This is a genomic window from Bradyrhizobium sp. WSM2793 (genome assembly GCF_000379585.1).
Lineage (GTDB): Bacteria > Pseudomonadota > Alphaproteobacteria > Rhizobiales > Xanthobacteraceae > Bradyrhizobium.
Genome location: NZ_KB902795.1, coordinates 54,160 through 94,778 on the forward strand (window position 1 = coordinate 54,160; position 40,619 = coordinate 94,778).

At 65.3% G+C, this 40,619-nt stretch carries 42 protein-coding genes and 1 pseudogene (1 of these 43 running past the window's edge); 24 read left to right on the forward strand and 19 right to left on the reverse strand.

Going from position 1 to position 40,619, the window contains the following annotated elements; translation table 11 throughout:
* Positions 1–167, reverse strand: partial view of an acetyl/propionyl/methylcrotonyl-CoA carboxylase subunit alpha gene (locus tag A3AS_RS0126930; RefSeq protein WP_018320641.1) — the beginning only. The gene continues 1,849 nt to the left of window position 1, outside the view; only the first 167 of its 2,016 coding nucleotides appear in the window; the start codon lies at positions 165–167; its stop codon lies beyond the left edge, outside the window.
* A 163-nt stretch (positions 168–330) separates the two neighbouring features.
* Complete coding sequence (locus tag A3AS_RS0126935; RefSeq protein WP_018320642.1) at positions 331–1,422, reverse strand: putative zinc-binding metallopeptidase; 1,092 nt, start codon at positions 1,420–1,422, stop codon at positions 331–333.
* 204 nt (positions 1,423–1,626) lie between these two features.
* Between A3AS_RS0126935 and A3AS_RS0126940 the strand changes: the two genes are divergently transcribed.
* From A3AS_RS0126940 to A3AS_RS0126950, 3 genes are all read left to right on the forward strand, one after another.
* Positions 1,627–4,104 (forward strand): PAS domain-containing sensor histidine kinase, encoded by a 2,478-nt coding sequence (locus tag A3AS_RS0126940; RefSeq protein ID WP_018320643.1) that lies wholly within the window; start codon positions 1,627–1,629, stop codon positions 4,102–4,104.
* Positions 4,105–4,185: 81 nt separating this feature from the next.
* Positions 4,186–5,436, forward strand: a complete 1,251-nt coding sequence (locus A3AS_RS0126945; protein WP_026202393.1) for an arsenic transporter — start codon at positions 4,186–4,188, stop codon at positions 5,434–5,436.
* A gap of 127 nt (positions 5,437–5,563) precedes the next feature.
* On the forward strand, positions 5,564–5,800 hold the full coding sequence (locus tag A3AS_RS0126950) for a hypothetical protein (RefSeq protein WP_026202394.1): 237 nt from the start codon (positions 5,564–5,566) through the stop codon (positions 5,798–5,800).
* A 68-nt stretch (positions 5,801–5,868) separates the two neighbouring features.
* Here A3AS_RS0126950 and A3AS_RS0126955 read toward each other — a convergent pair whose 3' ends face one another.
* Positions 5,869–7,233: an MFS transporter gene (locus A3AS_RS0126955; protein WP_018320646.1), complete on the reverse strand. Its 1,365-nt coding sequence runs from the start codon at positions 7,231–7,233 to the stop codon at positions 5,869–5,871.
* A gap of 24 nt (positions 7,234–7,257) precedes the next feature.
* Positions 7,258–8,025, reverse strand: a complete 768-nt coding sequence (locus A3AS_RS0126960; RefSeq protein ID WP_018320647.1) for a GntR family transcriptional regulator — start codon at positions 8,023–8,025, stop codon at positions 7,258–7,260.
* 182 nt (positions 8,026–8,207) lie between these two features.
* Between A3AS_RS0126960 and A3AS_RS0126965 the strand changes: the two genes are divergently transcribed.
* From A3AS_RS0126965 to A3AS_RS0126975, 3 genes are read left to right on the forward strand one after another with little or no spacing between them, the layout of a single operon-like run.
* Positions 8,208–9,407 carry a mandelate racemase/muconate lactonizing enzyme family protein gene (locus A3AS_RS0126965; protein ID WP_018320648.1) on the forward strand — a complete coding sequence of 400 codons (1,200 nt, stop codon included), beginning with the start codon at positions 8,208–8,210 and terminating at the stop codon, positions 9,405–9,407.
* A gap of 12 nt (positions 9,408–9,419) precedes the next feature.
* Positions 9,420–10,187 (forward strand): glucose 1-dehydrogenase, encoded by a 768-nt coding sequence (locus tag A3AS_RS0126970; RefSeq protein WP_018320649.1) that lies wholly within the window; start codon positions 9,420–9,422, stop codon positions 10,185–10,187.
* A gap of 21 nt (positions 10,188–10,208) precedes the next feature.
* Positions 10,209–11,240, forward strand: a complete 1,032-nt coding sequence (locus A3AS_RS0126975) for an L-idonate 5-dehydrogenase (protein WP_018320650.1) — start codon at positions 10,209–10,211, stop codon at positions 11,238–11,240.
* Between the two features lie 73 nt (positions 11,241–11,313).
* On the opposite strand, the gene A3AS_RS0126980 is transcribed toward A3AS_RS0126975, so the two are convergent.
* On the reverse strand, positions 11,314–12,231 hold the full coding sequence (locus A3AS_RS0126980) for a DUF3280 domain-containing protein (protein ID WP_049815000.1): 918 nt from the start codon (positions 12,229–12,231) through the stop codon (positions 11,314–11,316).
* Positions 12,232–12,422: 191 nt separating this feature from the next.
* Between A3AS_RS0126980 and A3AS_RS0126985 the strand changes: the two genes are divergently transcribed.
* Positions 12,423–13,805: a sensor histidine kinase gene (locus A3AS_RS0126985; protein ID WP_018320652.1), complete on the forward strand. Its 1,383-nt coding sequence runs from the start codon at positions 12,423–12,425 to the stop codon at positions 13,803–13,805.
* The gene (locus A3AS_RS0126990) at positions 13,802–14,464 is read left to right on the forward strand and encodes a response regulator transcription factor (protein ID WP_018320653.1); all 663 of its coding nucleotides are present in this window, start codon (positions 13,802–13,804) and stop codon (positions 14,462–14,464) included. Before A3AS_RS0126985 ends, A3AS_RS0126990 begins: the two co-directional genes overlap by 4 nt.
* Before the next feature lie 29 nt (positions 14,465–14,493).
* On the opposite strand, the gene A3AS_RS0126995 is transcribed toward A3AS_RS0126990, so the two are convergent.
* Positions 14,494–15,477, reverse strand: a complete 984-nt coding sequence (locus A3AS_RS0126995; RefSeq protein WP_018320654.1) for a VOC family protein — start codon at positions 15,475–15,477, stop codon at positions 14,494–14,496.
* Between the two features lie 144 nt (positions 15,478–15,621).
* Between A3AS_RS0126995 and A3AS_RS0127000 the strand changes: the two genes are divergently transcribed.
* From A3AS_RS0127000 to A3AS_RS0127015, 4 genes are all read left to right on the forward strand, one after another.
* The gene (locus A3AS_RS0127000) at positions 15,622–16,413 is read left to right on the forward strand and encodes a DNA-binding transcriptional regulator (protein WP_018320655.1); all 792 of its coding nucleotides are present in this window, start codon (positions 15,622–15,624) and stop codon (positions 16,411–16,413) included.
* A gap of 76 nt (positions 16,414–16,489) precedes the next feature.
* Positions 16,490–18,013, forward strand: coding sequence for a bifunctional 3-(3-hydroxy-phenyl)propionate/3-hydroxycinnamic acid hydroxylase (locus A3AS_RS0127005; protein WP_018320656.1), 1,524 nt, complete (start codon positions 16,490–16,492; stop codon positions 18,011–18,013).
* Positions 18,014–18,037: 24 nt separating this feature from the next.
* Positions 18,038–18,889 (forward strand): fumarylacetoacetate hydrolase family protein, encoded by an 852-nt coding sequence (locus A3AS_RS0127010; RefSeq protein WP_018320657.1) that lies wholly within the window; start codon positions 18,038–18,040, stop codon positions 18,887–18,889.
* Between the two features lie 43 nt (positions 18,890–18,932).
* On the forward strand, positions 18,933–20,144 hold the full coding sequence (locus A3AS_RS0127015; protein WP_018320658.1) for an ABC transporter substrate-binding protein: 1,212 nt from the start codon (positions 18,933–18,935) through the stop codon (positions 20,142–20,144).
* A 4-nt stretch (positions 20,145–20,148) separates the two neighbouring features.
* Here the strand turns inward: A3AS_RS0127015 and A3AS_RS0127020 are convergent, their stop codons facing one another.
* Positions 20,149–20,991 carry a hypothetical protein gene (locus A3AS_RS0127020; RefSeq protein WP_018320659.1) on the reverse strand — a complete coding sequence of 281 codons (843 nt, stop codon included), beginning with the start codon at positions 20,989–20,991 and terminating at the stop codon, positions 20,149–20,151.
* A gap of 214 nt (positions 20,992–21,205) precedes the next feature.
* On the opposite strand from A3AS_RS0127020, the gene A3AS_RS0127025 reads away from it, so the two are divergent.
* The 4 genes from A3AS_RS0127025 to A3AS_RS0127040 are packed head-to-tail and all read left to right on the forward strand — an operon-like array spanning position 21,206 to position 25,557.
* Positions 21,206–22,090, forward strand: a complete 885-nt coding sequence (locus A3AS_RS0127025; protein ID WP_018320660.1) for an IclR family transcriptional regulator — start codon at positions 21,206–21,208, stop codon at positions 22,088–22,090.
* A 1-nt stretch (position 22,091) separates the two neighbouring features.
* On the forward strand, positions 22,092–23,288 hold the full coding sequence (locus A3AS_RS0127030) for a CaiB/BaiF CoA-transferase family protein (protein ID WP_018320661.1): 1,197 nt from the start codon (positions 22,092–22,094) through the stop codon (positions 23,286–23,288).
* Positions 23,289–23,330: 42 nt separating this feature from the next.
* A complete protein-coding gene (locus A3AS_RS0127035) occupies positions 23,331–24,317 on the forward strand; it encodes a tripartite tricarboxylate transporter substrate binding protein (protein ID WP_018320662.1) in 987 nt (328 codons plus the stop codon).
* Between the two features lie 19 nt (positions 24,318–24,336).
* Positions 24,337–25,557, forward strand: coding sequence for an ABC transporter substrate-binding protein (locus A3AS_RS0127040; protein WP_018320663.1), 1,221 nt, complete (start codon positions 24,337–24,339; stop codon positions 25,555–25,557).
* Positions 25,558–25,589: 32 nt separating this feature from the next.
* Here A3AS_RS0127040 and A3AS_RS0127045 read toward each other — a convergent pair whose 3' ends face one another.
* Positions 25,590–25,856, reverse strand: a complete 267-nt coding sequence (locus tag A3AS_RS0127045) for a hypothetical protein (protein ID WP_018320664.1) — start codon at positions 25,854–25,856, stop codon at positions 25,590–25,592.
* A gap of 237 nt (positions 25,857–26,093) precedes the next feature.
* Between A3AS_RS0127045 and A3AS_RS47635 the strand changes: the two genes are divergently transcribed.
* The gene (locus A3AS_RS47635) at positions 26,094–26,423 is read left to right on the forward strand and encodes a hypothetical protein (protein ID WP_157644393.1); all 330 of its coding nucleotides are present in this window, start codon (positions 26,094–26,096) and stop codon (positions 26,421–26,423) included.
* 189 nt (positions 26,424–26,612) lie between these two features.
* On the opposite strand, the gene A3AS_RS0127050 is transcribed toward A3AS_RS47635, so the two are convergent.
* Both A3AS_RS0127050 and A3AS_RS0127055 read right to left on the reverse strand, forming a co-directional pair.
* On the reverse strand, positions 26,613–27,104 hold the full coding sequence (locus A3AS_RS0127050; RefSeq protein ID WP_018320665.1) for an SRPBCC family protein: 492 nt from the start codon (positions 27,102–27,104) through the stop codon (positions 26,613–26,615).
* On the reverse strand, positions 27,104–27,493 hold the full coding sequence (locus A3AS_RS0127055; protein WP_026202395.1) for a helix-turn-helix transcriptional regulator: 390 nt from the start codon (positions 27,491–27,493) through the stop codon (positions 27,104–27,106). The genes A3AS_RS0127050 and A3AS_RS0127055 overlap by 1 nt, the downstream gene beginning before the upstream one ends.
* A 284-nt stretch (positions 27,494–27,777) precedes the next feature.
* On the opposite strand from A3AS_RS0127055, the pseudogene A3AS_RS0127060 reads away from it, so the two are divergent.
* Positions 27,778–28,838, forward strand: a pseudogene (locus A3AS_RS0127060) (serine hydrolase).
* A gap of 63 nt (positions 28,839–28,901) precedes the next feature.
* Here A3AS_RS0127060 and A3AS_RS0127065 read toward each other — a convergent pair.
* Positions 28,902–29,726, reverse strand: coding sequence for an outer membrane protein (locus A3AS_RS0127065; RefSeq protein ID WP_018320667.1), 825 nt, complete (start codon positions 29,724–29,726; stop codon positions 28,902–28,904).
* Positions 29,727–29,998: 272 nt separating this feature from the next.
* Positions 29,999–30,703 carry an SDR family oxidoreductase gene (locus A3AS_RS0127070; protein WP_018320668.1) on the reverse strand — a complete coding sequence of 235 codons (705 nt, stop codon included), beginning with the start codon at positions 30,701–30,703 and terminating at the stop codon, positions 29,999–30,001.
* Positions 30,704–30,804: 101 nt separating this feature from the next.
* Between A3AS_RS0127070 and A3AS_RS0127075 the strand changes: the two genes are divergently transcribed.
* Positions 30,805–31,659: a GNAT family N-acetyltransferase gene (locus A3AS_RS0127075; protein WP_018320669.1), complete on the forward strand. Its 855-nt coding sequence runs from the start codon at positions 30,805–30,807 to the stop codon at positions 31,657–31,659.
* A 3-nt stretch (positions 31,660–31,662) separates the two neighbouring features.
* Here the strand turns inward: A3AS_RS0127075 and A3AS_RS0127080 are convergent, their stop codons facing one another.
* Positions 31,663–32,121 carry a hypothetical protein gene (locus A3AS_RS0127080; protein WP_018320670.1) on the reverse strand — a complete coding sequence of 153 codons (459 nt, stop codon included), beginning with the start codon at positions 32,119–32,121 and terminating at the stop codon, positions 31,663–31,665.
* Between the two features lie 282 nt (positions 32,122–32,403).
* Between A3AS_RS0127080 and A3AS_RS0127085 the strand changes: the two genes are divergently transcribed.
* Positions 32,404–32,685, forward strand: a complete 282-nt coding sequence (locus A3AS_RS0127085; RefSeq protein WP_018320671.1) for a hypothetical protein — start codon at positions 32,404–32,406, stop codon at positions 32,683–32,685.
* A gap of 56 nt (positions 32,686–32,741) precedes the next feature.
* Here the strand turns inward: A3AS_RS0127085 and A3AS_RS0127090 are convergent, their stop codons facing one another.
* The 6 genes from A3AS_RS0127090 to A3AS_RS0127115 all read right to left on the reverse strand — a co-directional run bounded on the left by A3AS_RS0127090 (position 32,742) and on the right by A3AS_RS0127115 (position 35,731).
* Positions 32,742–33,035: a hypothetical protein gene (locus A3AS_RS0127090; protein ID WP_026202396.1), complete on the reverse strand. Its 294-nt coding sequence runs from the start codon at positions 33,033–33,035 to the stop codon at positions 32,742–32,744.
* Positions 33,036–33,047: 12 nt separating this feature from the next.
* Entirely contained in the window at positions 33,048–33,479 is a 432-nt protein-coding gene (locus A3AS_RS0127095; RefSeq protein ID WP_244550738.1) for a curlin, read from the reverse strand.
* A 72-nt stretch (positions 33,480–33,551) separates the two neighbouring features.
* The gene (locus A3AS_RS0127100; protein WP_049814998.1) at positions 33,552–33,962 is read right to left on the reverse strand and encodes a curlin; all 411 of its coding nucleotides are present in this window, start codon (positions 33,960–33,962) and stop codon (positions 33,552–33,554) included.
* Positions 33,963–33,988: 26 nt separating this feature from the next.
* Complete coding sequence (locus A3AS_RS0127105; protein WP_018320675.1) at positions 33,989–34,381, reverse strand: curlin; 393 nt, start codon at positions 34,379–34,381, stop codon at positions 33,989–33,991.
* Positions 34,382–34,503: 122 nt separating this feature from the next.
* Positions 34,504–34,905: a hypothetical protein gene (locus A3AS_RS0127110; protein ID WP_026202398.1), complete on the reverse strand. Its 402-nt coding sequence runs from the start codon at positions 34,903–34,905 to the stop codon at positions 34,504–34,506.
* Between the two features lie 178 nt (positions 34,906–35,083).
* A complete protein-coding gene (locus A3AS_RS0127115; protein ID WP_018320676.1) occupies positions 35,084–35,731 on the reverse strand; it encodes a response regulator transcription factor in 648 nt (215 codons plus the stop codon).
* Between the two features lie 593 nt (positions 35,732–36,324).
* Between A3AS_RS0127115 and A3AS_RS0127120 the strand changes: the two genes are divergently transcribed.
* Genes A3AS_RS0127120 through A3AS_RS0127135 form a run of 4 tightly spaced genes read left to right on the forward strand, consistent with a single transcriptional unit; the run spans position 36,325 to position 40,054 of the window.
* The gene (locus A3AS_RS0127120) at positions 36,325–37,749 is read left to right on the forward strand and encodes an efflux RND transporter periplasmic adaptor subunit (RefSeq protein ID WP_018320677.1); all 1,425 of its coding nucleotides are present in this window, start codon (positions 36,325–36,327) and stop codon (positions 37,747–37,749) included.
* Positions 37,746–38,471 (forward strand): ABC transporter ATP-binding protein, encoded by a 726-nt coding sequence (locus A3AS_RS0127125; protein ID WP_018320678.1) that lies wholly within the window; start codon positions 37,746–37,748, stop codon positions 38,469–38,471. Before A3AS_RS0127120 ends, A3AS_RS0127125 begins: the two co-directional genes overlap by 4 nt.
* Positions 38,468–39,691, forward strand: a complete 1,224-nt coding sequence (locus tag A3AS_RS0127130) for an ABC transporter permease (RefSeq protein WP_018320679.1) — start codon at positions 38,468–38,470, stop codon at positions 39,689–39,691. The genes A3AS_RS0127125 and A3AS_RS0127130 overlap by 4 nt, the downstream gene beginning before the upstream one ends.
* A gap of 51 nt (positions 39,692–39,742) precedes the next feature.
* Positions 39,743–40,054 carry a response regulator transcription factor gene (locus tag A3AS_RS0127135; RefSeq protein WP_018320680.1) on the forward strand — a complete coding sequence of 104 codons (312 nt, stop codon included), beginning with the start codon at positions 39,743–39,745 and terminating at the stop codon, positions 40,052–40,054.
* The last annotated feature ends 565 nt before the right edge of the window (positions 40,055–40,619 follow it).

The following is a 40,619-nucleotide window of genomic DNA, read 5'->3' on the forward strand; positions in this document are numbered from 1 at the left end:
GCCGCCGGCGGGCCGATCAGCACGGCCTCGTCCGCCATCTCGACATGAAGGGCGTCGCGGTCGGCTTCGGAATAGACGGCGACCGTCTCGATTCCCATCTTGCGGGCAGTCTTGATGACCCGGCAGGCGATTTCGCCGCGATTGGCGATCAGAATGCGTTTGAACATGCTTTTCTTGAGTCTCGACCTTGGGCGGGACCCTTCCCTGGCCGTTGGGGCCTATGGGACGGGCCGTGTGGCTCCCGTGGTACATCAAAATGGGCCGGAGGCAACGGTCTAAATCCGGGCCATCTGGCGTACCAGCGCAAGACCGAAACGGGCTCGGCGAGCCCTAGGGACGCCCTGCGGCGCCCTGCGCCTTCCCAGACTTGGCGACGTCCCGGACCAGGCCATGAACGAAGCCCAGCTTGCCGACCACGGCGGGCGAGAGGATGAAGGGATAGAGGTCGCGCAGGCCCATGGCGCGGTTGACGCTGTTCATGGCGAAGGTGAAGGGCAGCCATGCGTTGACCAGCGCCTCGACGTCCCTGGCCTCATAGGGGTTGAAACGGATGCGCGCCGTCAACTCCCCGTCGCGGTCGACCTTGGGACGCACCTCCATGCCGAACTCGGCGGCCATCTCCAGGGTGTCGACGATGTGAAGATAATGCGCCCAGGTCTCGGCGAAATCTTCCCAGGGGTGCATCGTGGCATAGGCCGAGACGTAGTTCTGCTGCCAGTCCGGCGGCGCGCCTTCGGCATAGTGACGCTGCAGGGCCTGGCCGTAATCGGTGGCATCGTCACCGAATACCGCGCGGCATTCCTCGAGCTTGCCGCCATCGCGAACCAGCACATCCCAGAAATAGTGCCCGACCTCATGCCGGAAATGCCCGAGCAGCGTCCGATAGGGTTCTCCCATCTCGAGCCTGCGCCGCTCGCGCTCGATGTCGTCGGTCTCGGTGAGCGCGATCGTGATCAGGCCGTTGTCGTGGCCGGTCATGACCTTCTCTGCGCTGTTCGGATCGTCGGCAAGAAAATTGAAGATCAGACCATGCTCGGGATCGTCTTGCCGGGCCTGGAGCGGCAGCTTCCAGCGGATCAGGGAATAGAACAGACGGTGTTTCGCCACCTCCAGCTCGCGCCAGCCGGCAAGCTGGGCGGGGTCGGACAAATCCGGCACGATGCCGTTGTGGCGGCATGCGCGGCAATAGCCGTTGCTCTCGCCCGTATCCGTCAGCCAGTTGCAGGCATCGTACTCGGCATTCCGGCACAGCATCCGGCTTTCGCCCTTGTCGGCCAGGATTCGCCAAGCCTCTCCGTCGGGCTCGATCGCCGACATTGTCTCCTTCTCCGGCAGGAAGGCGACCCGATGGCCGCAGCGTTCGCAGGCACGGTTCTCGAAATAGAGAACGTTGCCGCAGGCCTGGCAGACAAAGAGCTTCAAGATTTATCCTCTTCGGAAAGAGAGCCTTATCAAAGACGTTCGTGACGCCTCGCGAAGACGCCTCCGCCGGCCGATCGTTCCAGTCTCCGGAACAAATTGCCAGACCCGGCGTTTCACCGCCGTCCGTTTCATGGCGCCTTTCCAAGCCCAATCCCTCTAAACAATGGCCATCACGCTCCGTCTGTGTGAATATCGGTCCGGCACGTGCGCTCCCGCATGACAACGGCCGATGCCTTGAACGATCCCTTGCCCGAGACCATCGCTGCCGAAAGGCTGCGCCAACACCTCGAAGACGTCGCGCGCGAGCGCGACAACGCCTATCGCGCGCTCCAGGAGCGCGAGGCCGAGCTGGCGCGCATCCAGCGCATCGGCAAGGTCGGCGGCGTCGAGGTCGATTTTCGCGAAGGCTTCAAAAACCGCCGCTCGCCCGAATACCTGATGATCCACGGCCTGCCGCCGGAGGCTGCGGAGGAATCGCACGAGGATTGGGTCAATCGCATCCATCCCGACGACCGCGACGCCACCGTCAAGCACTTCATCGAGGCACTCGCCGGTACGAGCGAAGACTACAGCGCCGAGTACCGCATCGTCCGCCCCAATGACGGCGAGACCCGCTGGATCCGGGTCGTCGCCAAGATCGAGCGCGACAAGGACGGCCGCGCCATCCGCCTCGTCGGCGCCCATATCGACATGACCGACCAGGCGCTCGCGCGCGAGACGCTGCGCGAGAGCGAGGAGCGCTTCCGGCTGATCGCCGACAGCGCGCCCGTGCCGATCTGGGTGACCAAGCTCGATCGCAAGCGCTCCTTCGCCAACCAGGCCTATGTCGATTTCGTCGGCCTGCCCTACGACCAGGCCATCGACTTCGACTGGCGCAAGGTGCTGCACCCCGACGACCTGCCGCACGTGCTGCAGCAATCGGTCCAGGGTGAAGCGTCACTCAAGCCCTTCGTGCTGGAAGCGCGCTACAAGAATGCCGGCGGCGAATGGCGCTGGCTACGCTCGGAATCGCAGCCGCGCTGGGACCCGACCGGCAAGCATATCGGCTTCATCGGCGTCGCCCACGATATCACCGTCGCCAAGCAGGCCGAGATCGAGCTCAGGCGGCTCAACGAGACGCTGGAAGAGCGCATCGCCGAGCGCACCGCCCAGCTCGAATCCAACGAGGCGCGACTGCGCGCGATCCTGGAGACCAGCAACCAGTATCAAGGCCTGGTCAATCTCAGGGGCGAGCTGCTTTACGCCAACAACACCGCCCTCGACGGCATCGGGGCGAACTCGTCGGATGTGATCGGAAAGCCGTTGTGGGAGACGCCCTGGTTCAGCGCGACGGAGGGCATGAGCGCGCTGGTGCGCGAAGCCTTCCACACCGTGCTCAAGGGCGAAGCCGTGCGGCTGGAGATGCGGCTGCGCCTTCCCATCGGCGAGCGCGATTTCGACTTCGGCATGCGCCCCGTGCTGGACCGTCACGGCAACATTACCGGCGCCGTCCCTGAAGCCGTCGACATTACCGAACGCCGGCGCGGCGAGGAAGCGCTGCGGCAGTCGCAGAAGATGGAGGCGATCGGCCAGCTCACCGGCGGTGTCGCCCACGACTTCAACAATCTCCTCACCATCATCCGCTCGGCTACCGATTTCCTGCGCCGCCGCGAGCTGCCGGAGGAGCGCCGCCGCCGCTATGTCGATGCCATCTCCGAGACCGTCGAGCGCGCCTCCAAATTGACCGCCCAGCTTCTGGCGTTCGCGCGCCGGCAGCCGCTGAAGCCGCAGATCTTCAACGTCGGCAGCCAGGTCGAGGGCGTGGCGCAGCTGGTCCGGCCGCTGGTCGGCGGCCGTATCGACATCGCGGTGGAGATTCACGATGCCGACTGCTTCACCGTCGCCGACATCGCCCAGTTCGAGGCCGCGCTGATCAACCTCGCCATCAACGCCCGAGATGCCATGAACGGCGAAGGCCGCCTGATCATCGCCGTGCGCAAGGTCTCCGGGATTCCCAGCCTGCGGGCGCAATCGGCGCGCGGCGGCGACTACGTCGCGATCTCCGTCACCGACACCGGCAGCGGCATCGCGCCGGAACATCTCGACTCGATCTTCGAGCCGTTTTTCACCACCAAGGAGGTCGGCAAGGGCACCGGCCTCGGCCTCAGCCAGGCTTTTGGTTTCGCCAAGCAGTCCGAGGGCGACGTCGCGGTGACGAGCACCCAGGGCAAAGGCGCGACCTTCACCATCTATCTGCCGCAGGCACAAAGCCCCGCGACCGACAAGGAGGCCGCGGCACTGACCCATGAGGCCGCGGCCACCGGGCGCGGCTATCGCGTGCTCGTGGTCGAGGACGACGACGAGGTCGGCCGCTTCTCCACCGAGCTTCTGGAAGATCTCGGCTACGTCGTTCGCCGCGTCGCCAACGCCAACGCCGCGCTGGCGATCCTCGGCGAGAACGAATTTGCCGTCGACCTCGTGTTCTCCGACGTCATCATGCCCGGCATGAACGGCGTCGAGCTCGCCGGCATCATCCGCGAGCGCTATCCGGGCCTGCCCGTGGTGCTCACCTCCGGCTACAGCAACGTGCTCGCCGAAAACGCCCATCGCGGTTTCGAATTGATCCAGAAGCCTTATTCGGTGGAATCGCTGTCACGCATCCTGCGCAAGGCGATCACGGAGAAGCTATCGGTGGCGCGGTGACGCGAGCCGAGATTTGAGGCTGGCGGATCGATCCGGGGCACGGTAGTCAGGAGCGGTTTTCCGGAGATCAACTTGCCGACCGTGCCGTCTGACGCCATCTGGGCCTGGAGCATCATCGTCGTCGCGACAGCAGGCGTCATCATCCGCCCCTTTCGCCTGCCCGAGGCGGTCTGGGCGGTGATCGGCGCGAGCGCCCTGGTGCTATCAGGCTTGCTGCCGTGGCAAGACGCGCTTGCCGGCATCGAAAAAGGCCTCGACGTCTATCTCTTCCTGATCGGCATGATGCTGATCGCCGAGCTCGCGCGCCTCGAGGGCCTGTTCGACTATCTCGCCGCGCTCGCGGTCGAATACGCGGCCGGCTCGCCGCAACGGCTGTTCCTGCTGATCTATCTCGTCGGCACGCTCGTCACGGTGCTGCTCTCCAACGATGCCACCGCGATCGTGCTGACGCCCGCCGTCTATGCCGCGACGCGCGCAGCCGGCGCCAAGCCACTGCCCTATCTCTTCGTCTGCGCCTTCATCGCGAATGCCGCGAGCTTCGTGCTGCCGATCTCCAACCCCGCCAATCTCGTCGTGTTCGGCGCGCGCATGCCGCACCTGACGGAATGGCTGCGCATGTTCGCCCTGCCCTCGGCGGCCTCCATCCTGCTGACCTACGTCGTGCTGCGTCTGACCCAGCACCGGGCCCTGAAGGAGGAGACGATTGCGCGCCGCGTGCCGCATCCCAAGCTCGGCCAAGGCGGCAAGCTGACGGCGATCGGCATCGTCGCGATCGGCGCCGTGCTGATCACGGCGTCCGCGCTGGACAAGCAACTGGGCCTGCCGACCTTCATCTGCGGCGGCGTGACAGCCGCGATCGTGCTGCTGCTCAGCCGACAATCGCCCTTGCCCGTGCTGCGCGGCGTGTCCTGGAGCGTGCTGCCGCTGGTCGGCGGGCTCTTCGTCATGGTGGAGGCGCTGGTGAAGACCGGCGTGATCGGACGACTCAGCGCGCTACTGCATGAAGCAGTCGCGCAATCCGTCCCGCAAGCCGCCTGGAGCGTCGGCATCGCGACCGCAATCGCGACCAACATCGCCAACAATTTGCCCGTGGGCCTCGTCGCCGGCTCGGTCGCCGCCAGCGACCATCTACCCGCGCCGGTCGTCAGCGCCATCCTGATCGGCGTCGACCTCGGCCCCAATCTGTCGGTGACGGGCTCGCTCGCCACCATTCTCTGGCTGGTCGCGCTCAGGCGGGAGAAGATCGAGGTCGGCGCCTGGCCGTTCCTCAAGCTCGGCCTGGTGGTGACGCCGCCCGCTCTGATCGCGGCGCTGGCAGCGGCAATCAGGTAACGCAGGCCTCGGCCCTCGAAATTCAGTGGAAGCTATTTGCGGTGCGTCAATGCCGGCGGCGACGCTGCGGCTAGAATTCCATTGTCGTGCCAATCAGACGGATATGACGCGGCAAGGAAGGTTCATCATGCAGATCCAATCGAAAGCGTTGCCGCAGAGCTCCTTTCTGCGTCGCGCGATCCGGAGCCTCACCGCAGCGAGCGAGAGCGGTGTCGAGACGGCCCATCCCCTGCTGGTCTTCTCCGCAGTGGCGTTGTTCACACTGTTCGTCATCGTGGAGGTCGACCTCCACTCCGCCCAGCTTCAGGCGCTCGGCCTGCTCGGCCATGGAATGGGCATCGATCCGGTCTTCCTGAGCCCGTAGTCGCCGGCCCCAGCGTCCCGAAATCAGTCCCGATCGCGGCGACGACGCCGCGACCGGGAAGCGCATCGTCAGTCGTTCTCGTAGCCGTAGACTTCCGGCAGGATGAAGATCGCGGCGAGCAATCCGATCAGCGGGAAGATCGCGACCATCAGCGTGGCATTCGCCTGCCCGATCGCGGCGAACACCGTCGGGAACAGGAAAATCGCCAGGAACGACGGCAGCTTCACGAACATGTAGGCGAAGCCGCTGGCGGTGCCGCGATATTTCGGCTTGGCGACCATGGTCGGGATCGTCATGCAGTTCGACGCGTCCCAGTAATGGCCCCACAGCATCGCGGCGGCTGCGAACGGCAGCAGGATCTTGTTATCGGTGTAGAGCGCGAAGGCCGCGACCAATAGCGAGGCGAACACGATCGAGAAGCCGGCGATCGCGATGCCGCGGTGGCCGATCTTCGGCGTCAGCAGCGGCCCGACCCAGCCCGACAAAGCGGCGAAGGAGAACAGCGCCATCGTCACCAGGTTGATGCCGAGCACGCTCGACACGCCGACCATCACGAACAGCACCGGCAAATAGAACGCGAAGGTGGAGAACTCGCTCGCCTGGGTGAAACAGGCGATCCAGCCATACAGCGTGGCGCGCCAGCGAATCGGGTCCTTCTTGAGGTCGGCGAGGAACGCACGGGTGCTGGTTTTGGGAACCACCACGTCATGATTCGGCAGCATGTCGAGATTGTCGTTGAACATCTCGCGCGCGACCTGCTTGGCCTCGCGGTAACGTCCCTTCTGCACCAGCCACACCGCCGTCTCCGGCACGTCGTGGCGCATCAGCAGGATGATCAGTGCCGGCACCGCGCCGAGGCCGAGCGTGACCCGCCACAGCATCTCGTGCTGCATGTCGATCAGGAGGAAGATCACGATGACGCCGATGGTCAGGACCTCGCCGACGGCGAACATGAACTGCCAGCGGTTGCCCATGACCTCGCGCTCGCCCTTGGCCATGGATTCCATGATGTAGGTGTAGCCGGTCGAGATGTCCGACCCGAGCGGGATGCCGAGCAGGAAGCGGATCACGATGAGCCAGGTGACGTCAGGCACGAAGGCCTGCGCCAGCGCCAGCACGATGAACATCACCATCGTCACCAGGAACATGACGCGGCGGCCGATCTTGTCGGACAGCCAGCCGCCCAGCAGCGCACCGATCAGGGCACCGCCCTGCGTGCCCGCCGCGGCAAGGCCCAGCATCAGCGCCGTGGGATTGTACTGCTCCTTGATGAAGATCAGCACGAAGGCGATCGAATAGAGGTCCCAGGCTTCGACCAGGATCGAGGCCATCATCAGCCAGCCGACCTTGTTGCCCTTGGGACTGTAGTTCGTGATGAGGTAGCGGACCGCGGCTTCGCTCGCGGTCGGTTGTGGCATCGCCATCGTTGTCATGCTTGGTCCTCTTTTCAAAACTCGCTACGTGCCGAGCAGCGGCTCGATGCTGCAATCGAGCAGGCGCGGATCGATCCCCGCTTCCATGCCAGTGAATATCTCGCCCATGTAGTCGATCAGCGCATCGCTCGCCTTCACCGCATCATCGACGCGGCGGCTGGCCACCGCAGCGAGAATGGCGAGATGACAATCGATCGTGCCCGACAGATCTGCCTGCCCCGGCATGAAGCGGTGGTGGATGTAGCCGATGCGCCGGTACAGCGTGTGCAGCGGCCGCAGCGTGTGCACCAGGAACGGCTCGCCGGCGGCTTCCAGCACCAGCGCGTCGATGCGGCGGTCGATGCTGTTGAATTCGTCGAGGGTGAGGCTGGCGCGGCGCTCGCGCAGGAGACGCTCGATGTGCAGCGCCTGATTGCGATGCGAGAGGCTGGCGCGATCGGCCGCAAGGCGGATCACGAAACGCTCCATGTCGCGGCGCAAGGCCAGCAGCATGCGTTCGCGTGCAAGGTCGATCGGGGCAATGTGCAGGCCGTGGCGCGGACGGATGATGATGAGCGTATCGGCGGACAGACGATTGACGGCGTGGTGCACCGGCGTGCGCCCGAAGCCGGTGATCTGCTGCAATTCCAGCATGGTCATGAACTGACCGGGCTTGAGCTCGCAATGAACGAGGAGCTCCTCGATCCTCTGATAGGCCAGCTCGAAGAAGTTAAGACGATTGCGCCGGGAGGGCCTGCCCTCGCCGTCATCGTCGCTTCTCACCACTTCGAGCGCGCGCTTGCGCCGTGCCATGTCGTCCTCCCTGCCACCCTGCTCGCGCTGCCGAGCGGCGGCTTATTTGTGATATCCTTAAAACATGTTGTGATATATTACAAGCGGGCGTATGACTGCCTGCCGGGATCGCCGGTTTTGACCGGCATAGACACGAACAACAAGACGGGCGCGAGGCGCCTTATCATGGGAGGACTGTTGCAGTGAAGATCACTTCGATCGAGACCCTGCGCACCGAGGAATTCTCCAACGTCATCTGGGTGCGAATCCACACCGACACCGGCGTGATCGGGCTCGGCGAGACCTTCTACGGCGCGGGCGCGGTCGAGGCGCAGATCCACGACACTTTTGCCGGCCGCCTGCTCGGCCGCAATCCCCTGCACATCGAAGCCATCCACCGCGACATGCTGAACCTGCCGATGGCGCAGTCCTCCACCGGCGTGGAATATCGCGCGGCGTCCGCGATCGACATCGCGCTGTGGGACCTGTTCGGCAAGGTTTGCAATCAGCCGGTGCACCAGATGCTCGGCGGCCTCTGCCGCGACAAGCAGCGCATCTACAACACCTGCGCTGGCACGCAATATGTCCGCTCGACCAATATCAGCCCGGTCGCGAACTGGAATCTCGGGGCGTCCAAGGGCCCCTATGAAGACCTTGATGGCTTCATGAATCACGCCGATGCACTGGCCGAGAGCCTGCTGGAAAGCGGCATCTCCGCGATGAAGATCTGGCCGTTCGATCCGGCGGCGCAGGAGAACAAGGGCCTTTACATCACCGCCGCGCAGATGAAGCAGGCGATCGAGCCGTTCGAGAAGATCCGCAAAGCGGTCGGCGACAAGATGGAGATCATGGTCGAGCTCCACTCGCTGTGGAATCTGCCGACCGCCAAGCAGATCGCCCGTGCGCTCGAGCCTTACAAGCCGACCTGGTACGAAGACCCGATCCGGATGAACTCGCCGCAGGCGCTGGCCGAATATGCCCGCTCGACCGACGTCTGGGTCTGCGCCAGCGAGACGCTGGGCTCGCGCTTTCCCTACAAGGACATGCTCGACCGCGACGCCATGCACGTGGTGATGGCGGATCTGTGCTGGACCGGCGGCCTCACCGAGGGCCGCAAGATCGCGGCGATGGCCGAGACCTATCACCGGCCCTTCGCGCCGCACGATTGCATCGGCCCGATCGGCTTCATCGCCGCCATCCACATGTCGTTCAGCCAGCCCAACACCCTGATCCAGGAATCGGTGCGCGCCTTCTATAAGGGCTGGTACAATGAGCTCGTCACCACGATGCCCGTGATCAAGGACGGTTTTGTCTATCCGATGGAGGGACCAGGCCTCGGCGTCGACCTTCTGCCCGCCGTATTCGACCGCTCAGATCTCACCGTGCGCCGCTCCAACGTCTAAGGACTTTCTGACATGAGCACCTCTCTTTTCGATCTCTCCGGGCGCACGGCGCTCGTGACCGGCTCCTCCCGCGGCCTCGGCCGCGCCATCGCGGAAGGCATGGCCAAGGCCGGCGCGAAGATCATCGTCAACGGCGTCGATCCCAAGCGAGTCGAGCAGGCTGTCGCCGAGTTTCGCGCCGCCGGGCATCAGGCCGAGGGCGCAGCCTTCAACGTCACCGACGAGCCCGCAATCGTCGCGGCGTTCAACGACTTCGACAAAAAGGGCATCGCGGTCGACATCGTCGTCAACAATGCCGGCATCCAGCACCGCAAGCCGCTGGTGGAGTTCACCACCGACGAATGGCGCAAGGTGATCGAGACCAACCTGACCAGCGCCTTCGTGATCGGCCGCGAGGCCGCCAAGCGCATGATCCCGCGCAAGCACGGCAAGATCATCAATATCGGCTCGCTCGGCAGCGAGCTCGCCCGGCCCACCATCGCGCCCTACACCGCGGCCAAGGGCGGCATCAAGAATCTCACCCGCTCGATGGCGGTGGAATGGGCCCAGCACGGCATCCAGGCCAACGCGATCGGCCCCGGCTACATGCTGACCGACATGAACGAGGCGCTGGTCAACAACACCGATTTCAACAACTGGCTGATGGGCCGCATCCCCTCCAAGCGCTGGGGCAAGCCGGACGAGCTGGTCGGTGCCGCGATCTTCCTGGCGTCGGACGCCTCGACCTATGTCAACGGCCAGATCATCTATGTCGATGGCGGCATGATCGCCGCGATGTGATCCGCGAACCAGGAGCAAGCCATGCGCGCTGTCGTCATCCACGCCCCGAAGGATCTGCGGATCGACACTTACCCGGATCCGGCCCCCGGCCCGGGCGAAGTCCGCGTCAAGATCGCCAATGGCGGCATCTGCGGCTCCGACTTGCATTACTACCATCACGGCGGTTTCGGCGTCGTCCGCATCCAGCAGCCAATGGCGCTGGGCCATGAGATCGCCGGCGTGGTCGCGGCCGTCGGTGACGGCGTCACCGACGTGAAGCCAGGCACGCGCATTGCGGTCAATCCGAGCAGGCCGTGCGGCCAGTGCCTGCATTGCCAGGAAGGCATGCGCAACCAGTGCCTCGACATGCGCTTCCTCGGCAGTGCGATGCGCTTCCCTCATGTGCAAGGCGGCTTCCGCGAGTTCATCACGGTCGATGCCACGCAGGCGGTGCCGATCGCGGACAAGCTCTCGCTGGCGGAAGCCGCGGTCGCAGAGCCGCTCGCGGTGTGCCTGCATGCCGGCAAGCAGGCCGGCCCCCTGCTCGGCAAGCGCGTGCTGATCACGGGTTGCGGCCCGATCGGCGCGTTGATGATCCTGGTGTCGCGCTTCGGCGGCGCGGCCGAGATCGTGGTGACCGACGTGGCCGAGGCGCCGCTCGCGGTCGCCAGGAAACTCGGCGCGACGCACGCCATCAATGTCGCAGCCAATGCCAGCGCGCTCGATCCCTGGCGCGCCGGCAAAGGCGTGTTCGACACGCTGTTCGAAGCCTCCGGCAATCAGGCGGCGCTGCGCACCGCGCTCGACGTGCTCCGTCCCGGTGCGACGCTGGTGCAGCTCGGCCTCGGCGGCGAGATGACGCTGCCGATCAATTCCATCGTCGCCAAGGAATTGCAGCTCCGCGGCACCTTCCGCTTCGATCCCGAGTTCGAGCTGGCGGTGCGGCTGATGGGCGAAGGCCTGATCGACGTGAAGCCGCTGATCACGGCCACCATGCCGTTCGAGAACGCGGTCGCCGCGTTCGAGCTCGCCAGCGACCGCTCGCAGTCGATGAAGGTGCAGCTTACTTTCTGAGCATGATCCGGAAAAGTGTGCAGCGGTTTTCCGAAAAGATCATGCTAAACAAAGATCTAAAGAGCGATGAGTCTCATCGCTCTTTAGCTGCGCCGGCGGCCTGCTGACTCTCGATCAGCCGGTCGCCGACCAGCCGCACCGCGCCCCGTTTCCACGAATAATCCGCGCCGAGGCGCAGGCCGCTGTCGCCACGCGCCAGCACCGCGCCGGTGCGGGCGTCGCGCACCTGGAAGCCGAGCGTGTATTCGGTGCGGCTGACCCGCCGCACCACGCCGATCAGCGATTGATCCGCGCCGAGCTCTTTTGCAATCGCGGCCTCGCAGCCGCCGCAGTCGCGTAACGCGCGCGCCTTCGCCGCCTCGCCGCTCGCGCTGCCGACGTCGACGATGCGGTAGCGGCCGGACTGGCCGAGCACGTCACGCACGCCGCCGGTGGTCTCGGCGAGGTACGATGCGTCCGAAGCGGCCGAGGTGCCCCCCGATGCGGCCGTCATATCCTCGAGCTCGAAATCGAACACGGCGAGCGCGACCGGCGCGGGCGTGCCGAGCGCCGCGATGACTTCGCGGGCGAGGAACGCCTCGGCGCGGTCCCAGGCCTCGTCGTTGTCGCCGCGGAATGTGTAGAGCTTCTCGAACAGGACCTTCTTGGCCGCGGCATCGATCACGGCGACCCGCGCCCATTGCACCAGCGTGCTCGTCTTCTGGACGCCGCCGACGACCTTGAATTTTGCATCGGCTTGCCCGGCGGGCGTAAGCTGGTAGCGCTTGTCGGCCCCGACATCCCGCCGCAGCGCGGCCATGAACGCGCCCAGCCGCTTCTCGTGGGCGGCGGTCTGGTCGACCGGCTCGCCGGACGTATCCAGGTACTGGAAGTCCTCGATCGACACGCCGGCCGGTGCTGCGGCGGCCGCCTCGGTGCCCGCGCCAGCAGGCCGGACACCCACGAGGACAGCAAGGAGAAAAGCAGGAACGATCAACCGGGAGAGGTGCATGAGCGTGGCCTCGCAGATGGAGCGGTTGGCAAATCTCGGCGGCAGCCTGACACCCTGCAACGGGGGCCGTCCCGGCGAGCGCCGGGAAAATTTCACGTCGTTGCACTGCGGTAACGCGTGGCACTTTGCGCGGCTGGCGTTCTGCCGTTTAATGCGGCGGCGACAAGCCTGTTCGCGCTAGGTGCTGCCCGATGTGGAACCGTCCGAGATTCGATCTCAAGGTCCGTCTGACGTTGCGCGTGGCCGCCATAACGGCCGCCTGCTTCGCCGCAATCTCCGCCTATTTCCTGATCGCGGCCGACCGCGCTGTGCACGCGCGCATCGACGGCATCGCCGCGATCGTGGCGAAGTCGCTGGAGCTGCAACAGGGCAAGATCCAGTGGGTGGCCGGCCCGCGCGACTTTCCCAACCTTGATCCCGTCGCGGCCTATGTGATGACGCCCGGCCTGTGTCTGGCTTTCCGTGGCCCCAGCGGCGAGATGCTGCAGCGATTCTGTAGCGGTGCGCCTGCCCCGGCGAGCCCGTCGCCGCAGGTCTTCGCGGCCTTCTATCGCAGCCTGTTCGACCCCGGCCGCGAAGCGGCACGGCCCGTGATCGTGCGCGGCGCCAAGCTCGGCGAGACCGTGGTCTCAGTCGATCCGGCCGTGCAGACGGCGGAGGCCTGGCACGAGGCCGGCCGCCTGATGATTGCGTTTGCGATCGCGCTGCCGCTGTTGTGCCTGCTGGTCTACGCCGCGCTGGCGCGCGCGCTGCGCCCGACCCGCCTGATCCGCACCGGCCTCGAGCGGATCGCCGCCAACGACCTCTCGGCGCGGCTGCCGCCGTTCGATCTGGCCGAACTCTCCGCAATCCGCGACGGCTTCAACCATCTCGCCGAAAGCCTCGACAATGCGCTCGCCGAGCGCAGCGAGCTGACGCGCAAGCTGATCGCGCTGCAGGACGACGAGCGCCGCCATCTCGCGCGGGAGCTGCACGACGAGTTCGGCCAGTCGCTGGCCGCCATCCGCGCCCTCGCCTCCTCCGCCCGCCAGACCGCCGCGCAGGACTGCCCCGCTTTGCTCGGCGAATGCGACGGTATTTCGCGGACCGCGACCAGCATGATGGAGACGCTGCGCGGCGCGCTGTTCCGGCTGCGTCCGCCCGACGTCGAGGAGCTCGGGCTGGTTGCGAGCCTGGAAGGCCTCGTCGCGGGCTGGAACGGACGCAGCCGCGGCGAGACGCGCTTTTCGATCCATTTCGACGGCGCGGTCGAGACTCTGCCCGCCGCGATCAGCGCCAACCTCTACCGCATCGTGCAGGAGGCGCTCACCAACGCCGCCAAGCACGCCGGCGCCACCAAGGTGGACCTGCATTTGACGATGGCGGCAGACGAGATCGCGCTTGCCATCGACGACGATGGCCGACCGAGCGATGCGTCGGTCAAATCCGGCATGGGCCTGCTCGGCATGCGCGAGCGCGTTGCGGCCTTGCGCGGCCGGATGAGCTTCGAAGTCGGTGCCAACGGCGGCTCGGCGCTGCGCGTCGTCATTCCGCTCACCGCCGCCGATCGGCAGGTGCTGGAGCATGCGGCATGAGCGCGGCCGATGCCTCGATCCTGCTGGTCGACGACCATTCGGTGGTCCGCGAGGGTTATCGCTCCGTGCTCCAAAAGCAGCCGGGCCTGCGCGTCATCGCCGAGGCCGCCGACGGCGCAGAGGCCTATCGTCTTTACAAATCCGAGACACCCGACCTCGTCATCATGGATTTGAGCATGCCCGGTATCGGCGGCATCGAGGCGGTCAGGCGGATCAGGCAATGGGACAAGGGCGCCAGGATCCTCATCTTCACCATGCATCAGAATGCGGGCTTCGCCGTGCAGGCGATCCGCGCCGGCGCCAGGGGTTACGTCACCAAGACCAGCCCGCCGGAAACGCTGGTGCGGGCCGTGATGGACGTGCTCGCCGGCAAGATCGCCATCAGCCCCGACATCGACCACGAGTTGGCGCTGAGCCGGCTCGGCGGCGAAAGCTCGGCCGCCGACGTCCTCACCGCCCGCGAGTTCGAGGTGATGCGGTTGCTGCTCGCGGAGCGGACGACGGAGGAGATCGCCGAAACGCTGCATGTCAGCCCGAAGACGGTGGCAAACCTGCATTCCCTGATCAAGGACAAGCTCGGCGTCGGCTCCGACATCGAGCTGGTCCGCCTCGCGCTGCGCCAGGGACTGCTGACCGAGCCCGATCTCGGCGAAGCCTGAGCGTTCAGGCTACGCCGCGCGACCACGGATCATTCGCGCGCGACCACGTGGTCCAGCCACGCGCAGTTAAGCGGCGGCACGCGGGGATCGGCGACGCGCACGCCGCGCGCCGCCGCATCGAGCCGCATGTCGCGCAGGCGCTTGCGCTGTTTTTCGGGCATATGGAGGCGCTCGTGGCCCCACAGCGACGGGCCGTCGAACGTCTCATGCGGCTGCCAGGTCTCGGGATCGATGACGCGCGCGCCCCAGCCATATTCGATGAAGAAGCCGGAAGGGGTGTTCACGTAGAACGAGGTCATGTGGTCGTTGGTGTGCCGGCCCAGCGTGTAGGCGACGCGGCCTTCGTCCAGCTGCGCGAGATCGTAGCCTTGTCCGACATCGTCGAGGCTGCCGAGCTCGACCATGAAATGATGCATCGCCTTGCGCCCCGAGCCGACCATCGCGAAGCTGTGGTGGCGACCGTTGACGTGGAAGAAGTACAGCCCGTACGGCTTCAGTCCGAAATCCGAGACGTGGAAGCCGAGCACGTCGCGGTAGAACGGCAGCAGGGGCTCGACATCCTCCACATTGAGCACGACGTGCCCCATGCCGAGCGCGCCGGTACGGAAGCCCGAGATCGGCCGGCCTGGCCTGAAGGGCTCGGACGCAAGCTCCGGCTTGCAAAAAGCTTCCAGCCGGTTGCCGGCGGGATCGGCGAACGAAATCAGCTCGGCGACATGCCGCTCGTCAGCGAGCGCGCGCGAGCCGCGCGTCACCTTGACGCCGTGGCTTTCGAGCCGTCCCGCCAATTGATCCAGCTCTGCCGTGGACGAAACTTCCCACCCCATCACCGCAAGGCCGGCATCGCTGCTGCCGTCCACGATCAGCCGCTGCTTGCGATCGTCCATGCGGAACGCGCACATCTTGCCGCCGCGATCGACCCGCTGCATGCCGAGCAGTCCCGTCGCCATCCGGCCCCACTGGTCGAGCTGCGATGAATTGATTGCGATATAGCCGAGCGCGGTGATTTCCATCGAATTCCTCCCGAAGGCATCGCGTGTGCCGCAATGCGGCGAACTTGATACCGGCCGCCCACGATCTTAACGTGGCGCTCCGCAATCGCTTCGCGTTCGCAACGATAATCGCGAGACCGCGCGCCACAAGGGAGGAAATGCGAAGTGTCCAAGGAGCGGACGGGGACGGCAGCCCCCCGGCAGTCGGAAGGCGTCCGCGCCTTCAAGCGCGGGCTCGACGTGCTGCGAGAGGTCAATCGCTCAGGCGGCATCCGTGCCGGCGACGTGGCCCGCGCGCTCGACCTGCCCCGCCCCACCGTCTACCGCCTGCTCGAAACCCTGGAGGAACTCGGCTATATCGCCCGTAGCGCCAGCGACGATCGTTTTCGCGTCACCCGCCGCGCGCTGAGCCTCGGCGACGGCTATGATCCCGGCGTGGTGATCTGCCAGGCGGCGGCGCCTTATCTCGCCGAGCTCAGCAAGGATCTGGTCTGGCCGGTCGATCTCTCCACTTACGAGAACGCGGCGATGGTGGTGCAGGAGACCACCCATTCCCGCAGCCCGCTCTCGATCGACCGCGGCATGATCGGCAAGCGCCTGCCGATGCTGCGGACGTCCGCGGGCCGCGCCTATCTCGCCGCCTGCCCGGCCCGCGAGCGCGACCTCATCGTCAATCATCTGCGCCGCATCGACGAGGCCGACGACCGCCCCTTTCTCGACGAAGCCCGCCTCGATCGCATGATTGCCGAGACGTCTGCGCGGGGTTACGCGATTCGCAGCGAGGGCGAGTATAATCCCAAGACGGCTTCGATCGCCGTTCCCATCGTGCGGGGCGGCGTCGTATTCGGCTGTATCTCCATCATCTGGATTCGCTCGGCGCTGGGGATCGACGAGGCGATTGCGCAGTTTGCAGCGCGGCTTCAGGAGACGGCCGCGGCCATCCCGGTCGAGGACTAGGCGGATCCGTCCGCTGGGCGGACACTTGGCGCGGCGGCGTTGAATGGGCGGCATGGCTTGGGGAAGAGATAGCCCCATGCAAAATAAATCCGTCCCCGAAGAATTCGATGTCGTGATCGTCGGCCGTGGTCCGGTCGGCGCCACGCTCGCCAATTTGCTCGGCCTGTGCGGCGTTCGCACGCTGGTGCTGGAGCGCGAGGCGCGGACCTATCATTTGCCGCGCGCCGTGCATTTCGACGACGAATGCATGCGCGTGTTCCAGACCATCGGTTTAGCCGACGCGATCCTGCCGCAGACAATCCTCAGCCCCGGCATGCTGTTTCTGGACGCCAACGGCAAGATGCTGCTGGACTGGTCGCGCCCGCAGACATTGACCCCGATGGGGTGGCATCTCAGCTATCGCTTCCACCAACCCGATCTGGAGGACGTGCTGATCGGCGGTCTTGCCCGCTTTCCCAACGTCACCTTGCGCAACCGCTGCGATGTGTTCGCGCTCGATCAGGACGAGTATGGCGTGCGCGTCCGCTACGAAGACCTCTCGAACGGAACACTTACCGAAGTCCGCGCAGGCTATGTGATCGGCTGCGACGGCGCCCGCTCACTGGTCCGCCGCTTCATCGGCTCCGGCATGGACGATCTCGGCTTCCACGAGCGCTGGCTGGTGATCGACGTGCTGCTCAAGCGCGCGCGCGACGATCTCGGCGATTACAGCCTCCAGCATTGCGATCCCAGGCGGCCGGCGACCTATGTGCGCGGCACCGGCACGCGGCGGCGCTGGGAGATCACGGTTCTCCCGGACGAGGATTCCCAGGAGATCGCGCAACCGGCAAAGACCTGGGAGCTGCTGTCGCGCTGGATCACGCCTGATGATGCCGAACTCGAACGCGCCGCGGTCTACACGTTTCATTCGGTCATCGCACAGCAATGGCGCGGCGGCCGATTGCTGCTCGCGGGCGATTCCGCGCACCAGACCCCGCCCTTCCTCGGCCAGGGCATGTGCGCCGGAATCCGCGATGCCGCAAACCTCGCCTGGAAGCTCGCCGCGATCATCCGTGACGGCGCCGCACCCGATCTGCTCGACACCTATCAGAGCGAACGCCAGCCGCATGTGCGCGAATTCATCGAGCTCGCCATCCGTCTCGGCGGCGTGATTAACACCAAGGCGATCGAAGCGGGCCTTGCCGCCGGCCAGGCCCGAGCGAATGCGCCGGTGAAGCTCGAGGTGAAAAAGCCCCTGCTCGGCCCCGGGCTCGCGCTCGGCGAGCTGCCCTTGGCCGGACATCTCGCGCCGCAGTTCGAGCTACGGGACGGCCGCCGCGGCGACGACCGGATCGGTTACGGCCACGTGCTCCTCGTCGAGAGTGCGACCACGCACTCATCGCGCCCGGCTCTGTCGCAGGCCGGAATCAAAGTCCTCACCAGCGACGATGCCGAGGGCATCGGCGACTGGCTTCGCGAGCACGGCATCATCGCCGCACTGGTCCGCCCGGACCGCTATGTGCGCGGCACTGCCCGTAACGAGGCCGAACTCGACCGGCTCGTCGCCGCTCTCACGCCTCCAACCCAGATTTCTTCAAACCATGTGCCGTCCGCGGCCTGACCCAACAATTCTCAAGGATATCTCATGAAGCTGCTTTCTTTCATCGCCGACGGCCGCGCCTCTTTCGGCGCCGTCAAGGACAACGGAATCGTCGATCTCGGCGCGCGTATGGCGCCCTGCACCACGCTGCGGCAGTTGCTCGAGGCGGATCGCCTCGCCGAGGCGGCAACGCTGGTCGCGTCCACGGCGCCCGATCATCCGCTCGACAAGATCAGCTTCGCCCCCGTGATCCCCGATCCCGGCAAGATCATCTGCGTCGGCCTGAACTACCGCGATCACGTCGCCGAAACCGGTCGCACCGTCACCGAGAAGCCGGCGCTGTTCGTCCGCTTTCCCTGCAGCCAGGTCGGCCATCTCCAGCCGATCGTGAAGCCGAAAGTGAGCGACGATTTCGACTATGAAGGCGAGCTCGCGCTGGTCATCGGCAAGGAAGGCCGGCACATCCCGGCTGGCCGCGCGCTCCATCACATCGCCGGCTATTCTTGTTACAATGAAGGCAGCATCCGCGACTGGCAGCGCCACACCAGCCAGTTCCTCTCCGGCAAGACCTTTGCCGAGAGCGGCAGCTTCGGCCCCTGGCTGGTGACGGCGGACGAGATTCCCGATCCGTCGAAGCTCGCCTTGCAGACGCGCCTGAACGGCACCGTCGTGCAGGACACCACCACCGACCTCCTGATCACAGGCATCCCCGAGCTGATCGCCTACATCTCCACGATCTGCCCGCTCGTTCCCGGCGACGTCATCGTCACGGGCACCCCGGGCGGGGTCGGCGCCAAGCGCACGCCGCCGCTGTGGATGCGCCCCGGCGATACCGTCGAGGTCGAGATCTCAGGCATCGGAACCTTGCGCAACACGGTCATCGCCGAACCGGCCTGACCACGTCTTCAAACAATCAAAAACGACAAAGTCAGGAAACGCCATGGCCAACCTCCGCACGACATCCGCCGCCATCCTGCTGGTCACGCTGGCTCTCGCGGGCCCGCCTGCGCGCGCCGAGATCAAGGGCGATGCGATCCGCATCGGCGTGCTTACCGACATGAACGGCGTATTCGCCACTGCGATGGGTCCCGGCTCGGTCGAGGCGGCGCGGATGGCCGCGGAGGAGTTCGGCGGCAAGATCAACGGCAAGCCGATCGAGATCCTGCAGGCCGACCACCAGAACAAGCCGGATCTCGCGGCATCGCTCGCCCGCAAATGGTTCAGCGACGGTGTCCAGGCGATCGCGGATGGTGGCAGCTCCGGCGCGGCGCTCGCGGTGCAGGAACTCGTGCGCGGCAACGGCAGGATCTTCCTCGTCTCCGGCGCCGGCGCCAATCAACTGACCGACGAGGCGTGCGCGCCGACCAGCGTGCAATGGACCCAGGATGCCTATTCCACCGCGACCGCCGTGGTCTCCGGCATCATGCAGACCAGCAAGGAGCCATGGTTCTTCATCACCGGCGACTATGCCTTCGGCCATTCGATCGAAGCGACCGCACGCGCCCGTATCGGTGAGCTCGGCGGCAAGGTCGCCGGCAGCGTCAAGGCGCAGCTCGGCACGCCCGACTACTCGTCGTTCCTGCTGCAGGCGCAGTCCTCGGGCGCCAAGATCCTCGCCATCAACGTCGCCGGCGACAACGCCACCGCAATCAAGCAGGCCGAGGAATTCGGCCTCGCCGACCAGGGCATCAAGATCGTGCCGATGTCGTTCCAGAACGTCGATATCGCGGCTGTCGGGCTGAAGGCGACCCGTGGCGACCTCATCGTCACCTCGTTCTTCGAGGACGTCTCGCCCGCCGCCCGGAAATTCTCCGACGCCTTCTATGCGCGCCGCAAGGCCATGCCCTCGCAGATCCAGGCCGGCGTCTATTCCGCCGTGCGCCACTATCTGCAGGCGATCAAGGACACAGATTCCGACGACAGCGCAGCCGTGATGGCGAAAATGAAGGCAACCCCGGTGTCGGATGCGTATACGCCCAACGGCCGCATCCGCGAGGACCAGCGCATGGTGCATGATCTTTATCTGGTGCAGGTCAAGACGCCCGAGGAATCCAAAGGACCCTGGGATTTCGTCAAGCTGGTCGCGACGATCCCGCCCGACCAGGCCTTCCGTCCGCTCGACCGCAGCAAGTGCAGCCTGGTCGGTAAATAACCGCTCAGGCCAAATACCGCGCCAGATAGCCTTCCATCGCATAGAGCGCGCAGAGGGCGAGGCTCGACCACACAGCGGCGCTGAAATACAGGAACATCCAGGTCAGCTCGCCCTTCCAATGGGCGATGTCGTGAGTCACCACCCAGCGCGTCGAGACGTCATGCAGGCCTTCGAGGAAGCCTAAGAACCTGCCGCCCTCGGCGTGCCCGGCCCGCCAGCGGCTGAGATACATCGGCACGTCGACGGTGACGAGGAAGGCGAGGAAGCAGGCGATGCCGACGATGCCTGACATCAGCGCCCAGCGCACCGGGCCCTGGAATTCCGGCATCAGGCGGCACAGCGCGATGCCGGCGAGGAAGAAGGTCACCGCCCACAGCGAGTTCTCGATCGCGTTGTAGAGGAAGTTGGTCGTCACCACCGCGTACCAGGAGAAACACTCCGCGATGATGATGATCGGCACGATCACGAGCGCGATGTTCACCGCGGTCTCGGCGCCCGTCATCTTTCCGAACTGATGCAGGATGATGGCCCATTGCGCGACGAAGCAGAGCTCGGCCACGGTCGCAACCGTGCGGCCGACGACGACGCTCGAGAGCCAGGTGTCGAACAGGCAGATGCGCTGCACATCGGCGCGCGGCAGGAATGAGCGGAACGCGCAGCCGAACACATAGCCGGCACACAGCAGCAGCATCAGCCCGATGTCCGAGCCGCCGCTGAGGCTGCCCGCAGGCGTCGGGTAGAATTCGCGGTACAGCATGAACCACACCAGGATATTGGCGCCGCTCACGAGCGTGAGGGATCCCCACCACCACGCGAGGGGATTTGACCGCGCCTGCCACTGCAACATGAACCGCTCCGCAAAATTATCGATTTGACATGTCGTCGTAATAATCCTGTCACAACACGACATGCAATCACGACAAAAATCTGTGTGTGCGGCGCGGTCCGGCGCGTCCTTCAACGAAAACGTCGAGGCGACATCGGTGTCCATATATCGGACAATTTTGCCGTTTTTGCCGAATCTATTGGACAGAAGCGATTTCGCCGTCTGATATTCGGGGATGACCCCGAGAGATTCATCCAAACCGCGACATCCGCTCTCCTCCGCCGCCGCAGTGCTGGCGGAGAGTGTCGACGACGCCGCCTTCGCCACGACGCTGGCAAAGGGGCTCGTCGTGCTCGAGGCGTTCAAGGCCGGGAGCACGCTGCTGGGCAACATGGAGCTGTCGGCGCTGACCGGCATTCCGCGGCCGACAGTGGCGCGGCTGACGCACACGCTCGCCGAGCTCGGCTACCTCCGCTACGACGCCGAGCGGGCCAAGTACCGCGTCGCTGCGCGGGCACTGCGGATCGCGCATCCTCTGCTTGCCGGAATGCAATTCCGCCAGATGGCGCGGCCCATGATGCAGGAGCTGGCGCTCAGCGTCCGCGGCACGGTCTCGATCGGCCTGCTCGACGCCACGTCGATGATCTATGTCGAGACCGCGCGCTCCGGCGACGTCGGGCCGCACGCGCCCGACATCGGCATGCCGATTCCCGTGGTGATGACGGCCATGGGCCGCGCCGCGGCGGCGACCCTGCCACCAGCCGATGCAGACCGGCTCGAACGGAACATCGGTGCTGAAGACCCCGAGCTGTGGTCGGCCTTCCGCGACAAATACCGGGCCGGGATCGCGCAATGCAAAAGCCGCGGCTTCTGCACCTGCTGGGGCGAGTACATGGCCTCCATCCATGCCGTCGCCGCGCCGCTGTTTCACACGAGCGAATCGAGGCAGTCGTTCTCGATCAATTGCGGCATCCCCGCCTTCCGGCTCCAGCCGGGCCAGCTGGAAGGCGAGATCGGCCCGCGCATCGCGGCACTCGCCGACAGCATCCGCGCCATCGTCGGACAGGCCGAGCTCGCGCCGCCGCGCAAGACCAAGAAAATCACAAGCGCCGGAAAATGACATGGCTGGACCGCTCGAGGGACTTAAGGTTCTCGACATCGCGACGATCATTGCAGCGCCGTTCGCCGCCACGCTGCTGGCCGACTACGGCGCCGAGGTGCTCAAGGTCGAGATGCCCGGAAACGGCGACGGCGTAAGGTCGTTTCCGCCGTTCAAGGATGGCAAGCCGCTATGGTGGAAGGCCGCCAACCGCAACAAGAAGTTTGCCACGCTCGATCTGCGCACTGGAGAAGGACTTGCGCTGTTCAAGCAGCTGCTTCCGCGCTTCGACGTGCTGATCGAGAATTTCCGTCCGGGAACGCTCGACCGATGGGGTTTGCCTAAGGAGGTGCTGTGGTCGATCCAGCCGCGCCTCGTGATCCTGCGCGCCACCGCCTTCGGGCAGGATGGACCTTATCGCGAGCGACCTGGCTTCGCCCGTATCTTCGAGGCCATGGGCGGGCTCACCTACATCACGGGCGAGAGCGATGGCGAGCCGACCCATCCGGGATACCCGATCGGGGATTCGATCGGCGGCCTGTTCGGCGCCGTTGGCGTGCTGGCGGCGCTGTGGAAACGGGCGCGCGATCCCGATGCGCCCGGCGAGGAGATCGATCTTTCGCTGACTGAGGCGACCTTCCGCCTGCTCGACGTCCTCGCCATCGAGCACGATCAGCTCGGCACCGTTCGCAGCCGGATCGGCAATTCCAACGGCTATTCGGCGCCGGCCGCCGTGTTTCGCACCAGCGACGATCATTGGGTGACGCTCGCAGGCTCGACCAACGCGCTGTTTGCGGCGAACTGCCGGGCGATCGAGCGGCCCGACCTGATCACCGATCCGCGCTTTGCCAGCAACGACCGGCGCGTCAGGCACGCCGCCGAGCTCAACGACATCTTCGCCGGCTGGTGTGCCACCCATCCCCTTGAGGAGGTCCTCGCGCGATTCAATGCCGCGCAGGGAACGCTCGCCCCGATCTATTCGATCGACCAGATCGCCGACGACCCGCAAGTGAAGGCGCGCGAGGTGATCACCCGCGTTGCCGACAAGGATTTCGGCACGGTCGCCATGACCAATGTCGTGCCGCGCTTCACCAATGACCCCGCGCGATTGCGTCACGCCGCCGGCGACGTCGGCGAGGACAATGACGAGGTGTTTCGCAATTGGCTCGGCCTTTCGCACCAGGAGATCGAAAGGCTCACCGCGCGAAAAGTGATCTGAAATTAACAAGAAGACCAACAATAAAAAGGGAGGAAGACAACCGTGACATCATTCAAGGTCACTCGCCGAACCCTGCTGGGCACGCTCGCGGGCAGCATCGCCGCCGGCTCGGGCCTGACGGTACAGGCCGAGGATGCATGGCCCTCGCGCCTGGTGCGGCTGATCTCGCCCTACGGGCCCGGCGGCTCCAACGACATCTCGTTGCGCCTGCTGGCCGAAGAGTTCGGCCGCAGCCTGCGTCAGCAGTTCATCGTCGAGAACAAGCCCGGTGCCGGCACCCGCATCGCCAACGACATGGTCGCTCATGCCCCGGGCGACGGCTACACCATTCTCTACGTCGCGGCTCCCTACGCGACCGCCGAGGCGCTGTTCGGCAAGCTGACCTATGCGCGCGGGGATCTGCAGCCGGTCGCGATGGTCGTGGTCGCGCCGCTGTTCCTCATCATCAGCGCCGACGCGCCGTTCAAGACGCTCCCCGAATTGATCGCCTACGGCAAGTCGAGACCGAATGGGCTGACCTTCGCGTCTCCGGGCGCGGGCTCGCAGCCGCACTTGGCCGGAGAGCTCCTGTTTCGCGACGCCGGCGTCAAGGGCCTGAACATTCCGTTCCGGGGCGATGCCGCCTCCTACACCGAGCTGCTCGCCGGCCGCGTCGATGCCACGCTTACGGCGCTGCCGACCGCCCTGCCCTACATCCAGAGCGGCAAGTTCATCGTGCTCGGCGTCGCCTCGCCCGAGCGCAGCGCGCTCTACCCGCAGGCGCCGACACTGCGCGAGCAGGGTTTTCCCAACGTGGCTGCCGCCGGCTGGTACGGCTTCATGGCGCCCGCCACGACGCCGCGCGCGATCGTCGACAAGTTCCAGGGCGAAGTCCTGCGCGCGCTCGCCGAGCCGGCGATCAAGGACAAGCTAACCGCCCAGGGCCTCGAAGTGCGCGCCGGCACCGCGGCCGAGTTCGGCCAGTTCATCGACGCCGAGACGGAGAAATGGACCAAGCTGATCCGCAATGCCGGTCTCAAGGGTGAATGACCATCGGGAAGGACCGGACATGACAGGCACTCTGCTCAAACACATCGCGGTGTCCGCACTGCTTCTCGCGCTGTCGAGCGCGGCGGCGCAGGCGCAGAAGAAATACGATTCGGGCGCGTCCGACACGGCGATCAAGGTCGGCCAGACCGTGCCGCTCAGCGGCCCGGCTTCGGCCTATGCCGTGATCGGCAAGACCCAGGCCGCCTATATGAAGATGATCAACGACCAGGGCGGCGTGAACGGCCGCAAGGTCGAGCTGATCCAGTATGACGATGCCTATTCGCCGCCGAAGACCGTGGAGCAGACCCGCAGGCTGGTCGAAAGCGACGAGGTGCTGCTGACGTTCCAGATCATCGGCACCGCGCCGAACGTCGCCGTGCAGAAATATCTCAACGCCAAGAAAATCCCTCAGCTGTTTGCCGCGACCGGCGCCGCGCGCTTCACCGATCCCAAGAACTTTCCCTGGACCATGGGATTCAACCCCTCCTACCTGGTCGAAGGCCGCATCTACGCGCAATATTTGCTGAAGAACCACCCGAACGCGAAGATCGGCGTGCTCTACCAGAACGACGACCTCGGCAAGGATTATCTCGCCGGCCTCAAGGCCGGCCTCGGCGACAAGGCGAAGATGATCGTGGCCGAGACATCCTACGAGATCACCGAGCCGACGATCGACTCGCAGATCCTGCGGCTGAAGGATGCCGGCGCCGACGTGCTGTTCAGCGCTACCACGCCGAAACAGGCGGCGCAGGCCATCAAGAAGGTCGCCGAGATCGGCTGGAAGCCGCTGCACATCATCGACATCAACGCCTCCTCGCTCAGCGCCGTGCTGAAGCCGGCGGGGCTGGATAATTCCAAGGGCGTCGTCAGCGTCGGTTACGTCAAGGATGCCGCCGATCCCGAATGGAAGGACGATCCCGGCATGAAGCGCTACCTCGCCTTCATGGCAAAATACTATCCCGACGGCGACAAGGATTCGAACCTGAACGTCTATGGGTACATCACCGCGCAGCTGCTGGTTCAGGTGCTGAAGCAATGCGGCGACGACCTCACTCGCGACAACGTGATGCGGCAGGCCGCCAGCCTCAAGAACGTCGAGCTCGACCTGACGCTGCCGGGGATCTCGGTCACGACCACGCCAACCGACTATCGCGTCAACAAGCAGTTCCAGATGGTGCAGTTCGATGGCCAGCGCTGGCAGAAGCTCGGCGACATCGTGACGGACGAAGCGAAAGAGTGAAGCGGTGAGAGACGTAATTCCGGTGCCGGCGCTCATTGTCCTCCCGCGAGGCGGCCGCCGCTGCGGATGACATCGTCGCGTTGATCGACATGGCGCTGATATTCGGAGATCGCGCGATTGGCCATCCGGATCCGGTTCGTGTGCCCCTCCTCGACCATCATGGTGATGCGCTGCGCCAGAAACACGCAGGCCGCGAACTCATCGCCGATGGCGCCCGTCCGCGTGAGAAAGTTCCAGGCGATCTCATAGGCCTGCTCGGCGGCGGGGTTGCGGTAGTCGCTGAAGATAATGTGCGTCATCACCGGCAAAGCCGCAGGGCAGCGATCGTTCCTGTGGTCCCTTCCGACGTCCCCCAATCATGGGCTGCATTGAGTCCCCGATGGTGTTCCGGTCCCCGGAACGAAATGCACTTCCGCTGGCAGACACGTTCCGACGCTGGGTCGCAGGCCTCCAGTTCGATGCACCCGCAACGCCTCGCGTAGGAACGGTTGGCCGCGCGCGTGATTGGTCCGGCATGAACCTCAGGGAGACACAACATGCGTAAGACAATGCTGACGATCTTCACAGCTGCAATGCTCGCCGGCGCTTCCGTCGGCGCAGCATTCGCTCAAGGTGCTGGTGGCGGCGCAGGCGGCGGAGCTGGTGCCGGTGCGGGAGCCGGTGGCGCGGGGGCCGGTGGTGCGGGCGCAGGTGCTGGTGCAGGCGGTAGCGGCGCTGCCGGAGGAAGCGGAAGCGCTGGAGACGGTTCCGGCGGCGGCAGTGGTGACACCACCCATACGCAACGCGGCGGACAGGGCGCGTCCAGCGCTCCAGGCATGCGCAACGAGACCACCCCACCGACGAGCGGCACCGCACCGCGGCGCTAGCGCATGATCCGGAAAAGTGTGCGGCGGTTTTTCGAAGAGACCATGCTCAAACGATAAATAGAGCGCGATGGCGATTCATCCTGATCTCATCGCGCTTCAGTCGCCTCGTTGATCGCCCTCTTCGGAAACTGATCCTTCGAGATGTACGAAAGCGGTCCCCGCGAATCCTTCGCCGGGACCGCTTTGTCTTCACCGCTTCATGCCCGCCACGTAGGCCGCGAGCTTGTCGAGAGTCTGGTAGCCGTATTCGACGGCGCCGAAGCCGATCATGCCATCGCGCTGCGCGGTGCTCGAGGCCAGCTGGCGCATCATCAGCACGGTCTTGCCATTGCTCTGCTCGGCAAAGGTGACGGTGAAGCGGAACATGCCGGGATCCTCGTCCTGGTCGACGCCGTGGTCCATCTCCATCAGCTGCGGCCGCTCGATGCGGCGGAAGCGCATGCGGTTCGGATAGACCGTGCCGTCGGGGCCGATCATGTTGAAACGCCAGACGCCGCCGACGCGTACGTCGATCTCGAAGGTCTCGACCTTGAATCCCTTCGGCCCGAACCATTGCGGCAGATGCTTCGGGTCGGACCACGCCTCGAACACCAGATCGCGCGGCGCGTCGATCACGCGCGACATCACGATCTCACGGTCGAGCGACCATTGCGACAGAGCGGGATTGGCAGAATTCGTCATCACTCAGAACCTTTCCGTTTGGTTGTTCGGGACGGCCGCTTGGCAGCCGCCCGCTCCTTCTCTTTCTTGAGCTTCATCACGTAGGCTTCGAACCGGTCGAGCCGAGCCTCCCAGATTGCGCGCTGCTGCTGGAACCAGTCCTCCGCACCGAGCAGCGCATCCGGGCTGAGACGGCAGGTGCGCACGCGGCCGGATTTCTCCGACAGCACGAGCCCGCTCGTCTCCAGCACATGGATGTGTTTCATGAAGCTCGGCAGCGCCATGGCGAAGGGATCGGCGAGCTCCCCGACGGAGGCCTCGCCGGCGCACAGCCGCATCACGATCGCCCGTCTGGTGGGATCGGCGAGCGCTGCGAAAACCTGGTCGAGGCGGGGCGATTGGTTAGCCATGAAGCTAACTATAGGCGACCCGCGCATCGGCGTCAACAATTGTTAGCCCACAAGCTAAGTAATTTGATCGCGGGCCGCGCAACGGAACCTGAAACGCGCAATTGTGAATTGGGCCGCCCGGCGCTTCCCGCTAAATGAGACCGGGGGCACCATTGCATCGTTCGTCAGGGCACGTGCCGCCTTTTGTCACATCATCATCGTTCACCAGGCGGGCGCTCGCCCGGGCCGCGCTTGTTCCCCTCGCAATCGCGCTTTCCCCGCGCCGCGCCTCCGCGGATTCCGACATGATCGCGCAGATGCGCGACATCGTCGCAAACGAGCTGGCGCCGACCGTTACGCCGGGCCATGCCGGCGGCCTTGCCGCCGCCCTCTATGCCGGACGGCATGTCGAATTCTTCAACTACGGTCTTGCCGATGACGCCACCAAGCGGAAGGTGACGCCGGACACGCTGTTCAACCTCGCGTCTTTAAGAAAGCCGTTCGAGGCGACGCTGGTCGCACTCGGCACGCTCCGCGGCGAGCTGCGGCTCGATGACCGCGTCCCTAAATATCTTCCCGAGCTCGACGGCGATTACATCCGCCGCGTCAGCGTCGGCGAGCTCGTCACGCACACCTCGGGGCTGTTGCTGCCGACCGACCATCCGCCCTGGCCTAACGATCAGTTCACGCGCGAGCAGTTCATCGCCATGCTGAACGCCTTCGCGCCGGCGCCCGGCGTCGCACCCGGCCGGCAGCGCATCTACACCCATGCCGGCTACGTGCTGCTTCAGCTTGTGCTCGAGCGCTGCTACGGCACGCCGATCGGCGCGTTGATCCAGCACCGCATTCTCCGCCCCCTCGCCATGGACGCCAGCTTCATCCCCGAGCGCGGCGCGGACAATCGCGCCGTCATGGGCGGAGCCTGGATGCGGCGCGTGGTCCAGGGCTATTCCGACCAGGGCACGGCGATCGGCCCAATCGGCGACCAGCAGAGCTATTTTGATTTTCCCGGCACCGGCCAGATGTTCTCTTCCGCCCGGGATGTTGCCACCTTCGCGGCAGCCTGCGTCGACGGCCGGACGATCGATCCACAATTGCGCGAGGCGCTGCGATGACGCAGCGTGAGGTCTTTCGCATCGACGACAAGTTCGGACAGGGCATGGCCTGGGAGACCGTGCGTCTGCCTGATGTCACCGTCATCGACAAGCCCGGCGGCCTCAACAATGCGTCCGGCTATATCGGCCTCGTTCCGTCACGGCGGATCGCCATCGTCCTGCTCGCCAACCGCTGCGAATATCCGCACGAGATCGCGCGCTACAAGATCCTGCCCGCGCTGGCGCATCTGCTGCCATCGCACGCAGGCTGAGCTTCAAGAGCAGAAAGCCCCGGCCAGGCCGGGGCTTTCCACGCCAGGATCGGAACGGGATGCTCAGTATCTGGCGACGACCGGTCCGCCGAACTTGTAGTTCACGCCGACGCGCACGATGTTCGACTTGAGATCGACCGAATGGGTGAAGGTCTGGGCCGGCAACGGCACACCGACGTTGAAATTGTTGCTGGTCATGCTGCTGCGGCCAAGATCGACGTAAAGATATTCGGCCTTCAGCGACCAGCCGTTGCCCACGGCGTACTCACCGCCGACGCCTGCTGTCCAGCCGACGCGGGTGTCGCGGATCGCTCCGGACTCGGTCGCGCCAGCAAAGGTGTCGGTGAAGCTGAAATTGCCCTTTATCTCGGCGATGGCGGCGCCGCCGGTGGCGTAAATCAGCCAGCTCGGCGTCGCGAGGAAGCCGATGCGGCCGCGAATGGTGGCGAGCCAATCGGCCGAGACCGACGAATTGACGGTGAAGGTGGTCGGCGCGCAGCAGGGATACACGGCCGTGCTGCTCGCGCTGCCCTTGAAGCCGAAATAGTTGATGTCACCCTCGAGGCCGAGCACGGCGTTGTTGACCTGCCAGTTGTAGCCGGCGGTGAAGCCGCCGGTCACACCGGAGCTGTTGATGTGCTGGGCGCCGACCGTCCCGATGGCGGTCACGCTCGAATCCGCGAAATAGGCGGCCACCGGAAACAGCGTGGTGGTGGCGGGGTTCGCGCTGCCCCACTGCCCGCCGACATTGCCGCCGACGTAGAAGCCGGTCCAGTTATAGACTGGCGCCATCACCGGCGCCTTGGTGTAATGCGCCGCGAGGTCGGCTGCCTGAACGGATGCGGTACCCAAGACAACAGAAGCGATCGCCAGCAAAAACTTGTTCATTCCAGTCTCCTTGCCCCACGCGATTGACCTCGCGTTTCGAATGCGCGCAGGTAAAAGGCAACCGGCGCAGTTAGGGCATAGGGCGGGCGCCGCTGCTCGTCTTGGGCTGCGGCGCAGTTCGCAAGGACTGTGACGTAGTGTGCGCTTCAGATCGTACGAACGGATGGCGGGTGTGACCGAGGAGCCACGCCTCGTCCATCATCAGCGGCGCGCGACGCATGCCCGTGTCGCCTCACGACAAGGCCGCCAGAAATGCGATTCGAGACTGCGCTTCAGACCGAGCGCGTCAGCCCGCCATCGACGCGGATGTTCTGGCCGGTGATGTAGGCCGCGCCGTCGGAGGCCAGGAACGAGACCGTCGCGGCGATCTCCTCGACCTTGCCGTAGCGCTTCATCGGCACACTGTCGCGGCGCGCGTCGAGCTGCGGCAGGCTGTCGATCCAACCGGGCAGGACGTTGTTCATGCGGATGTTGTCGGCCGCATGGGTATCGGTGAAGATCTTGGTGAAGGCGGCAAGGCCCGCGCGGAACACCGCCGAGGTCGGGAACATGGCGCTGGGCTCGAACGCCCAGGCGGTCGAGATGTTGATGATGGCGCCACCCTTCTGCGCCTGCATGATCGGCGTCACCAGCCGCGTCGGGCGGATCACGTTCAAGAGATACGTGTCGAGGCCGGTGTGCCACTGCTCGTCGGTGATCTCCGTGATCGGCGCACGCGGCCCGTGCCCGGCGCTGTTGACGAGCACGTCGATGCGTCCCCACTTCGCCATGGCGCCGTCGACGAGGCGCTTCAGATCGTCATTCTCCTTGTTGGAGCCGGTGACGCCGAGCCCGCCGAGCTCGGCCGCCAGCGCCTCGCCCTTGCCGGAGGACGACAGGATCGCGACGCGAAACCCGTCCGCCGCCAGCCGCCGCGCAGCCCCTGCCCCCATGCCGCTGCCGCCGGCGGTAACGAGCGCAACCTTCTCTGCTGCCATGACCGATCATCCCTTCAGTTGAGGCAAGCCGCAGGCTCGGCCTATCATGAGGTCTTCTACAGCCAGACCTGTCGGCAGGTCCATGGTCGAAGGCATCCGTCATGAGCAACCCGAGAAGTGATTTGCTGATCCGCAATCTGCGCCCCGAGGAGATCTCCCTTGCCATCGACTGGGCCGCGGCCGAGGGCTGGAATCCGGGCCATCGCGATGCCGCCTGCTTTGCGGTTCCCGACGCGCAAGGTTTCTTCGTCGGCGAGATCGATGGCGAGCCGGTGGCGACCGTCTCCTGCGTCAATTACGATGACCGCTTCGCCTTCCTCGGCTTCTACATCGTGCGCGATAGCTTTCGTGGCGCGGGCCATGGCCTGCGCATCTGGAATGCGGCGATCGCGCATGCGGGCGCGCGCGTGATCGGGCTCGACGGCGTCGTGGCGCAGCAGGACAATTACAGGAAGTCCGGTTTCCAGCTGGCCTACGCCAACATCCGCTATGGCGGCATCGTCGCCGCGCGCTCGAGGGCGCCCACTGAGGTCGTTGCGCTCGACACGATTCCGTTTGCGCTCGTGGAAGCCGACGATGCCACCGTCTTCCCGGCCCGGCGCAGCGCATTCCTTCGCGCCTGGATCGATACATCAGGCCATGTCGGCCGCGCCCTCGTGCGCGACGGCAAGCTCGCCGCATGGGGCGTGATCCGGCCCTGCCGGACCGGCTGCAAGATCGGTCCGCTCGTCGCCGACGACCGCGCGGCGGCGGAGGCGATCGTGCAGGCTTTGCTTGCGAGCGCCGATGTCGGCGAAATCTTCCTCGACGTCCCCGCCGTCAATCGCGAGGCGATCGCGCTTGCGGAAGCACTCGGGCTCAAGCCGGTGTTCGAGACGGCGCGGATGTACACGGGAGCGATCCCGCCGCTGCGCATCGACCGCGTCTTCGGCGTGACCAGCTTCGAGCTGGGCTAAAACTCAGTAGCAGCGCGTGATGTTGACGGTGTGCTCGCTGCCGCCGCGGCCGGGCACCGTCACCTGCTCGGTCGGGCAGCTCGGCACATAGGGCCGGTCGGACGGCACGACGTTCGGCGGGAAGCGATGCGACCAGTCCCAGGGGACATCATAGGTGTAGGTGTAGCGCACGTCGGTGGAGACCGGCTGCCCGGCATCGCCAAAGGGCTGGCTGTAGCCGGCGCCGTCGTAGAAGAACCCGCCGCCGCCCGGCCAGTAGACGAACGGGTTATTGCGCCGGTGGAACCGGGCTCCCGGCCCCATCGGCGCACGCGCCATCGCGCCGGAAGGCGCAGCGGTCACCCCATGCGGCGCGGCGCCGCCGGGTCTGGCGAAACTGTCGCTGGGGCTAAGGAGCAGCGCGGCTGCGCTGAGCGAGGCGAATAGCGCCCCAACTGATCTGCCATGGGATCTGGACATCATGATACGCACCAACTCGTTTGGCTTAAGCGATAGCTCCCCGCAGCTACGCTAGGCCCGCCCGTCGCCCGCCCGCAAACGTATAATTAATTATTGGTTAAGACACGGGATTAACCGGGGAACAGGTGCGGCAAGACGCCCGGATTCCCGGTTGATTTCAGGCACTTCGTTCCGCGGCCCGCGCTTCATAACCAGTTGATCGGAGTTGATCGCTCCGCCGGGCGCGTCCCGGAACGCTCCCGCAGTGCAACCGTTGGCCCCCGACACAAGCAAGGAGCATCTCCAATGCAGAACAAGTCAAAACTCCTCTGCCTGATCACGGCATCACTCGTCGCCGGCACTGCGGCTGCCTCGGCGCAGGGCTACGATTGGAACGGATCGCGCATGGGCTGGGACCGCACGGCCCCCGCCTACGAACCGGTCCAGCCGCGCGCGTATTATCCTGATGTCGGGGGGCCCTATGGTGCGCTCAACGGCACCAACCATCCGACCCCGAGCTCGACGCAGGGCGACGTCGGCCCTGACGGCAACAACAACGGCACATTGACCGGCGGCTATCGCTGGTAAGGTCCACACTCACGGCGAGGCCCGCCGTTCTTTCGCGGACGGTGGGCCTTCGTGCGTCAGCGGCCCTGCTGCTTGCGCAGCCAGTCGAGCATGTCCTGTATTTTTTCCCGCGCGTTGCCGGTGCCCTGTGTCACGATCGCGGTGTTACCGCCGCTGCGCCGGTACACCGTCGTGCGCCCCGGCTCCTTCTCGATCTTGACCTCGGCCTGTGCGGGATCGCCGCTCTGCGTGATCACCGAGGTGCCGTTCTCGTCCTGGACCACTGTGGTGTGACCGTCGGCAGCGCCGGCCGGCGCCATCGCGATCACGCTCATGAGTCCTATTCCGGATGCGAGCAGGAGCAATCTCATGTCACACCTCCATCATCGGCTGAACTGAAAGATCGCCAGCCAGTTGAACCGCCCGAACTGCCTCACCGCTCCCGTATTCATGTCTCCGATCTGGAGCAGGAGCGCGTTGGTGGAATTGCCGATCTGGGTGATCTCGGCGGTGTTGCTCGCACCGGATTGACCGATGATCGCATTGGTGGTGCCGCCCACCTGGATCACATTGGCATAGTTGCGCGTGCCGTTCTGGATGATGGTCGCATCCACCGTCCCGGTGCCGCCGATCTGGATCACCCGCGCGATATTGATGCGGCTGTTCTCTTCGATCGTCACGGGCTGAACATCGTTGCCGAACTGCACGACGGTTTCGATGCTCACGTTCCGGTTGGTCACGCTGCGCTGGACCGACCCGGCGCTCGCCTGCGTCGCCGTGCCGATGGCGGCGAGCATCGCCGCCAGCGCCAACACGTGCCTCAAGATCTGTCCGCATCGCATCGCGCTTCCCCGTTCGTTCCTGGCACCGGCGCGTTCGCTCGCGCCTTACGGGACGGTCTGCGCGATCGTCGAGGCGTTGATCGTGCCGAATTGCGCCACCGTGCCCGCATTCATCGCGCCGAGCTGCGATATCAGGCTCGTCGCCGACTGCCCGGTCTGACCGACGAAGGCGAGATTGTTCGTTCCGGCCTGCCCGATCGATGCGGAATTCGTCCCGCCGAATTGCAGGACGCCCGTGGCATTGTTGGTGCCGTTCTGCGTCACTGTCGCGCTGGTGCTGCCGCCGATCATGAACACGCCGGCCATGTTGAGCTGACTGTTCTGGTTCAGCACCACCGGCGGCCCGCCGACAGAGACGATGGTCTTGATGTCGGCGGTCTGGGCACCGGCTGATCCGGTGCCCGCCGAGCACAGAGCGAGCAAGACGGCGCCCGCGCATCCCAAATGATGTTTCATGACATGCCTCGTCGCTTCGGGTCGGCTCACGGAGCCTGCTGGATAATCGTCGAGCCGTTCAGAATTCCGAGCTGTCCAACTCCAGCCATGTTGTTCGCACCGATCTGGCCGATCAGGCTCGAATTGGAGCCGCCGACCTGGCCGGCCAGCGCGGTGTTGGATGCCGTCGCGGTCGTGCCGCCCTGCCCGATCACCGAATTGTTGACGGTCAGGAGCGAGCCCGTCTGCAGGATGGTCGCCGTATTGGTGGCGCCGAACTGCATCGTGGTCGCGTTGTTGCTGGTGCCGCCGCTCTGCGAAATGAACGAAGTGTTGGTCGTGCCGAATTGCAGCACGCTGGCGGTGTTGCCGGCGTTTGCGTCGGCGGCCGTCAGCGCACCGAGCGCCACGAAACTTGCAATGAAATAGGTGATCCGCATGTCATTTCCTCCGCGACAATGGGCGGGCCATCGCAATTGATCGGCCGGCCGGATTGCGGTGCATTCGAGAATGGCGCGGACGCAACCGCAACTGGCTGCGTCCGGCCAAACGGGGCTGTGTGTCAGTGCGCCGTCTGCGAGACGGTGCTGCCGTTGACGCCGAACACGCTGAGCTGGCCGACGCCGGCGGAGTTGTTCTGCAGCGCGGGGGGCCCGAACGAGTTCTGGGTGATCGCGCTGGTGTTGTTGCCGAACGCCACCTGGCCGGTGGTCGCCGAGTTCTGCACGCCGACCTGGTTCACCGTGCTGCCGTTGTTGAGCGAGGCAGCGCCGGTCCCCTGCATCGTGGACGCAGTGTTCACGATGCCGAGCTGGCTGGTCGTCGAGCTGTCATTGGTGAGGCCGTTCTGCGTGACGGACGAGCCGTTCACGACGCCGACTTGCACCGTGGTCGAGGTGTTGGCGGCCTGTGCCGCGGAGGACAGGGCGAACAATGCAACGGAAGCAAAAAACAATTTACGCATGGAGTATCCCTTTCTGGCCAAGTTGTCTGACTGAATTTGGATGCCGTCTTGGAGGAGGCCGACATCGTAGGGATACTGTGAACCGATCGTGGCCAGCGCGACAGACTGCAGTTCATGCTAATCGGTACGGACTAGACATTGCGCGAGATGTCGGCACGTCGAAGCGCCGAAACAGCTGCTATCCCGTGCCGGCGCGAATCGTCTCGGCTTCGCGCCCCATGCTGTCGATCAGCCGCACCACTTCGATCGGCGTGCGCAGCTCCAGCTTTCGCATCATCCTGGCGCGATGGACCTTCGCCGTCACTTCGCTCACGCCGAGCCTGGCCGCGATCTGCTTGGCAATCAGCCCTTCGGCCATCAGCAGCATGATCTCGCGCTCTCTCGCCGTTAGCGTCTCGACGCGCTGGCGGGCTTCACGCACCACATCCTCGCGTTCCAGCCGCCTGCGGTCGCGCTCGATGCCGTGCCTGATCGCATCGAGGATCTCCTGCTCGCGAAACGGTTTTGGCAGAAACTCGACCGCGCCGCGCTTCATGGCCTCGACCGAGACGCGGACGTCGGAATGGCCGCTGATGAAGACGATCGGAATGGGCACGCCCGTCTCGGCGAGTCGGCGCTGAAGCTCGAGGCCGGTCGGTGACGTCCCGGGAAAGCGGACGTCGAGCACGAGGCACGACGGCCCGGGCGAAATACTCTCCGCGAGAAACTCTTCCGTCGAGGCGAACAATTTTACCTGGTGTCCGGTCTCCTCGCAGAGATTTCCGATCGCGGTTCGAATCTGAATCTCGTCGTCAACGACATAAACGGTGGCTTGACCTGAATTCATTGCAGCAAACTCCCCGGCTTGTGACTCGATGGGCGAGCAACGAGCCGTCCATTCTTCTTGCAAGCTAACAAGGTGCTTGGATGAATCTGCGGGGATCGAACGATCAGCGTCCGTCCACCGGTTCGACGTCTTAGGGCCAATGCACGCCGGAAGCGAGTGAAGGCGTTCACATTTCGGGCTTCTTGATTGCAGGGATCTCGCCGCGCCACAGGCGGCATCACGGCGAGGCGCGCTATCGCGAATATGACGATCCGGTATCGTGGCCGCAGCGTCGCCAACTGCGTCATGGCATTGCTACCCATGTGCCGGCTTGAACGCCCGCCACCGGCACTTTGGCCGGATCATACGGGACGTTCAGTCAGCTTATCGAGTTCGATACCGCGCGCATCTTATCGATACGACGGGTATGCATTTCCGGCAAATCACGAAACGTCGCACCCGCGGACTTTACTTCTGGATCATGTTGCGCACCCGACCGTCGCCCCGACGAGAACGACATACTGACGATCGATACTACCTTAGATAATTTACAACCATAGCGAGCTTACCATTTTTTCCCGCAACGAAGCCATTTCAACCAGGCGGGTTTTGATATGCGATTTGTGCCAGCAATTGCCTTGCTCGGAACTGCATGCGGCCTCGCTGCGATCTACGCCGCAGGGCCAGCCGCCATCGCCGGCGCCGGGAGCGCGGCAGACACGGCGGCGCACGCCTTGGAATCGACCAGGCGCCTGCTCGTCCCCACAGGACGCGAAGCGCCGACATTCGGGTCCGAGTCGCCCGTGTTCCGCTACGCCTCGATTCAGCGCGGCAGCATCGAGCAGACCGTCACGGTCACTGGTGCCCTGCAGCCGGTGAAGACGATTGAGGTCGGTTCCCAGCTGTCCGGGCAGCTCGCCCGGGTCTATGTCGATTTCAACGACACCGTCAGCAAGGATCAGCCGCTCGCCTTGATCGATCCGCGCAGCTTTGCGGCCAAGGTCGACGAAGCCAGGGCCGCCCTTGCCGTCTCCAATTCGCTGGTCGACATCGCCCGAGCCAAGCTCGATCGCGCCCGGATCGATCTGCAAAACGCGAGGGGCAGCCGGGATGTGCTCGTCGCCAAGCTCGAAAGCGCGCAGGCGGTGAAGTCCTCGGCGCAGAAGACCTTGCAACGGAAACTGGCGCTGCAATCGCAAAACGTGGTGGCGACGACGGCGGTCGACGATGCGCAGACCGAGTTCACCGCACGCCTCGCCCAGGAGCGCGAGGCCGAGGTCCTGATGTCCCTCAACTCCTATTCGGTTGAGGGGGCACAGGCCGACGTCCGCCGGATCGAGGCGGAGTTGCAACAGGCGCGAATGGCCGTGCCGGAGAAGGCGGCCGTTCTCGCCGCGGCGCAGGCCGATCTCGACCGCACTGTGATCCGCTCCCCGATCGACGGCGTCGTCGTCGGCAGGTTCGTCAACGAGGGCCAGACGCTCGCGGTCGGACTGGAATCGCGCACCACCTTCGTGGTCGCCCACCGCCTCGAGGACATGGAGATTCACGCGCAGGTCGACGAAGCCGATATCGGCCGCATTGCGCCCGGCCAGCGCGCGCATTTCACCGTGGATGCCTACCCCGACCGCCGCTTCGAGGCGGTGGTGCGGCAGGTGCGCAAGGCGCCGCAGACCCAGCAGCACGTCGTCACCTACACCGTGGTCCTGGCAACCTCCAATCTCGACGGCGCGCTGCTCCCGGGAATGACGGCCCTGGTGAAGATCGTGATCGAGCGGCAGGACGACGTTCTGAAAGTGCCGCTCGCCGCACTGCGCTTCCAGCCCTCCGGCACGCGGCAGGATCCTGCTGCACGCAGCGGGGTGTGGGTGCGCACCGCGAGCGGCTCGCTCCAGCGCATCGCGGTGACGGTCGGCGCGGCCGGCACCGAACAAGTCGCCCTCAAGAGCGGAGATCTCGACGAGGGCAGCCAGGTTGCCGTCGGCCAGGCCATCCGTCCCGCGGGCATGGAATTTCTCGGAATCAGGTTCGGATCATGACCGTCTCGCCGCCGCTCATCAGCCTCCAGTCGGTCGGCAGGACCTATCGCACCGACGGCGTGGCGGTCACCGCCGTCCGCAACGTCAGCTTCGACATCGCGCAAGGCGAGATCGTCGCCGTGATGGGTCCGTCCGGCTCCGGCAAGTCGACGCTGATGAACATGATCGGGCTGCTCGACCTGCCGAGCGAGGGCGCGGTCTATCTCGAAGGGGCCGATGTCGCCGATCTCTCGGAAGATCGCCGGTCGTCCTTGCGCGCCCGCAGCATCGGCTTCGTGTTCCAGTCCTACAATCTGCTCGCGCGTCACGATGCGATCGAGAACGTCGCGCTGCCGCTGGTCTATTGCGGCGTCGGCCGCAGGGAACGCCTGGCGCGCGCGGAAGCGAGCCTTCAGGCCGTCGGCATGCTGCACCGGGCCCATCATTTTCCGCGGCAGCTCTCCGGCGGCGAGCAGCAGCGCGTCGCGATCGCGCGCGCCCTGATCGCCTCCCCGCTGATCGTGCTTGCCGACGAGCCGACCGGCGCGCTCGACAGCCGTACCGGCGCCGAGATCCTGGCGCTGTTCGCCGCGCTCAACCGGACCGGCCAGACCATCGTGATGATCACGCATGATCCCGGCATCGCGGCGCAGTGCCGCCGCACGATCCACCTGCATGACGGCGAGCTCGTCGCTGACGAGACGCCGGCGCCGGCCCTGCCGAAACGGAGCGCTGCGCCATGACGATGCTCCAGGGATTCCAGATCGCCCTGCACGCCCTCAGGCTCAATCCGCTGCGCAGCTTCCTGACCATGCTCGGCATCGTGATCGGCGTCGCCTCCATCGTGACGGTGTTTGCGATCGGTTCCGGCGCGCAGCTGCGCCTGCAGGAACAGATCCGCTCGATCGGCGCCAACGTGCTGATGATCACCCCTGGCGCGGTCTACCAGGGCGGCGTGCGCCTCAAGGACGGCAGCAAGCTGACGATGACGGAGAGTGACGTGCAGGCCATCCTCGAGCAGATTCCGGAAGTCCAGGCCGCGGCCGGCTCGATTGCCGGAACGGCGCAAGTCATCCACGAGGGCAAGAACTGGAATACGACGATCAACGGCACGACGACGGGGCACTTCATGGTGCGCGACTGGCAACTCGCGACCGGCCGCTATTTTTCCGGCACCGAGGAGGCCGGAGCAGGCAAAGTCGTGATCCTCGGCAGCACGGTCGCGCGCGAGCTGTTCGCGCCGGGCGATGATCCCATCGGCGCACAGATCCGGATCATGAAGGTTCCGTTAGAGGTGGTCGGCGTTCTCGATCGCAAGGGACCCGCACAGGACGACGTCGCCTTCGTGCCGCTCGCCACCGCCAAGCTGCGCTTTCTCGGCAGTGCCAGCAACATCAACCGGGATTCGGTCGCCTACATCATCGCCAAGGTGGCCGGTGACGGACAGATGGCGGGGGCGCGATCGGAGATCGAGAACCTGCTGCGGCAGCGTCACCGTGTCCCCGCCGGCCAGGAAGACGATTTCAAGGTCCAGGATCCGGCCGCCGCCATGGAAGCGCAGCAGGGTGCGATCCGCACCGTCGCGCTCCTGCTCGTCGCCATCGCCTCGGTCTCGCTGCTCGTCGGCGGTATCAGCATCATGAATGTCATGATCGTGTCCGTCACCGAGCGCACGCGGGAGATCGGCATCCGCCGCGCGCTGGGCGGGCGGATGCGCGACATCCGTCTGCAGTTCCTCTGCGAGGCGCTCGTGCTCTGCCTGCTCGGCGGAGCCATCGGCGTCGCCGGCGGGGTCACGCTCTCGATGACGGTCGCCCGTATGGCAGGATGGGTCACCTCGATCGACGGGCAGGCGATCGGCCTTGCCCTCGCCTTCTCGATCGCGACCGGCCTCATCTTCGGTTTTTATCCCGCGCACAAGGCGTCCAAGCTCAGCCCGATCGAGGCGCTCAAGACGGAGTGACAACATGCTGGGAGTGGCCACATCAACCCGCAGTCCAGGGAGCAGCCAGCCATGAGCCGAGATCCGCAGGACTCGATTACACCGACGCCGCGCGAGCGCGAGCTGATGATGTTGATCGCACGGGGGATGCAGAACAAGAATATCGCCTACGAGCTCAAGATCTCAGAGAATACGGTGCGGGCGCATATCGGTAACATCATGCGCAAATACCGGCTTTCGAACCGAACGCAGATCGCGATCGTGTTTACCCTGCACGCAGCGCCATCCTCGCTACGCCGCGATCTCGGCAGGGTCGACCGCCCTCCGACGGCGACAAAGCCCGCGCAAGCCCCTGCACCACGGGTGCAGACCGCGACGGATTGAACGTCCCGGCCACAATCCCTTGCGTTGCCCGACGAGCAAAACACCCGAGTCCTGGGTCAACGCCTTTGGGCAAAAATATTCCACTTTACCGAAATTCGGAAATCGCGTATGTGTCGCGGCATCCCGGCCCAACGAAGAGGGGCGTATCGCGATCGTCACGAACGCGGGCCGGGTTGCGGTGGACGTGGGTCACATCGGCGCTGAGGGTTTTGCAGGGCGGGCAACCGTGAGCAAGACCGTCGCGCACACGACCGGTGTGATCCGCGTACGGCAAAATCGTGTGGTCCTGGCGCCCGGGGTCTGTGCGCCAAGTCTTGCGGTGATGTGGCGGTCCAACCGGGCACGCGCATCAGTCATCCACAAGGCGACGGGGGCAATAGTGCAACGCTCCCCGGGGAGAGTACGACATAAGCCGTAAAGCCACTGCGCAGGGAAGGCCGGGATGCTCCGGTTGCCCTGTTANCCGCTATGCATGAAGCACACGCAATCTGCTCTTCGCATGGCGGTCGATGGGAGCCAACCGGCTCCCGGCCTTCCCTGCGCCCTCTTTCATGAGAGGGTGAGG

What these genes read in the sequence shown, in the direction of transcription:
- A3AS_RS0126950 (WP_026202394.1), top strand. Translation starts at nt 5,564, where the DNA reads ATGCAGATCCAATCGAAAGCGTTGCCGCAGAGCTCCTTTCTGCGTCGC.
- A3AS_RS0126955 (WP_018320646.1), bottom strand. Translation starts at nt 7,233, where the DNA reads ATGACAACGATGGCGATGCCACAACCGACCGCGAGCGAAGCCGCGGTC.
- A3AS_RS0126960 (WP_018320647.1), bottom strand. Translation starts at nt 8,025, where the DNA reads ATGGCACGGCGCAAGCGCGCGCTCGAAGTGGTGAGAAGCGACGATGAC.
- A3AS_RS0126970 (WP_018320649.1), top strand. Translation starts at nt 9,420, where the DNA reads ATGAGCACCTCTCTTTTCGATCTCTCCGGGCGCACGGCGCTCGTGACC.
- A3AS_RS0126975 (WP_018320650.1), top strand. Translation starts at nt 10,209, where the DNA reads ATGCGCGCTGTCGTCATCCACGCCCCGAAGGATCTGCGGATCGACACT.
- A3AS_RS0126980 (WP_049815000.1), bottom strand. Translation starts at nt 12,231, where the DNA reads ATGCACCTCTCCCGGTTGATCGTTCCTGCTTTTCTCCTTGCTGTCCTC.
- A3AS_RS0126985 (WP_018320652.1), top strand. Translation starts at nt 12,423, where the DNA reads ATGTGGAACCGTCCGAGATTCGATCTCAAGGTCCGTCTGACGTTGCGC.
- A3AS_RS0126990 (WP_018320653.1), top strand. Translation starts at nt 13,802, where the DNA reads ATGAGCGCGGCCGATGCCTCGATCCTGCTGGTCGACGACCATTCGGTG.
- A3AS_RS0126995 (WP_018320654.1), bottom strand. Translation starts at nt 15,477, where the DNA reads ATGGAAATCACCGCGCTCGGCTATATCGCAATCAATTCATCGCAGCTC.
- A3AS_RS0127005 (WP_018320656.1), top strand. Translation starts at nt 16,490, where the DNA reads ATGCAAAATAAATCCGTCCCCGAAGAATTCGATGTCGTGATCGTCGGC.
- A3AS_RS0127010 (WP_018320657.1), top strand. Translation starts at nt 18,038, where the DNA reads ATGAAGCTGCTTTCTTTCATCGCCGACGGCCGCGCCTCTTTCGGCGCC.
- A3AS_RS0127015 (WP_018320658.1), top strand. Translation starts at nt 18,933, where the DNA reads ATGGCCAACCTCCGCACGACATCCGCCGCCATCCTGCTGGTCACGCTG.
- A3AS_RS0127020 (WP_018320659.1), bottom strand. Translation starts at nt 20,991, where the DNA reads ATGTTGCAGTGGCAGGCGCGGTCAAATCCCCTCGCGTGGTGGTGGGGA.
- A3AS_RS0127025 (WP_018320660.1), top strand. Translation starts at nt 21,206, where the DNA reads ATGACCCCGAGAGATTCATCCAAACCGCGACATCCGCTCTCCTCCGCC.
- A3AS_RS0127030 (WP_018320661.1), top strand. Translation starts at nt 22,092, where the DNA reads ATGGCTGGACCGCTCGAGGGACTTAAGGTTCTCGACATCGCGACGATC.
- A3AS_RS0127040 (WP_018320663.1), top strand. Translation starts at nt 24,337, where the DNA reads ATGACAGGCACTCTGCTCAAACACATCGCGGTGTCCGCACTGCTTCTC.
- A3AS_RS0127045 (WP_018320664.1), bottom strand. Translation starts at nt 25,856, where the DNA reads ATGACGCACATTATCTTCAGCGACTACCGCAACCCCGCCGCCGAGCAG.
- A3AS_RS47635 (WP_157644393.1), top strand. Translation starts at nt 26,094, where the DNA reads ATGCGTAAGACAATGCTGACGATCTTCACAGCTGCAATGCTCGCCGGC.
- A3AS_RS0127050 (WP_018320665.1), bottom strand. Translation starts at nt 27,104, where the DNA reads ATGACGAATTCTGCCAATCCCGCTCTGTCGCAATGGTCGCTCGACCGT.
- A3AS_RS0127055 (WP_026202395.1), bottom strand. Translation starts at nt 27,493, where the DNA reads ATGGCTAACCAATCGCCCCGCCTCGACCAGGTTTTCGCAGCGCTCGCC.
- A3AS_RS0127065 (WP_018320667.1), bottom strand. Translation starts at nt 29,726, where the DNA reads ATGAACAAGTTTTTGCTGGCGATCGCTTCTGTTGTCTTGGGTACCGCA.
- A3AS_RS0127070 (WP_018320668.1), bottom strand. Translation starts at nt 30,703, where the DNA reads ATGGCAGCAGAGAAGGTTGCGCTCGTTACCGCCGGCGGCAGCGGCATG.
- A3AS_RS0127075 (WP_018320669.1), top strand. Translation starts at nt 30,805, where the DNA reads ATGAGCAACCCGAGAAGTGATTTGCTGATCCGCAATCTGCGCCCCGAG.
- A3AS_RS0127080 (WP_018320670.1), bottom strand. Translation starts at nt 32,121, where the DNA reads ATGATGTCCAGATCCCATGGCAGATCAGTTGGGGCGCTATTCGCCTCG.
- A3AS_RS0127085 (WP_018320671.1), top strand. Translation starts at nt 32,404, where the DNA reads ATGCAGAACAAGTCAAAACTCCTCTGCCTGATCACGGCATCACTCGTC.
- A3AS_RS0127090 (WP_026202396.1), bottom strand. Translation starts at nt 33,035, where the DNA reads ATGAGATTGCTCCTGCTCGCATCCGGAATAGGACTCATGAGCGTGATC.
- A3AS_RS0127100 (WP_049814998.1), bottom strand. Translation starts at nt 33,962, where the DNA reads ATGAAACATCATTTGGGATGCGCGGGCGCCGTCTTGCTCGCTCTGTGC.
- A3AS_RS0127105 (WP_018320675.1), bottom strand. Translation starts at nt 34,381, where the DNA reads ATGCGGATCACCTATTTCATTGCAAGTTTCGTGGCGCTCGGTGCGCTG.
- A3AS_RS0127110 (WP_026202398.1), bottom strand. Translation starts at nt 34,905, where the DNA reads ATGCGTAAATTGTTTTTTGCTTCCGTTGCATTGTTCGCCCTGTCCTCC.
- A3AS_RS0127115 (WP_018320676.1), bottom strand. Translation starts at nt 35,731, where the DNA reads ATGAATTCAGGTCAAGCCACCGTTTATGTCGTTGACGACGAGATTCAG.
- A3AS_RS0127120 (WP_018320677.1), top strand. Translation starts at nt 36,325, where the DNA reads ATGCGATTTGTGCCAGCAATTGCCTTGCTCGGAACTGCATGCGGCCTC.
- A3AS_RS0127125 (WP_018320678.1), top strand. Translation starts at nt 37,746, where the DNA reads ATGACCGTCTCGCCGCCGCTCATCAGCCTCCAGTCGGTCGGCAGGACC.
- A3AS_RS0127130 (WP_018320679.1), top strand. Translation starts at nt 38,468, where the DNA reads ATGACGATGCTCCAGGGATTCCAGATCGCCCTGCACGCCCTCAGGCTC.
- A3AS_RS0127135 (WP_018320680.1), top strand. Translation starts at nt 39,743, where the DNA reads ATGAGCCGAGATCCGCAGGACTCGATTACACCGACGCCGCGCGAGCGC.